Below are 57,671 nucleotides of genomic sequence, written 5' to 3'. Positions count from 1 at the left end.
ACTAAAGAGAATCCAGAATTAGCAGTACGAGGGAATCATGAAGGTAATGATCCTGAAATGCAACAGGCAGAACTAAAAGATAAAGAAGAGGATGTAAAAGCGGATGTCAAACCAGTAGCACAATTAAATGAGGAATTAAATAATAAAGAAGCAGATGTAAAAGCTCAAGTTAGACCGGTAGCAAGTCAAAATAATGGTGGACTTGAGAATAAGCAAGGAGATGTAAAAGCGGAAACAAAACCTGGAGCAACAATTAAAACACCAACAGGTCAAACAAAGCCAATCACAACACCACAGTCGGGAACAACACCATTACAATCGAATCCGATTGAAAGTAAACCAATTACAACACCACAGTCAGGAACAACACCATTACAATCGAATCCGATTGAGAGTAAACCAATCACAACACCACAGTCAGGAACAACACCATTACAGTCGAATCCGATTGAGAGTAAACCAATCACAACACCACAGTCGGGGACGACACCATCGAAACCGAAACCGATTGAGAGTAAACCAGTTACTACTTCACATGTAAGCACGCCGCAAAAGCAAGTAGAGGTAAAACCGGTTAATTCACAACCAACTAAAAATGTCCCTAAAGTAAATAATCAACAACAGGTAAAAGAAGGGGCAGCAATTAAAAAAGTTGAAACGAAAGCACAAACACAACAAGAAGCTTTAAAAAATGTAAAAGCGAAAGAAACTATAAAACCAAAATAATTCGGCTTGTGAGGGAGGGTTTATACATTGAGTGCGGAACCAAATCGCGACTTTGAAAATGAACATCATCCTGAAGCTGAACTAGGGAATGCTAAGCCTGCCTTGAAAAAGGCAGGCCATTCTTTAGGGAAGGCGGCTGGTAAAGGTACAAAAGTAGCGGGTAAAGCAGTTGCACAAGTAGGGAAGAAAGTAGCAGTTAAAGTAGCTCAAAAGGCAGCTACGGTTGCTGTTGCAAAACCATTATTAATAATAGCCGGTGTGATTCTGGCTGCTGTTGCAGGTTTAGGTATAGTGATATTTTTATTAACTGCTACAATGGGTGAGGATGAAGTCAGTCCTGGGGGAATTGGTGGCCCTTTTACACCAGGTACTGCAAGTGTTAGTCCTGAAGTAATGAGATGGGAGCCGTTAGTAAGGAAATATGCAGCCCAACACGGCATAGAAGCGATGACCCCGTTAATATTAGCACTTATTCAGCAAGAAAGTTCTGGAACCCAGTTGGACGTTATGCAAAGTTCCGAATCACAAAATCATCCTCCTGGTTATTTTACAGATCCAGAAGAAAGTATTAAATATGGTTTAATGCACTTTGCAGATTGTCATAAAAAATCCAACGGCGATCCAAATATTACATTACAGTGCTACAACTATGGAACTGGTTATGCAAACTACGCACTTTCTAATGGAGGATATTCTCACGCGAATGCTAGAGCGTTTTCTGCAGAACAGACAGCGAAAACTGGTTATAAATGTGGTTCTTGGCGAAGTGCAGAGGCAGTAGCTAATAATTGGTGCTATGGTGATCCAGACTATGTTCCGCATGTGCTAAGATATTATCAAGGTGGTAGTGGTGGTGGACCAGTAGCCGGCGGAGATGAATTATTTAAAAAGGTAATGGATGAAGCCATTAAATATCAGGGGTGGCCTTACGTTTGGGGAGGAAGAACACCACAATCATCATTTGATTGTAGTGGACTCATTCAGTGGGTATATGGGCAAGCAGGTATTAATTTAGTTGGTACTGCAGAAACACAATTTAAAATGACACAGCGAACCAATGATCCACAACCAGGGGATTTAATATTTTTCCAAGGTACGTATAAACCAGGCATTTCACATATTGGAATTTATGTTGGTAGCAATCGTATGTTCCATGCAGGAGATCCAATAGGTTATGCAGATTTAAATACACCGTATTGGCAACAGCATTTTGCAGGTTATGGTAGGGTGGCAAGATAGGAGGGGTGAAATGAAAAAAACAACAATTTTATTAATCGTATTGCTTATAGGTAGCATAGGATTAAATTTTAAAATAAACGCAGATAATGCCCAAATCAAAGATGAAAAGGAAAAGTTGTCTAAGAAAATACTAAAAATAGAATCACGATATAAGGATACTGAGAAGGAATTACTAGCTTTAAAGAGTAATAATCAACAACAGGTAAAGGAAGCTGCGGAACGATTTCTTAAGGCTTTCCGTACTTATGATACGGGGAAAGGTGAATCATACCTTGCTAATATCGATGCATATATAACACCAAATGCAAAGAAAGAATTAACACCACCAGGTGGACCGACTCAATCTGCTCCTAGGGCTGGGGATGAGAAGGAAAAGAAGAAAGTTTCCTTTCAATCTGAATACACAGGTGGCGAGTTGTATTATGCATTTTTGGATACCACAAAAGCAAATGTATTAGCAAAAGTGAAAAGTAAAATTACAGTTAATGGTGTTTCATCTGATAACATGTCATTAATGCAAATAAATCTTATCTATGATGGAAATAAGAAGTTATGGCTTGTTGACAAGCTTATACCTTTAGCTGATTTAAAAGATCGTATGCCTTAGGATTTGGACACACTTAACATGTAGATTAATAAAAAAAGTGCCTCTTTTTATTTTTAATGAGAGGGGCCTTTTTGGAATTTTGTAAACTTAAAATAGGGTCGTGAAGTAATTACTAATGTATGGGTGTATTATCTCTACAATTATGTAGATAATACCTGATGTTAAGGGGTGATAAGTTGAAGAAAGGCGCCTTAGGGTTTCTTTTTTTACATACATCGCATTTTTTAATAAAATGATATGGTTTATTTTATATGATAATATTATAATATTAAATGATTTCATTAGAATCATACAATCAGGGAGGATACACCATGTTGAAACATAAGATTTTTACGAAGTTTAAAAACAGTATTTCGCTGCATATAGTCTATTGCTAGCTATGATTATGATGACTGGCTGCGAAGAAAAAGAAAATGCAGCGAATCATCGACATTTAATTTATTTATCCTCATATAAGGAAAATGCGTATAAAAAGGCGGGAGAAATTTGAAAAAATTCTTGATGAGTTTTTCTATTTTATTAATCGCAACCTTATTATTCGGTTGCAGTAACGAAACATTCGATAAAGCGGTAGAACAGGGAAAATTAGCACTGGCAAATAAGGAATATACAAATGCAAATGCTTCATTTGAAATTGCATTAAAAGAAAAAAAGGACGAGGAAGTTCAAACTTTGCAAAAGCAAGCATCCAAAATGGAAAAAGCGCTGATCGCAAAAGAAAAACTCGACATCGACAATGCAATTAAGTTATTCGACCAAGTTTCAACCATGAAAGACGGTTTAGATACGGTGAAAAATGAGGCGAAGAAGGAGAAAGAAACACTCACTCAATATAAAGATAAACGTGAGAATTACAATAAAGAATTACAAACAGCTCAAGACCTTCTAAGCGAAAAGAAATTTGATGAATCAAAGGTAATATTGACAAAAGTACAACAAGAAACAACTTCAGATAAGATGTTCACGGAACAAAATCAAAAGGTAACGGAACAGTTAGAGAAGCTGGAAAAAGAGAAAAATGCAGCAGTGGAAGAAGAAAAACGACAAGAAGAGCAGAAAAAAGCAGCGGAGCAAAAGAAGCAACAACAAGCAAAAGAACAGCAAAAGCAAACCGCTCAAAGCAGCAAACAAAAGCTCTCTCCTACAGATGCAGAAAACAAAGTTAGAAAAACTTTAAACATTACCAACAATTCTAAAGTTTACTGCGAATACGAAGGCGTTGAAGGTGAAGAGTATGTCATACATGTATATCAAATTGTGTCAGACGAAGAAGGCGGACATACAGCAACTTATGGTTGGTTCAATGTGAATTCTAATACTGGTGAAGTTCATAAAATGTAATTTTAAATCAAAATGATTACATTTTTTATGGTGAAGTGGAAATCAGATGGGAGTCCAATACATATTATTAAAGTGGTTCAAGTCGGAGGAAGGCACCTTAGGGTGTCTTTTTTATTATTTTCCGAAAAGATATAGCTCAAAAACCCCTCATTTCTGAGGGGGAAATATAAAAAATAATTTAAATCGAAATACAAAATTAATTATATATAATTGCATTTGCATTAAATTCACTTAGTAATTACTTTTTAATTGACTAGTATGTGTTCCAAATAATATCTGCATATTTTCAAACATTAATTCATTTTTGTTAGTATACCAATAGTAACACTCTTTACCCTTATACACATAAAATATACGATTTACATCTTCTCTTGTAGTAGTGTCCCCAGTAAGTGACGAAGTTGTTGAATTGAATACTCCAGTCCCAATACCATCCATTCCATAACGAGATATTTCGTCTAAATTAATAGACCAGATACCCCCTTTTTTAGGAACAAAGAACAGCGCTTGCTTTGTTAAAACAAGAAATCCCCATTCTGAATTTGGATGGTATACCTCCATCTCTGCGAATCTTTCTTGATTATATTGATTGCATACTAATTCAACACACTTATTTTTTTCTTTCTTACACTTAAATATAAAGTACACAGGTGAACAAAATAATATGATGTAAGGTACAAACCCTAGGAAGTGTAAGCCGCAGTTTAAAATTAATGCCTGGGTAAAAGCAAATATACAAACTACAGCAATACAGCGAAACTTACGTCTCGAGTAGAATGGATTTTTCATATAAGCCTCCTCAATTTTTAGACATTACAATTTTAATTCGTATATATAAAAATATCAATATTTATTATTAAATTTAAGATGGTTCAAGTCGGAGGAAGGCACCTTTGGGTGTCTTTCTTTATGCATAAAAAAGCCTCATCTTCCTATAGAAAAGAAAAGGCCTTTATAAACTATTTATTATAAACACATTTTGCTTCTCCAAAAAGACCACCAGTGTCCCATTCGCCACCATAATGAGCACAATTCAAAGGTGTACGATCGTTTCGCATACTTGGGTTTGAAGGTGGTTCATAGCCATTATTTACAATACTATCAACAATAAATATTCCTCAATTACAAATACCACAGCAACGATTGATAGTGTCTTCCCATTAGGACCAGTAACAATATCGTTTACCACTTCTTTTGCTTCTTGCTAAGGTTCACCTTTTAAAAATAATAGAGATTATAAATGCAAAAATAGCAAAATTATAAATTTTAGAAAATATTTCTGAAAAACTTAGTTTCTTAGCTAAAAGTAACAATAATTCAAGTAGAAGTATTATTTTTGAACTTTATAAATATTGAACGAAGGAGAGGAGATATTTTTATGGATTCAAAAACTTATGAAAAGCTACAGGCACTACGTAGATATAAAGAGCCAATTCAGGCAGTATTGAGAACGGTTAAAAGACATGATAAAGACGATCCAGATACTGAATATGCTGAGTTTGCCCTTGAAAACGGTAAGATTATAGGTGTTTGTAAAAAAGAGGACTTCTCTGATTACTCTTTTAGAAGTATTACACAATTCACAGGTAATATTTTTAACGTAGTAATTACTCAAATGTCTGATGAACTAGATGTAAATAAAGTTCAGGTTTCAGTAAAAGAAGCAAGTAGGAGATCTGCAGATGCTTTAATTCGTGAGTTGATAGAATTGGAGCAAGATGAAAGACTGCAAGAGCCAACCTACGAAGCAGAAGTAACTGGATACAACATGAATGCTCAGGTTCCTACTATATTTTTACGCATTAATGGTGCGGAATGCTTCATGAAGTTACATGAACTAAACTATGGAAGAGTGTATAAAAACGCAGTGGATCGCTATGCACCTATTGGTGAACGTATCCCAGTTAAGGTTCTACAATTTAATCCGGAGCAACGACTAATTCACGTTTCTAGGAAAGCGGCAGTGGAAAATCCTTATCAGTTGTTATCTGAATTAGCTGAAGGGGACACAATTGTAGGGCGAGTTGTAAATGTTGACCCGCGTTTTGGAGTTTTTGTTGAATTGGACCAAGGCTGCACAATTAAAGGAATTATCCCTAAAACAATCGAACAGCCAGTATTGGATGAAGTAGTAAGTATGAGAATTGTGAATGTGGATGTAGAAAAAGAGAGAGGGTCGGGGGTTATCTTCAAGTTTCCTTTTGGACGCAAAAAAGTTAACGACCCAACGGCGTTTTTATATAACTAATGAGTGCGCCGCAGGTTTCTGTACAAGAGAATGGAAAGGCGGTTCAATATTGGCTTAATAGGGACCAATCTTTATCACTTTGGGATGACCCCTCTTTACAGGGGGGACCAATTCTTCCAGATAAATTCAAACCACTCACAGACTTACGTAGTATTTATGACAGAATTAATTCAGGTTTTATAAATGAAAAAGACAATTTAATACTAAAGCTTATTTGGGATTCATTAGCAATTACTGAAGCTCAAATTAAAAATTTTGTGGAGTCTAAAATTAGTAGGTCTCAGGTTTCGGAATCGCTGAAAAAGCTAGTACTGTATGGATTTGTTAGTAGATGGGAGATAAAATCGGGGCTATTCCCGGATCAGCCTAAAACCTCTGCTCCAATTACACTCAATACGGGAGGTCATTTGATGATGTGGGCTTATCATAACCGTAATACAAACTATTCTTTAAAGCCAGAGCAGTGGTTAAAACTTGGGGTGGCGGGTGTACAGAGATTTGTCACTATGAATCAGATAAAATACGAGTTTGCAGTAGGCCAACAGTTATTAAAAAATTGGTGCTGGTATCCGAAGCTACAAGGTACTGGTAGGGGATATAATCCAATTGCTGTTGGAGAAATTAAAACTCCAATTGGAAATCAAAACTTCATATTTGAAAGGGTGCAACAGGGGCAGCGATATGCACAGCACTTAAAATCGCGATTGAAAATTTGGGAAGATCAAATTCAAAATGGACCAAATAATTTATTGAACTTCGAAAATACGAAGAGTTTACCAGGTATTTTTATTTTATCTATATCAAATCTTGCTTTAGCAGAACATGTTAGAAAGGAGCTAATGTTAGACTTACGAAAGATTCCTATAATGCTTGTAATAGATGAATGTATTCACAATGAGGGATTCGCAAAATCTTTTTATATTTCAACTCAAAACGGAATTCAGCAAGCACCATTACCATTTTTGAGATAACAAGAGCTGCTTCAGGTAAATATGCTGAAGCAGCTTTTTGTGGTTAAGGAAGAATGTAGGTAACAGTCGTTTATTTTGTACTAAAAATATAGGGGGCAGGAAATGAGTGATCTGCATCGATGTCAAAAATTATTAGTAGTATACAAATACAAATTATGTATTTCTGTAATTGCTTTAATGGCTTTAGATGCACTACTTATAAAAGGCTTTATTGATATGTTTTCAGCAATTCTAAACAGCTCTTTATTAGTTTTAACAGTAGTAGCGTTGTTTACTTTAGGGTATTACAGGAAGAAGTATCATTACTATAAAGTTATGGTATACGGGGAAGAGGAATTTACACAATTAGTAACGGTTACCCATTATTAATTTAAAAAGTAGGCCCTTTAAAGGGTTAATAAGAAGAGTAGGAGAAAATTATAATTTATATGTCACTATATATTCATTAAGGTCATCTGTAATAATAATGTTGTTATATTTCGGATTTGTAGTATCTAGTTTACATTACTTGAAGATAAAAAATGAAATCAAGGGGCAGATGCTATGTTTTTTAAAAAGGCTCAGCAAATTAAAAGACTAGAAGAACAGGTATTACAGTTAGAGAAAGAAAGAGATGAAGCTCGGGAGTTAGCGCTAGAAACCCATATGAAACTCCAGGCTTTAGAATGGAAGGAAGAACAAGGATTAAAAATATTTTGATTGATGAAGTATAAACAAAAGGATTTACTATGAGATTCCAATAAAAAAAGGCTTTTTAATAATAAACAAAAAAACTTTGTATTATTTAGTTAAATAAACAGATCAAAAAAGTTTATTTTAAAAAGGAGAGGAAATTAATGAAGAGATTTGTTAAGTATTTATTAACACCCCGTATACAGAGGCTAGATATGGTTTTTGGATTCTTAATAGCAATAAATTTTATTATTATTTTATCTGGTTTGTTAGAACACACCTTTTTTATGATTTTGCTCATGCTCATGATTCCAATTACTTTTTCTTATTTAGTAATTCGTGCTTATCTATTCGTTTTTGGTGACTTCTTAGAATCATTCAAAAAGGTTAATAAACAGTAACACCTTTAACATCTTTAACACACTTTATTATTTTTGTATATAAAGGAGTGAGGATATGTGTCAAATAAGGGTACGCTAGATAAGAATATTGCTAAATATATAGAAGAAACAAATTTGTTACCGAAATCTTACAATGATTTGTATAAGAAAAATACATCAGTTACAGTTAAGGTTGAAAATGTAGTGAAATATGGTGTTTTTGTACAAATCCAGGATGAAAACAAGGGGAAAGGCCTATTGCATATTACAAAGTTTCAAAATATGTATGTTAAACGTATTGAAGATTACTTGCAAATTGGAGATATAATTGAAGATGTTAAAATAATAGACGTTACTCAGGATAGTCTGGCATTCTCAACCTTACATTTAAAATTAGAACAAAAATACATGAGGAAAACACAAGATCAAACAGATATACAAGAGATTAAAGATAGGATTGCACAAAGGGTTGGTATTATTTCAAAGGATGCAGAGAAGAAAATTGAAGATTTTATTAAGGAGAAGGGAATTGTACCATTTGTAATGGCTATGGGTACCGTTATAGACGATTTTAATTATGAACTTTCAATTAAATTGGTTGAAGAAATTGAAAAAAAAGCGCGTGATTATCTTTAACAAAACAAGAAAAATAATAATAACAGACCATGCAAGTGACGCATTTAATAATCGTAATGAAGAAGCAGAATGTATAGAAGCCTCCGTATATAATGCGAAAATTATACTCAAAAACAAGAATCATATATATATGAAGAGCAATTCATTAAAGTATCCATGTTTAATGGTAGGTCAAGATCTGATTGTTAAGTCGACAATTAAGGAAAATATGAAAATGATACCTTATGATTAAATGATTCTATTGAAAATTATTGTTTGAAAATTCCATTTACTATATAATGGTAACATATCTTTTTTATATTTTTCTAATCCATAACTAATCTAAGCCTTTCGGGTTTACTCATTATTAACGCATTGCGTACATTTTGTTCGCATGTCTAATAACGATGTAATCCTGAAAGGCTTTTTGTGTTTCGGGAATGGAATTAGGAAAAGTGAATAGGGGGGAGAAACAAGTACTATCCAATGTTTGGATAATCAATTGTGATTTAAAGAATTACAAATTATAAAAAATGAGAGGGGAATTAATATGAACGTTGTTTCTAAGGAAAAAAGTGTACTTTTAAGTCATTTAGATTGGGTATTTGAAAATCTTGAAAAAGAAAAAAAGTGTAAAGCTAAAGATGATTTTCGAATAACTGAGGAGTTGAGTGTTGGAGACATGATTTTAAAAATATACTTCGTTAATGAAAAATCAAATGTCTCAAAAGTACCTATAATTCTTACATTAAATCAGCTACAACATTTTCAAAACTATCTGAAGTCTAAACAAGTCATAGTTAAGGATGTAGCAGATAATACACTATTTACACTTTTTGAATTAGGTGTTTGTGAGCCAAATACCAAAATTCATCTTAAGGCGAAAGATATCATTAATGTTTTGAGAGCGTTTGGAGTAAAGGTCCAAATATAAATTGTAAATATTAACGTGCGCATATAAGCAAATAAAAAAATAAAAAATTGCTCTTTTGGGGGAGAAATATAATGGGTAAGCGAATAATGATACAATCAGTAAAACTGGTTAAGGAAAGTAACAAGATTTATGATATTGAAAGAAAAAGAATTACTAGTCCAGATGATTTAAATATTCTTGCTAGAGTTGTGTTGTGTGCGGATGAAATTCCACATAAAGTTTTTGGGGTATTTAATTTAAATACAAAGAATGAAGTTATTGGTTGTAGTATTGTATCGCAAGGATCAATAAATAGTTCAATAGTTTCGCCCCGTGCAACTTTCAGAACAGCCATACTCAATAATATAGTATGCTTTCATAATCAACGGGGAACGTGTATGTTCCTCAACAAGTAAAAAAAGACGTTTGTTGAATAATCAGTACCCTTTTTAGAGGACATTTAAAAAAGTTAGGCAGCCGTAAGAAGATGATTTCTGTATTCAACAGGAGTCATCTTCTTTAAATTCTATTGATACCTATGCTGATTATAGTATTTCATATAAGCTTTAATTTTTTGTTTTAGCTGGGCAAAAGAGGTACAAGTTTTTATGGGTGTTTCATCTTTAAGGTGTCCGAAAAAGGACTTTTGAGGGGTATTATCCCAACAGTACCCTCGTCTTGACATAGATTGTCCAAGCTTTAATTTTTCGAGTGATTTTTAATAAGTAGGACTTTTGTAATGAGCGCCTTGATCAGAATAGATATAGGTATCTTTAGTGAATCAAACTCTCTTATTCTTCTTGAGTTTGTGAAGAGTCGCCGTTGCGAAATCTAGTGTAAGTCGTTCTGAAACGTGATAAGCCAAAATTTCATTAGTAGACTTGTCTAAAATGTTAGATAAATATCCTTTCTGATTCTTACCATAAAACAGATATGTGGTATCTGTAAGAAGGGCTTTTCTTGGTACTCCTTGTCTGAATGCTCGATTTAATTGATTTGGTACCACAAAATGTTCTTTCGTCGTTTTCATCATTCTTTTGTAAGGATTTGCTTTACGAATAGGACAAATAATCCTGTATTTCTTCATAATCCTACGAATACGCTTGAAAACAGGAGTGTTTGAAGAAGAAATCGACATAGATGCAGCCAATTTTTTGCTTAATAGTTTGGCTAGTAGGTGTTATAAAAGTTGGACGGCCACTTTATTAAATCGTTGATTCAGTCCTTCCGGACTGATAAGTACTGCTGTTGATGCTTCTAAACAGCTAGATAATAGAGTTAAAGAGATTTTAGAGACATTTTGGCTCCCCCATACATATAAAGCTATTAAATCTTTTGCTTGGTACTTACTGGTTCGTTGTACAAAACCAACATCTCTAGCAAGATTCCGTAAGATATTTGGAGATAAAAAACTTTGAATCTCTTGAACAAATAGTTTTAATTCACCAGGCGCAGAAACAGACATGAAAACGCCGTCCTTTCCTATGACCCTAAAGAAAGAATAGCGTTTTAGGGGGGCATATCTTTTTATTAGCTTGATAGCGATGTGGTGGAACACTTATATTCAATTCTCTTATGTTGCGCCACTTGACGTAATTCTATATTATAAATATTTTTAATTTTTTTGTGCGTTTTTCAACGGTCAGGATATTATTGACGTCGTTATTTTACATGCTTATCGAAATTTTTAAATAATTCGATAAAATTTGTTGATTTAGAATAGAGTAATTAGTATAATAAATTTCGGGTGTAAATCATGTAATATTTGTATATTTCGTAAATTTTATGCAAATTGGATTCATACAGAAAAACATGCTTACCTCTGTAACAGCTTAACAAGAAAGGAGAAAAACAATGATTGAACTAAATGTAAAAAAAAGTAATGCGGAAAAACGTGCTTATCTTCGTGATGCTATAGCAAGAAAGGGGAAAACAATTTTGGCCGCAGGGGCACATAATGGCTTAAGTGCCCGTTTGGTAGAGGAATCCGGCTTTGAAGCCGTTTGGTCTTCCAGCTTCGAGATTTCAGCGTCGGCCGCATTACCGGATGCAAGTCTGCTTAGCATGACAGAATATTTAACGGCGGCAAAGCAAATGAACGATGCTGTCTCAATTCCTGTTATAGCAGATTGTGATACAGGATTTGGGAATAATTTGAATGCAGTTTACGCCGTTCAACAATTTGAAGCGGCCGGAATTGCAGCTGTTTGCTTTGAGGATAAACAGTTTCCAAAGATGAATAGTTTCGTTGGCGCTGGTCAACATCTTGAACAGATTGATACGTTTGCCCGAAAGATAAAAGTTGCAAAAGAAGCGCAAACAACCAAGGATTTTATGATCATAGCACGCACAGAAGCTCTAGTAGTAGGATGCGATGTATCTGAAGCACTGAAAAGAGCTCATGCTTACGCTGACGCAGGTGCAGATGCTATTCTTATTCATTCTAAGGCCAAAACACCTGACGAAGTGCTTGACTTTATATCGTGCTGGCAAGACCGATTGCCTGTAGTTGTTGTCCCAACGACCTACTATTCCTTGACTGTCGAAGAAGCTAACGCTGCTGGTGTAAAGTTAATGATCTTTGCCAACCACGGAATGAGAGCCATGATTTCAGGGTCAAAGGAAGTCTTGTCCAAGATATGTGTAAGCGGTAGTTCAGAATCTGTACAAAGCGAGATTGCGACAGTACAAGATATATTTCAAATACAGCGTTTACCGGAATGGTTAGAACATGAATAATCTTGATGACTTTGAAGCAGTTTTTGTTAAAGGAGAAACTTCACCTGGTGTAAAAGTGCTCCTAATTGGTTGGTATAAGGAGGCTTTGGAATCTCTGGTTAAATTAGGATGTGATGTAGTTAATGTTATCAATGCAAAACATATTGAGCGGTCGCGCCAGCACAATCAAAACGCTACAATCCTAAGTTGTGCTGATGTACATAGTGCAGAAGAAGTTATTGAAAGTTTAACCAGGGCATCGATTCATTTAGAACAATTCTCGGTTATTTGTAGTATGAGAGAATTAGCATTAGTCACAGCAAGTATTCTAAAGGAGCTCACACAATGCCAAGGCATGTCGACCGATGTTGCAGTGGCACTTCGAGATAAGTATGTGCAAAAACGCTTAGTTAAATCAGCTGGTATTCCCGTCACGGACTTTTATACTGTGGATTTGATCACTGATATCAAAAAAATTAACAAACCAGTAATCATTAAGCCGTTATCCGGTGGCGGTGCTCGTGACACTTTTCGAGTCGACAGCATAAACAAACTGGGTGAGTTGCGTAACCTTAAGCACATTGGTCCGTGGTTAGTCGAGGACTTAGTTAGTGGTTCTGAGTTGCACCTTGATGGCGTAATTCGTGATGGAGAAGTTAAGATGTTAAGCATTTCAAGATACTTAACAAACGTAATAGAAATCCAAAATGGAGGTCTAGTAGGTTCAATTGTGCACCCCCCTAAGCAGAATCATCTGCTGTATGAACGGGGTAGAGCATTGGTGACTGATGCACTTACAGCACTTGGCCATACTAACGGAATATTTCATCTAGAGGCTTTCGATACCCCATCTGGCCTTGTTTTTAGCGAATGTGGCGGAAGAATAGGTGGTGGAATGATTTTTGAAGAGGTCAACCATCTTTTCGGCGTAAATCTGGCATTTGAGTGGGCTAAATCCTGCCTGGGTTATAATACGAGGGTGAATCTGAAAGAAACCGTGGGGACTGTCGGATTTGTTCATCTTCCTTCGCCTGAAGGGAGGATAATTTACGTACCAAGTGAAGAAGAGGTTATGAGTATGGAAGGTTGTGTGAAAGCCTCTGTAAACATTAAAGTTGGTCAGATAATGAAGAACAGTGCAGAGGCATCTAATATTAAAGCTGGGAAAGCTCTAGTACAAGGTAAAGACGAAGAAGAAGTTGAAATACGTCTTAGAAAATTGGCTAGCTGGTTTCAGGATCAAGTGCAGACAGCATCGCCTAACTCGGAGAGATCATGAATACCATAATCGAAAAATTTTGGATTTCTCCTCAGGGTTATGCTCAAAAATTAATGTTTTGGTTGACTTTCATAAATAACTTTGGCACTGGTCTCTACGTCTCAAGTGCAGTCTTATATTTTGTAAATTATCAAGGATTTAGTGCCATACAAACAGGGGTTGGACTCTCCATTGGTGGCGCTGTAGGGTTATTGTCCGGGATCCCAGTGGGAATGCTTTCAGATCGTAAGGGTGCAAGAGAAACATATCTGGTTACTTTGGTGATTGAAGCCCTTTCAATGGCTGCGTTACTAATAATAAGTAACTATTATATGTTTGTAATCTTAATTTCTATTACATCTCTCGCTTCTGTTGCAAGTAGTTCAGCAAGAGGGGCACTTGTCCGAGAATTAGGTGGAGACAATTCGACCCACTTCCGAGCAGGGCTTCGATCAGTAAACAATCTTGGCATAACCTTTGGAGGGGCGTTAGCAGGAATTGTGATAACCATACATAACCAACAAGGGTATTTGTTACTCATAGTAATTAACGTATTAACATTTATTGTCTGTGCTGGTATGGTTTATAAACTTCCAAAGACTGGGGTTATTCATAAGAAAAAAGCCCAAAAGGCGCTAGGAGTTCTTCGGGACAGGCGCTATCTTGCCTTTTCTTTTTTAGTTGTTGTCTTTATGCAGCAGTACTCAGTTTTGCCCCTCGCTCTGCCACTATGGCTTATTAACCACACAATGGTTCCCCGGTGGACCGTTGGTTTGGTTATACCTTTAAATACGATAATGGTAGTCGGCCTTCAAGTATTAGTGTCACGATGGGTGAGTAGTTCTTACAGAAGAATTAACGCCGCTTTTCTTAGCAGCGCCACATTCTTACTAATTTCCTTCGTATTAATAGGGCTTATGCCGAATGTCGAGCAAAATATTGCACTGGTCTTTATTATAACAGGTTTGATATTTTATAGTTTTGGGGAGCTTTGGTTTTCTGCAGTTAGTTACGAATTAAGCTTCCTCTTGGCTCCTCATTCTGGAACTGGTGAATATCAAGGGATGTTTAGCATGGCAAAAGGCCTGGGCAGAGTATTGTCACCCATTGTAGTTACTGGAGCTTGCCTAAATGGTGGTACAGCTGGATGGGTAGGACTAGGAGTCTTAATGTTATTAGCCGGAGTTATTTCTTTTGTAGCGAATCTCGGTACTTCAAAATATATAAAGGAGGATATAAATAAATGTTAAAATACGAAGATATTCCAAAAATTGGTCCGGAAGACTATTCAAGAGCTATTCAAACGGTTCAAGATATAGGTGTTTGTATTATTGTAGGTCTTCCTACTGGTCCGGAAAAGTTAATCGAGTTTGGAAAAAAATTTGGACCTATATCAATTAAGCCTTCCTATGGGAACAGTGTGGTAAACCGTGAGGGTCCTTTTGCTGTCCTTGGCGATGTACGTCCTCTGGAAGATCTCATAGGGAAAGCACCGCGCCCTACTCAGACGACATCAGAGGTTCCTCTTCATACTGCTCGGTCCGCAAGTGATAATCCGTGTTCCTTGTTTATGATGTTACTTGTCAGCGAACCTAGTTTTGGACCGCTTGGTAATAGGGGGGAGTCACGCATAGCCCGGCTTGCGGATGTATATGAATTATATGATCAGGTGTTTCCGAATAAACTGAATTCTGACATTGCTGAACTGTCTAGCGTACCTATTTCTAGATCTTCTAATAGTGATGCCCGACCAATCCTTCATAGAGATAACAAAGGCAAGATTTGTCTTCGGTATTGGGAGGGAATACGTGATGACGTTTACCGTAGCGAGGTCGGTAAACCATTTCTAGAGGCTTTTAAGCGATTTGATTGGGCCCTGAATCATGTGGCAATCGAGTTTATGCTTGAGAAAAATGAACTGATTTTTCTTGATAATACCTCCGTTGCTCATGCTCGACGGTCGTTTCCACTTTGGACGAGGAAGGGAGAAGAGATACATGTTTCTGAGCGAACCATCCACTCGGTGCACATCGATGCGTAAGGTAGATACAACTGATAAAATCGGTCAAACACACAGTGAAACATTGGCTGATTTAGTCATATCATCCGGCTATGATTATGCTGTGGGTGTACCTGATTCAATCTTAAAAAACTTCTTAGGCCCTTTGGAATTGGTAATTCCAGTTTTAAATGTACCAAGAGAAGATGTTGCAGTTGCTTTTGCTACGGGTATTAGTTTAGCAGAATCTAAACCTATTGTATTCATGAAAAATGCAGGTTTATTTACATGTGCCGATGCACTCACCTCTTTGGCTTTAGACATTGGCGAGTATTTGACATTAATAGTTGGTTGGGCTGGGACTGGATCAGACAAGCTATCCCATCACCTTGTAACTGGTAGTCGCACAATTGATTATCTAAATGCATTAGGCGTATCATGGGCTGTGTGGGATAAGGCAGATATTCATAGTTTGAAAACATTTTTAACTCAGAAAGCTCAAGGACATCGAGTCCTGTTGGTACCCCCGGGGAGTGATATTTAAATGATTAGTAGAAGTGATACTGTTAGAGCGTTGTTGGAATATATAGAAAGAGTAGAAGGCTTGCTCGTAGTAGGAAATGGATTCTTGAGCCGTGAGGCAATGAGGTTAGGACAGAGGGGGAGTATATTACCGCTTCAGGGTGGTATGGGATTGGCTAGCAGTGTTGGGGCAGGTCTTGTTACAGGTGGCCAAAAGAATGTAGTAATACTTGAGGGAGATGGGAACCACTTAATGGGTTACTCTTCACCACATGTAATTGGGGGACTTGGACTACCGATTCTACATGTTGTTTCGTGGAATGGTGTCTATAATAGCACTGGAGGCCAGAAAATTTTGAATGTTCAGCCTGATGTGAACTATGTAGCGAAGTCGTTTGGGTATGAGGAAAGTTTTGAGTTCAAATCTATTTCTAGCTTTAAAGAATGGCTTGATTCAACGAAAGTCGTTGTTCCTACGCTTGTTTACATATGTGAAATTGAAGACCAAACAACTCCCGAACGAATTGAGATTAATAGTGCTGTATATGCAACCGCATACAGAGAACGATTAACAGGAGGAGAAAATTTATGAGTCAATCGATTCGTCATCTATTGTCGATGGATGATCTTTCAGAATCAGATATTCAATGGATATTTGAGAAAGCGGAACATTACAAAAAAAATAACCGATCGAACCTAAGCCTTAAAGGACAGATTGTGGGTTTATTGTTTTATGAGCCAAGTACTAGAACCTACCAATCGTTTTCGTCGGCAGCTCAGCGTCTCGGAGGCGGCGTAATTGGTTTCGGAGATCCAACTAGCTCCAGCGCAGCGAAAGGGGAGACTTTAAGTGACACAATACAGGTAATGCAGACGTTTGCGGATCTGTTGGTAGTTAGGCATCCAACCAACGGAGCTCTTAAGCCATTACGAGAAATTGCTCAGGTTCCTATTATCAACGGTGGTGATGGTTCAAATGAGCATCCTACACAGACTCTTTATGATTTGTTTACAATTAATGAAATTTTCGGGAAAATAGACAATTTGACGATAGGGTTTGTTGGAGATCTTAAATATGGTCGCACTGTACACTCTCTAACAAGGGCTCTGCTTCGATATAATTGCAAACTTTACTGGATAGCTCCAGACAGATTTCAGCCTAATGTTTCAGATAGTCTTTTATCAGATCATGTTGAAAAAGTTTCCGAAATTGACGAGGTCATATCGGAACTTGACGTACTTTATGTTAGCCGACCTCAACGTGAGAGATGGTCATCTGATGAGCAAGGTTCTGATTTGCCAATCATAGACAATGAAGTTCTGCGTCAAGCTAAGAGCTCATTAGCCGTAATGCATGCACTCCCACGTGTCAATGAAATTGCTCTGGAGGTTGATAGTAATCCTAGGGCTAAGTATTTTCAACAAGTATCTAATGCAGTTCCAGTCCGAATGGCAATCCTAGATTTGATTGGTGGGAATAAGTGATGGATTTAAAACACGGATCAGTAATAACTACTAGTATAGCTAGACATGTGGGAGATCTTGAAGGGGTAGAGGTAGTGCCAAATCCGGAACCAGTTCGAGACGAACTGGTTCTAGCAGAGGTAATACGTCTTGGGTCCTATAAGCATATTGATGTGGCCCCCGGTGCAGACTTAACACTTTCGGTTGGGGCTAAAATCATAGGAGCATGGGGAGAACGTGGTTCGTCCACTTCAATAAGTGGTCGAGTACCTTCAACATTTATTGAAGAAGCAGATTTATTGGCGGTGGGGGGATTAGTTGGAGTTGCGGATGATTTCCCTCGAGAAGCAGGTCCGCCTACAAGGCTAAAGATAATTGGAGGGCTGAAGAAGGATGGACAACTTTTATCCCTTCAGCGAAAAATTAAATCATTGGTAGATGTGGAGGTTGCTGTTCCAACAGTTCTAGTTGTTGGGACGTCAGCAGAGGTAGGAAAGACCCGTGTAACCAGCTCTCTCATCCGAACTTTAACAGAATCCGGTCATGCCGTTGGTGGAGTTAAACTATCGGGTACCGGCCGTATGAGGGATACACAAAACTACATTCAAGCGGGAGCAGTATCGACGTCGGACTACGTCGATACTGGCATAGACACGACATATGGTCGACGAGGTCAAGAGGTTTGGGAGTCAGCCATTTCTATGTCGGATTATCTAGTTAAAAGTGGGGCAAAGATTCTTATCGGAGAGTGTGGAGGGGATGTGATTTCTTCAAATTCTATGCCTATAATTGAAGGGTTTGCTAAGGCCAACTGCCTTTGTGCGGTTGTCGCAGTATGCAGCGATCCTTTGGCTGCATTGGGGCTAAAGACCGTCTTGGACAAAGCTATACCAGATATCCCTACTTTGCTAGCACCTATGCGAAGAAATGCAACTATTAGCGCTTCGATTTCGCGGGAACTCACCGGGTGGTCCTCTTTCACCACTTTAGACGAGCTTTTAACAGACGTTTTGGAAAGGATTTATTCCTACGATGATTCGTCGAAATAAATCTAAAGGTCATGCGTTGGTATTAGATACGGGGAAGGAAGAAGTGAATGCGGTCTTGTCGGAATTGCATGACTACAGATTCACACGATTGATGGATCCCCCCCCCATTGAAAATAGTGATTGTATTCCAGATAGTAATGGACACATAATAGGTCTAGAAGATGCAGCAATGGCTTTGTGGGGGAAGGACAGCTACCAATACGTAGTAGCTACATCGGAGAGAAATGTCTCACTAGCAGGAAGATTAAGATCACGATATGGATTGACTGGTATGAAAGAACTTGAAGCAGTGGCTTGCACTGATAAGTTAATTATGAAGCGTAAGCTTGAACAGGCAGGTGTTCCAGTTATTCCGTATTGGTCTGGATTAGATTTTATAGAAAATGAAGAAAACTGTAAGTCATGTGGGGAGGTAGTAGTAAAACCGCTTAATGGATCGCGTTGCCGTGGGGTTATCAAAATGAGTTCAGAAGAAGCATTAGATTACATTCGAAATATAGGTTATGAAGTAATCGTTGAGGAACAGATAAAAGTAAAACAAGAATTTCATTGCGATGGAGTAGTCGAAGGGGGAGTGCTTCGACACTGTGTTAGCTCGGCTTATTATCGACCTCAACTTGCTGCGGTTGGTGGATTAAATGCTAGTATACAAATCGACCCACTTAGCAGGGAAGACTATAAGCTAAGAAACTTGTCTGAGTTGGCAGTACAGGCGCTGGGGATAACCAAGGGTGTTGTTCATGTGGAGATATTGAGTGATGGTCGGAATTTGTGGGTTGGTGAAATTGCTGGGAGACCGGGAGGCGGCGGTATAACACGCTATTTCCATCTCATTACGGGATTAAATTTGTGGAAAATATTTACTTACCAACAACTTGGTCATGAGCTCGATATTAGATGTACAAAAGAAAAGTCGGATGGGTCATGGTTGCGTATCGGTGTTCCACCAACCGCTAAAGGTATCAAGATAGACGAAAACTTAAAGAGTTTAGGTTCGGACATCGAGGTCCATGATCGTAGGAAAAAAATGAGTTACACGTCTCGTAGTTACTGGCCTTTTGGTAGCATAATGTATGCAAAGACCAAGTCGATGGTGGATGCGAAGAGGTTTATTCAAGAAATAGAGAAACAGATTAAATCAGAAAAAAGGGAGTTATTAGAATATTGATATCTAGTTTATTTTCGGACTGGCTATGGAGTAACCGTAACCGTTACTCTAGCAGTAAAGAGGCTTTGGATCTTTTGGGATTACGAGAAAGAGAACTATCTCTGCTAGCAAACTCGAATGTTCGTGCCGTAATCACTCTTCCCCACGCTAGCCCTAATTTGTTTATGTCAAGACTTCATACAGTATGTCGTGCATCAGAGTTGGTAAGATCCGGTAACGCAGATTTACATATACGGGTGGTTCTAACACACACTAATATGTCTGATCTGCGTTGGCGACCATATGCCTGGTGGTATCTCGATTTAGCAGGAAATGTTCGACGGAAGACTATCTTCACACGGAATAAGCGTCGAAAGCATGTGTCGGTAATGAGTCTTCCACCATTAGACGTCTCTCTAAATGACGCAAGGGAGCCTGTGGCTGGGGCGGCACTAATAGCTAGGAACGCCCCGAATCTAGCGTTTTCCTACATGATAGCAATGGCTTACATTGAGCGTGCCGCTAATTTACATCATGGCGTTCCAACTTTGTATTTACCACTTGATTTATTAGTGGAGTTTGTTTTATCTAATGAATATAAGTTAGGGTGTATTGGTCAAGCATTACAAGAGAATGTTGAATATCGTACTTTAAATGCGTTGGGTGAAGTAGTTATAGGGAATGCTCAACAGGCAGTGATATTAGACCACATCTCCAATATGAGACTTCTAGGAACCCTGTCACCGGCGACAGTTCTTGGGGGAATGAAGACAGAACGGTACTGGCCACATGTGATCGAATCTTCCACTAAACTTGGTACTTGCCAGGGCTGGTTCGGTATTCCGCCTATGGAGATTGTCGAGCCATTTAATGAACTGTCTGTTCCCTATCAACCATCTGGTAAAGTTGTTTCACAATTAAAAGATCTGAAGATTGAATACTCACTGGCTCTTGCTCTTGCCGACACAAATTAGTTTTTCTAAGGCTTGGAACTATTTGATAAGGATAAGGAAATTGAATTATAGTAAAGCACAAAAATGGATGCTTTTCTTCAATAAGACAAACATCTGATCTGCCACAATCGTGCGCTTTTCTTGAATAACGAAAAAGGCCAATTTCTCAATTTTAATGCAGGGAAATTGGCCTTTTTATTTTGGAGTCCTTTAAGGGGCTCGACCGAGATACGTGTAAAAACAGGTCATAAGCTGTATTATATTTCTATTATTTGTTTTTAGATGAAAATAACAACCTCAGGATAAGCAAAAAAACAATTTCCTTATGAACTACACCTCTAATTATTAGACATAGTCTAATAATTAGAGGTGTAGTTTTTTGTATGACAAAATTTACGAAGGATTCAAAATTGACGCTCGTTCAAGGCTTTAATCCAAAACCAATTTCTCAAACAGAATATGCAAAACAAATGCACAATTTCAATACTGGTCGCGCTTATAAGAACTTCATGGAGAAGAAGGTTTACACGAGGTCTATAGAGAAATTACACCGTAGAGTTTAAACTAGACGTACTAAATTTTATGGCTCAATCGTGTATGTCGTTAATGGATACAGCAGCTACATTCATAATCCCTTCTTTTACAAAGGTTTATCAATGGAAGAAACAATTTGAAGTAGGTGGCTTAGATGCCCTTGAACCAAAGAGAAAGGGGCATCCATCCATGAAAAATAAACACACAAAACATGATACAAAAAGGATTCCGGCGGAAGGTTCAATTGAAGCGTTACAAGCTGAATTAGAACACTTACGCATGGAAAATGCGTATTTAAAAAATTTGAATGCCTTAGTTCAAAATAAGGGGAAATTACCAACTATTGATGTATTCAGATCAAGGGTGACATTATCAAATGAAACAGTACCGTCAGGCATTACAAGAAAGAGGTATCGTACAAAGTATGTCTCGTAAAGGCAACTGTTATGACAACGTAGTAATGGAGAATTTCTTTGGAATCATGAAGTCTGAAATTCTCTACATAAACGAGTTTGAAAGTGTAGAGCATTTCAAAATAGAATTAGAAAAATATATAGATTATTAAAATACAAAACGGATAAAGACAAAATTAAAAATTAGCCCGGTGCAATACCGGGCCCACTTTTATCAAGCTGCCTAATGAAATAACCGTGCCTAACTTTTAGATGGCACTTCAAAAATTCGTTATAAGAAGTTGAACTTTCTTATTTAATTTTGTAAGATACCCACCAAAAACACTGTCCCATATATATCTGTAAATCATTTGAAACAGGGGTAAATATATTTTTTAGTTCTTCCTCGGTGTAATAGTTTTTTATGATTTCATATTTTGTTCCATTATCCAAAGTCCTTAATTTATATGTATTTGGATCATTCTCTTTATATATTAAAGTACCACCTATGGACTTTATATAAATATTATCAGCCATAAAAACTGTTGTTCCAGACCCAAGCTTATTGTGTAATTGATTTAAAAATTCTTGAATTCTAAACTTTGGTATATGTGAAAACCAAAAGTTTGCAATACCTCCCTCAAAGTTTCCAGAGATTTTGTCAAGCTGATAGGCATCCCTTTGAAGAAAATTCACTTTAGAAGGGGAAATGTTTTTTTGATTTGCAATGTTTAATACTTCGTTGGAATAATCTAAGGCTGTTATATGTTTTGCTGTTTTAGCTATAAACTGTGTCCAATAGCCTGTCCCACATGCTATTTCTAAAATAGATTGGTCTGTAAATAGCTTTTGGAGTTTCTGTTGAATGAGAATCTGTTCTTTTTGACGAATAGGATCGTTTCTAAAATAAACCTTTTCATATTCATGAGCTCGTTCGTTATAATACATCTTCATAAATATCCCCCTTTGTACAAATTAACCAATTATAACATTTGCTAGTTAATTCTGTATATTGTTTTTTACATTGAAAGAGTTGAATGCTAGATACATTTCGATACATAGTTTCGGTAAGTTCTTAGATGCACTAGAAAAATTATATTTATGCGGGAGAATTTTAAAGAGATGTTTCCAGAACAATTAATAGAATTAGGTTATCTCCAAGATGATCTGTATGGTTGATTTTGACTTTGGAAACAGGTTACTCACAACAAGGGAGAAAACTATTCAGTCACTGGGGAATGCTCTGTTATATATATCCCAATCGAGGCATTTATAAATTTCAGGATACTACGAAGAGTGGTACATCTATAATAGAATAAATTCAACTGTATAGCGTGGGCGGAGAGGTTGCTAATCCTTTTTCTCTAAGTTTAGAGGGGAAGGAGGTGTAATCTATGGATTATTTGAATAATCTCATAGAACAGGATTATAGACATATCCAGCGACGTTTTTTCAAATCCGTAGGATTTCAAAGTCTTCGCCATGCTACTCGTACCTTGAAAGGAATCAGAACAATCCATGCTATATAAACGAAAACGAAGTTTGCAGCCGACCTTCGTTTTTTCAACATACAATGAATTACAGCAATTACTTACAATTGCATAAGATTCAACTGTACTCACTCTAACTTTCTATCAGTTAAGAAACTGTGCAATAGAACTATCCACAGTAATTTTACAAATATATATGACATCATCCAATTCTTTTAAAAAATTTATTCTTAAATTTTTATTTTTGCTTGAATCTACACTTAACGTTATAATTCTTATTTTTTTTCAAACGTTTATAATTTAACTGTTTAAGAGTACCGGTATACTTATCTTTAATATTGCTTCATAAAATGGTACTCACAGCTATGTCACTCCAATAAAAATGTTGTCACAAATGAATTCTGCCCCGCTTCAATTTTAGAAGCGGGGCAGAATTCATTTGTGATATAGACCAATAGCGTCAGTAATGCTAGAAAGTCCATCTTTTTCTAGTAGATTTAAAATTTCTTGGTTAATTTGTTTTGCAACAGAGGGCCCTCGATAAATCATACTAGTATAGAGCTGTACGAGTGAAGCACCAGATTTAATTTTTTCATATGCATCTTCTCCAGTAAAAACACCACCGGATCCAATAATAGGTAATTTTCCTTGAGTTTGTTGATAGATTTTAGAAATAATTTCTGTAGAACGTGAGTTTAATGGTTTACCACTTAAACCACCACTTTGTTCTTGATATTTAGACGTTAGATTAGTACGGGAAATAGTTGTATTTGCAGCAATAACTGCATCAACTTTTACTTCTAAAATTATTGAGATAACTCCTTCAAGTTGTTCTGGAGTTAAGTCAGGAGCAATCTTTAAAACAATAGGACGATATTGACTATGTTTTTTACATAATTCATCACGTTTAGTTAAAATAGAAGTTAATAATGGCTTTAAAGTATCGACATATTGTAAATCTCTTAATCCTTCAGTGTTTGGCGAGCTAATATTAATGACAAAATAGTCACCATGAGTATAGAGTGCTTCCAGTCCTTTTTGATAGTCCAAATTGGCGTCTTGGTTTGGAGTATCTTTGTTTTTTCCTAAATTAATTCCTAGAGGTATAGCTGGACGTGGTAAAGTCATAAAGTTTTGCTTTGCTTTATTTAATCCCTCACTATTAAACCCCATACGGTTAATAAGTGCTGTGTCCTCAGGTAAACGATATAGGCGAGGTTTAGGATTTCCAGGCTGAGGATTAGGTGTAATAGAACCTACTTCAACTGAGCCAAAACCAAGGGATGCAAGAGCTGGATATACATCAGCAAACTTATCAAAACCAGCTGCTAAACCAATGGGATTAGGAAATGTAATATTTAGTAATTTACATTCTAATCTAGAATCATTCAAGCTCATATTTGTATTGTATAAATCTCTAGCAAATGAAAATGATTGCATAACCTTTAGAGCTTGAATAGTTCGTGTATGAGCTTTTTCAGGGTCCATCTTAAATAATAAATTGCGGATATTTGCATACATAGTTAGAATCTTCCCTTCAAATTATTAAAGTTAAAAGAATGCTAAAAACTCCTTATCTAAAATGAACAATGTAAAGTATTCTAGGTAATAATTTATAACTAGAATTTTTGGATGAGTATAACACCTATAATTACTAAAATAGCGCCAAGAATACGTGGTAAGGATAACAGATGTATAGGAACATTAATTAAACCAAAATGATCTATTAATACAGATGCAACGATTTGACCAGCGAGTACCAAAGCTACGGTTGTTCCCGCTCCAATTCTTGGAATAAGAATAATGGTAGCTAGTACATAAAAAGCCCCTAACACGCCTCCAGTCCACACCCACCATGGTGCAGATGCAATACCTTTATTAAAACTAAAACCAGCTTTAAATAATGAAACGGTGAACAAAGTGATTGCACCAACTATAAAAGAAATAGTTGCAGCAACAAGAGGTGAACCTACAACAGTACGAAGTTGTGCATTAATACTGAATTGAATCGGTAAAGCAAGTCCAGCCAAAAAGGCAAATATTAAAAATAAAATCCACATAATAAAATATCTCCCATTGATATAGAATTGTTAGAAATAAAAATATATATAATAATATTTTTGAAATTAATAGTATTTTATGAATATAGCGAGCTCGCCTCACCCATTATATTCCATAGATAAATGTTATTCAAATGTTTTTTAAGTTGTTTTTTCAGACATGAGAGTTATTTCTTAATATTTTCATAAAAAAATAACAAAGAAATTTGATATGATTATTAATGGTGTTGACAAAGAAATATATTTTAGAAATGAGGAGTCGAAATCATGAATTCAATATGTGTATTTTGTGGATCGAATTTTGGAGAAAGTGAAGAGTATAAAAACACAGCGGAAAAATTAGGGGAATTTTTAGGTGAAAAAAATACCACATTAATTTATGGTGGAGGTAAAGTCGGATTAATGGGGAGTGTAGCAAACTCTGCCTTACAAGCTGGTGGAAATGTAGTAGGGATTATCCCTGAGTTTTTACGAGATAAAGAAATTGCACATCAAGGGCTTACTGATTTAATAGTTGTGGATTCTATGCATTCACGTAAACAAAAGATGAGTGAACTGGCTGATGGGTTTATTGTATTGCCTGGTGGATACGGAACCTATGAAGAAATGTTTGAAGTTTTATCTTGGGGACAAATTGGTATTCATAAAAAACCAGTTGGGTTAATTAATGTAGACGGTTTCTTTGACCCCTTACTTAAAATGTTACAACATACAGTTGATAAAGGATTTGCAAGACCAGAAAATCTTAATCTAATTCTATCTTCAACAAATATAGAGGAGCTTTTTGCACAAATGAAAGATTACAACCATGTTGTTGTAAATAAATGGGTTGATAAAAAAGCTTAATAGTATAGTTTATAATAAATAGAGAGGGAAACTTATAATAAGTTCCCTTTTTTTTTCTGCTTAAAACAAAAAAATCGGATATGGATATGATATCTCCTGTATGTAATATCTATAAGATGATGAAATGCAAAAACTTGATAAAATTTTCTGATAAAATTTTATCAAGTTTTTTTCTAGTGATAATAGTTTACGAATATATAACTATTTATGTTCTCCAGTAAATATTATTAAAATTTAAACCATACTTTTAATAAAGAAACGATGTGTATTCATGATAGTGTTAGGGATTTTAAAGAAATAAAGGAAATGAAATGTATGAAATCTGAAGAGTGATGTCAGACGATTACTTTTTTGTAAAAAAATAATAAATTTTACCATATATTATTGAAAAAGCATTTTTGGTTTGATATATTATTAATCATTGGAAGTTTGGGAATTCTCAGACTATTAAAATCTGATTAATATCATAAATTAATAAATTGGACGAATTGCATCATTTATAAAGTACCGGTTATACATTTGTGGTTTTATCAGTGGGATGTTTAAGAGATTAGGGAGGGAAATCTGTGTTATCTGCATTAAAGGTAGTGCCAATCGAACAAATATTTTTACATGAAGAATATGAAGTAAAGAGATTAAAATCAATTTGTAAAAAAATTAAAGAAGAGCAAAAATTAAAGAATCCACCTATTGCTTTTCAAATAAGTAAGGACAAGTATTTAATACTTGATGGTGCACATAGAACATCGTCTCTACAAGCCTTAAATTGCAAACGAATGGTTGTTCAAGTAGTGGAATCAGAATTAATATCTATTGATTCGTGGGCGCACTATATTCCAAATGACAGAAATTTCATTGCAGATTTTAAAAAAAATACTAATTTATATTGGAGCGACGTTCCTATTCAGGAACATAATTATTTAGCAATCGTTACAATTGATGGGAATAATCATTATGTTTATTCCAAGCTTATGAATCAATTAGATTTGTTTTCAATGGTAGAGACATGGAAACAAATTGTAAATGTATATACAGATAAATATCAATTTCAACGTATTTCTAATAATGAGTTAAAAGAAGATGGAATTGTTATTCGTTATCCCTCTTTAAGTTTAAAACAAATTGCTCAAGTTGTTGATGAAGGTATTTTACTTCCTGCTGGTGTTACGAAGTTTACAATAAATTGTGGACGTTTTTTAAATTTAAATGTACCTTTAAGCTTCATAATCCGTGAGGATTATGTAGAGGAAGATTGGCAAGAGATGCTAAAACTATGGAGAGAGTCCATTAGATTATATACGGATCCAATCTATTTATGTGAAATTTAAATAAGTATTTATTAGTCGCAGAAAACTTAATATTCTTAATATTGGAGGTAAACAGAAAATGGTGTACAGAGAAAGAATTAATGATAATCGAAAAGTATATTTAAATGGTGAATTAGTTAAAGATGTAACAAAACATTCAGCGTTTTCAGGTGCAATTCATTGTGTGGAAGAGTATTATAGTTTGCAAAATGAAAAACCAGAAGAGCATAGTTTTGTAGATACAGATGGTCAACGATCCTCAATTAGTTTGCTAATTCCGAGAAGCATAAAAGATTTAGAGCGAAAAAGAAAGGCTTACAAAGAAACAGCTGATATCTCTTATGGGATGCTTGGTAGAACACCAGACTTTATTAATGCAGCAGTAGCTACACTATCAGCTCATGCTAGCTTTTTTGGTAGAGATGAATATGCAAATTATACTCAAAATGCAGAAGAATATTATAAACATGTAAAGGCAAATAATTTATTTATAGCACATGGATCAATTAATCCACAGATTGACCGTTCAAAAGCTTTAGGTGCACAAGAACATGATTTTGCAGGAGTACATGTGGTGAGTTATGATGCATCAGGAATTGTGGTTAAAGGTGCAAAAATGATTGTTACATTAGCTCCAATTGCAGATGAACTCCTAATTTTTAATATGCCGGGCCTTAAGGCAGGAGATGAAGATTATGCTGTAGCATTTACTCTACCTGTGAATTCTCCAGGTTTAAAAGTAATATGTAGAAAACCTTTGGTCAAAGAAGGTTATGATACGTTTGATCATCCATTAACAAATCAATTTGATGAAATAGATGCTTATTTATTATTAGATGAAGTATTTATTCCTTGGGATAGAGTTCTAATATTTAGAGATGTAGAAAAATCTAATCAGTTTTATGATAAGACTTTTGCAAGGCACCATACGGGGCATCAAGGAATTGTAAGAGGACTGGCAAAAGCTGAGCTTTTAACTGGCATTGCTATTAAGCTAGCTGAGATGCTAAAACTGAATCAATTTATAAACATTCAAGAAAAATTAGGAGAGTTAACATCCTATGTAGAGTTGTTAAAGGCAAGTATCGTGTTAAGTGAACAAGATGCATATATGAGTAATGAGGGAGTAATAACACCAAGTATTAATGCAATCCAAGCAATTAGATATAATTTTCCAAAAATGTATGAAAAAATGGTAAAATGCATTCAATCACTAGCCGCTGGTTCTATGCTTGCGACACCTCATCATGAAGACTTTTTCAATGAAAATGGAGATTACTTAATGACCGCTCTTTCAACAGGTGAATTTGATGCAAAAGAAAGAACAATGCTACTTAACTTAGCATGGGATGCTTCAGGAGATGCTTTTGGACAACGTCAATTGGTATATGAGTACTATCATGCTGGTGACCCAATGCGTATAGCTGCTGGTCATTATTTATCATACGAAAAAGGCAAAATGTACAATATGGTGGAAAGGATATTGAAAAGTGAAACTGATAAAGTGTGCATGTCTCGTTAAAAAAGAAAACAATAAATTATTATTAGTAAGAGTTCGAGATAATAAACATTGGTATCTACCAGGTGGGAAGATTGAACAAGACGAGAAGGCCAGTGAAACGTTAAAAAGAGAGTTACTTGAGGAGTTAAATATTAAATTAATTCCAGAGAGTATTCAATATTTATATACAGTCACAGGACCAGCTTATAACGAAAAAGCAGTAGTTGATCTTGTATGTTTTTCCGCGGATTGGGAAGGGAAAATTCAACCTAAGGCAGAGATTAGTGAAGTAAGTTGGATTGAATATAAAAATAAAAATTTATTAGCTCCTGCCGTATTAGAACTAATAAAGAACTGGGATTGACTAAGGATATTGAGGTGAACAATTACATTGATTTATAATATAGAACGTTTAGTTAATAAGATGAAACAAAATGGGTTAGATGCAATTATTGCTTCTACAAAAGAAAATATTCGTTATTTTACAGGATTTCAGCCAGTTGTAAAGACATTAAATCCATATTTTGGACAATGTTATTCAGTTATTACAATAGATAATCCTGAGATTGTTCATATTGTCCATTCTATTGGGGAAATTGATCAAGTATTAGATGCACGAGTGCAGGTAGGAAAAATATATACTTATGGGGTTTTTTATAGAGAACATAAAAATAATGTTCTTCTTTCTGAAGAAGAAGAGCGTCTGAAACTATTATCCAATTTCGATGCGAGCCATTCTAATGGGATAGAGGCGCTTATTGCTCTTTTAAAAGATATAGACATTGAACATTGTAACATAGGTATAGATGAGGATGGAATGCAGCCATATCATATCGATACTATTAGTAATAGTTTTAAAAAAAGTAAGGTAGTTTCGGTATCTAATATTTTAAGGCATGTTAGGTCAGTAAAAACAGATAATGAAGTTCAAGCATTGGCTTATTCAGCAAGATGTATAGAGAATGCAATTGAAGATGTAGCTGCTAATTTATTTGAAGGTATAAGTGAATATGAAATAGCCAATATTTTCAATTGTTCTATTGCTAAAAAAGGAGCATTACCTGTTTTACCAATGATTAAAGTCGGAAGACATGCTGTTGGTGGTCAGCGTAGGCAAAGTAAGGATATTAAATTAATGCCAGGAGATTTAATTTGGTTTGACTGTGATATTGTGTGTGACGGATATTGGGCAGATATTGCACGAGTTTTATCTTATAAGTATATGAAGCCAGAGTATGATAAATTTAATGCACTTTATAAAGGACAATGTATAGCTATGCAAGAAATTCAACCTGGCATGAAGGGATCAGATGTTTTTGACTTAACGATGGACGCAGTGTATAAATCTGGTTTCAAAGAATACAGAAGGCATCACGTAGGGCATGGTATAGGATTGGAACCATATGAATTGCCTATACTTGCTCCAAATAATGAGGATGTAATTGAGGATGGAATGGTTTTATCTGTAGAAACACCATATTATGAGTTTGGATTAGGAGCATTACACGTAGAGGATCCGGTTTTAATTTCTTCTAGTGGAAATAAAATTCTAACTAGTACTAAGGGGCATATCAAAATCGTGGAGTGATAAATGTATGATTTATGATAACATTACAGAATGTATAGGAAATACACCCGTGGTAGATTTTAAAAGTGATTTGGTACCTTATGGGAAAAAGTTATATTTAAAATTAGATTACTTCAATCCCAATTTTAGTGTGAAAGATAGAACGGCTCTTGGATTAGTGAAAGCTGCTATGAAAAGTGGGAAAATTCGAAAAGGTGATATTTTAATAGAGTCAACTTCAGGTAATTTGGGTAAATCTCTAGCAATGTTAGGAGCTGTTTATGGATTTCAGGTAATCATTGTGGTGGATCCAAAGATTAGTTCGAACCTATTAAAATGGTATAACGCATATGGTGCCCAGGTTGAAATGGTAAAAAATCCAGATGAAAATGGTGGTTTCCAAAAAGCAAGAATTCAACGTGTGAAAGAGCTTATAGTCCAATATCCTAATGCATATTGGACAAATCAATATGATAATCCTGATAATCCTAATTTTCATGCTGAAACTACTGGTAAAGAAATTGTCGATTTACCTATTGACTCTGTTGTGGGAGCAGTAAGTACAGGTGGACATTTGTGCGGAGTCGGAAAATTTATTAAGCAATTTAATCCTGAAATTAATGTTATTGCTTGTGATGTACAAGGTTCTGCTGTATTCCAAAATCACTTTAATCCCTATTTAATTAACGGAGTTGGGTTGAGTTGGAGAGGCCAAAATACAAATTTAGAAGTTATAGATCAAGTTTGTATAGCAAGTGATCAAGAAGCGATTTCAACTTGTCGTATCTTAGCTAAAAAGTATGGAATCATGATAGGCGGTTCTGGAGGATTATCAGTCGTCTCAGCATTGGCCTGGCTTAATAATAGTAATGCAAAGGCAGTTGTGGCTATTATTCCAGATACAGGAATAAATTATTTGGATCAGATTTATGATGATGTTTGGTTAGAGAAAAAAGGAATAATATTATTAGAAGAAGAACAACTTCAACAGAGAATAGATGCTAAGAAGTTTATGAAACCAGACAATATAGAAAGTAAAACTTTAGTCTAGGAAATATAGATGCTAAGTTCGCAGTCTATATTAATTTTGCCGCTTGATTATATAAATTATAAAAAGAAACAGAAAAGAGATTCCAATTATCATAAATATATATGTGTATCTTCTATTAATAAAAGGTGGTAAATAGTGAAATGAATACTAATAAGAATCAATTTATACAGTTCATTTGCGAGGAGAAAATCCTTGAATTTGGAAATTTTAAATTAAAATCAGGCCGTAACAGCCCCTATTTCTTTAATTTTGGTTCATTTGATGATTCAGTTAAATTAGCTAAATTAGGAGAATCCTATGCCTCTAGTATTATAGAAAATAACATCGAATTTGATGTTATTTTCGGCCCTGCATATAAAGGAATCCCAATCTCCTTATCTGCGTCTATGGCTTTATTCTATAAACATGGACTACGAGTTAATTATGCGTTTAATCGTAAAGAGGCAAAAGACCATGGTGAAGGTGGAAATATTGTGGGGACTTCTTTAAAAGGAAGAAAAGTGCTTGCAGTAGACGACGTTATTACATCGGGCAGAACAATTAAAGAAACAAAAGAAATTATCGAGAGAGAAGGTGGAGAATTATCCGCATTTCTTGTTGCTCTTGATAGAGAGGAAAAAGCGTTAGAGTCTCAACTGTCAGCTTTAGAAGAGGCATCCAAAAATTACAGTGTAGACATATATGCAGTTGCTAAAATCTCTGATGTAATGAGTTATATGGAAAAAGAGCATGGTAAAACCTATGTTCATCTTTCTAAAATTCAAGAGTATTTAAATTTATATGGAACAAAAAAATTAACAATTTATTAATATATAATATCTATTAAAATAAAAGATGAGTAAACAGGGAGTAATAAGATCCCCTTATAGTAGGTGGCCTGCTACATCGGCATCAAGTTGAAATTCTATAATGCTCCAAAACGAAGAAATTGTGTCATTTATAGCAAGGAAGTTCATTTTTATCATTTGGGAGATACTTCAAAATATTAAGTTGATAGGAAGTTGGCGCTACTCCTTAAAGGTAATGAATTTTATTTAGGGAATAATTACCTTTAATATCCTAAGCTAGTTTATCTACAGTGTAAATGGTTATTATTGATGACTTTAGTATATTTATACTGCGTAATTCATTAATTCAAAGCTATAAAGAGATAAAATTTCTTTGTAGCTTTTTTGATTACTAAAAACATTTAAAAGATTTCGCGACAAACACATAGTAACTTCATACATAGCACAATTGTGCACATACTTTTTAAGAATTTAACTTCAGTTAATTTATATATCCTCCTAAGAACCGCGAATTAGTTCAATAATAATTTCTAAACCGTAAATAACCAATGCCCTCTATATAAAGAGTACCCCTGGTTTTGTAAGTCTGCTATCACTGTATTGGGATCTTCATATTGGATTAAATCAGTTAACAATAGAAATTCAATAAATGAAGCATTTGCATCATGATATATCCCGTTTAAGATTTTTATCTCTAGTTCATTGAATTGAATATTATGCATTAAGTTATTTACTAATTTTTTTGTGATCAAATCACCAAATTCTTTAACAGGCTTCGGTATATCCAATTTTTTTCTATCATCATTTTTAACTCTTAAATCTAAAATTAAATAATCAACTTCTTTTGAATAAAGTGCTTTTGTATCTTGAATAGGGAATTTCGGCCTTGTATTCCTTTTAAATAGGTCTTTAAAGGATTTCAAAAAATCACTTCCTTAAACATGATGTAAAATAATTAGTAATATCTTTTTAAGCGAAGTTAGATGAGGTGTAGCTCTAGCTGATGGTGTTTTTTGTTAACAATTTTCTTTTTTTGTTTTTTAGGGATACTTACACATACCCATCAAGCTAAGGCTAGGTATTCCATGACCTTCCGTTCTTGTTGCCTACATGCTTGATATTTTGTTTATTTGTTTTTAAAAATGCGCATTCCAAATAAACCTTGATAAGGTGTATTTTTAAAGGTTATGCAGTTTTCTGCTTTAGATTGGATACAGTGCACTGATAAACAACGCCTAAAATATCAAAGATTGTCTTTTTCTCATATCTATGGGATTTCCGTCCGTTTTTCTGTAAGAGGTCAAACAGACGAAGGAAAATTTTTGATACTTCTTGGGTGTCTTGTTGTATAGCTTTATATACTAAGTACAGATGATCTTGAATCATATAAATTGCTTTATATTCACTTAATTCTTTTTGTTTTTTCTGTAGTAACAGCTGTCGCATTTTGAACATAGTGGAAGAACAAAGAAAAATAGCGATTAACTGTCCATAAAGATGACATTCTAGACGCTCTTGCTTAATATTGTGACAATGATTGATACCAAAAAGAGATTTCCATGTTTTAAATACAATCTCTATTTGCCAACGTAGAGAGTAAATCTCGTGAACATGTTCCATCGGAACCATTTCCCATGGGATGTTGGTAATATAAACATTGATTTCTGTTAAACGTTTACTTTTTTCAGAGTATGTAACCCCTTTTTTCTTTTCAACATAAGTTTGCTGTTTCCTACGTTTATGAACTTGAGCTGATGTGAGTCTGCATATTACAACTCGTGAAGGTAATTTTTGTTGTCCAACATAGGCATTTCGAATTTCATAAGTATCTCCTGGTTTTATCTGATGCATGATATGTTCAAGGTCAAGTAAAGCATATAAAGATTGCTATTTAACTGTCCCATCCCGAAAGAATTCTGGAGATTCATTTTTCACATATACTCTATTATTTAATTTCAACCGTGAAACATAGAATACCCCTCGTTGATCCATCTGGTCTAAATCTTTTAGAGAAAAGTAACCTAAATCTCGAATACATAAATCTCCTGGTCGTAAAGTATCCAAACATTCTGTACCAAAGGTTTTATCATTATTTTTGCCTGGTTCCATTTGAAAATTGAGGAATTTCCCACTATGTAAATCATACTCTAGTTGAATCTTAATACCAGCTGTCTGTGCACATCCTCCTGAACCAGGATAAATAGAAGATAAATGGTTGGGTACTTGAAAAATAGTAGCATCTAAAATACGTATACGTTGAAAATAAGAAATGTATTGGTTTGAGATTTGAGAAGAATCATTTAGTTTACTTTGGATTAAAAGGGAAAATACACGCTGTAGAAATAAAACAGCACATCGGTTAAAACGTTGATTAAGTCCTTCAGGACTCATAAGTGTAGCTGTATTTGCATAAAGCTGACTACATAATCGAGTAAGGGAACTACTTGCTACATGTTGACTGATCCAAATACATAAAGCAGCCAAATCTCGTGCGCCATACTTACTTTTACGTTTTACAAAACCTGTGTCTTGGCCAAGTTGTTGAAGAATATGTGGAGATAGATATCGCTGTAGTTCTTCAGCGAACAAATAAAACTCATCTTGAATCGATAGATTCATACAAAAACGCCATCCTTTCTGTATATTTCTACAAAAAGAATAACGTCTTTTTTGCTTTATAGATAGTGCAAAACTTTAGTTTGATAGTGATGGAAGACCCCCATTTGCTGAATAAGATATTTTGCTTGATTATAAAAACATTAATTATTGTATAGTTTCATAACTTTGCTCACTATCAACTCAGCAGTATTCTCTTCTGGCGGCATTAGTAGATTTGTACTTGGCCCATAAACCACAGGGTTTAGTTCCACTTCATACCCTCCGTATATATATTCTTCTTTTGTAGGTAAATAACCTATATAACCATTCGTGTATCCACCAAAAAAAGCCAGTTCATTGTTTAGATTTTCTTTAATAGCTAGAGCTGTTTCTGAAAAAGGTTCCATTGGTATTCCAGAGAATGATCCATCATTGATTTGAAATAACTGAATTTCTAAATCAATTGCTAACTGTTTAATATTTTCCTTGTGCTTAGCAACAACAACACTAAGCCACTGATCAGTATTAACACCCCATTGCTTTTCAGCTAGTAGCGCCATTTTTTTTATCTCTTCAAGCTCAGGAATATCCTTTAGTTTCATATTCATTGTAGTTGAAATAGTATTCAGCTTTGAAATTAAATTATAAGTAACTGTTGGTAACATCGTTAGCACATTGCCACTCAATATGTAAGCCATGTGCTTTAACGCTTCCTTAGAACCACGGTATTTTGCATTCACATTTCCAGCTGCCCCCTGAACAATGATTACAGGGCAGTTCAATGTTTGTTCTAGAATTCCCCTTGTCAATCCTGGATAATCTGCTGATAATATATCACTATCTGACTTTAAGACATTAGGATGAGCAGTACAAAATACAATAATTCCAGTTAGTTCTTTTGTTTTGTAGTTTCTGATTGCTAAAACGCCAATTCGTTTGTCTACAACTCCATTTTCATTTATACCCATTTTCACTTTTCCATCAGATGTTCTCTCTCTTCGATTTACTCCAATTTCACCCATCGTTACGTTCCAACCCACCTCAGATAATTGCATATTATCATTTGCAATTATGGCTCCTTTAACCACATTGTTGATAAGAATCGTTTTATAAGACTTTATCAATTGATCATCACCGACTGTTTCGGGACCAGAATGGGTATGAGTATAAACAACGGTTATGTTTTTGAATGGAACATTCAACTCATGTGCAACCTGTTCTCGAATTATTATTGTATCTTCTATTAACATTCCTATATTATCAATACTAATAAATACGGTCTTTGTTTGATTATTTTCAAACACATATACTGTTGCATAAATATGTTCTTCAATTTTACTAATCCCTATTGGTCTATGGTATCCAATAAAATCAATACCTAAAGGAGGTGTAATATCCACCTTACATATTCCTACTTTACTCATTTGAACCTCTCCAGTTATCTATGTAATTTGTTATTTAATTACTTTACGTCTTATTCGGCTAATTACTACTATTCTTGAATAAAAACCTCGCAATTTCTATACTTATTTTAACACTAATAATCTAAATATAATGATTGGAAATCCTTAATCACCCAAAATAGTGCTCACCATACATAGACATTAAGCTAAGGTTTTAATGTACGCCTAAAATGAAAATTTGTACCAACTTGTAACAAAAAAGCTCATTTTTTCGTTTTGGGGTAATTCTGATTTCTTAAGTTGATGGGTATGTTGTTTCACCCCCATTTCGATATATGTCTATTATAAATCAAACGTATATTCGGTGTGTAGTGAAGTGATCATGAAAAATTGCCAAGTAACAATTTACTATCTGTTGAACAATTAAGATGGCATCTTGCCATCCCTTGTACCAAGTTAACCCATCTTCCACCGTCTCACTTTGCGTTCCTTGAGTAAAAAAATTTCTTAGCTAAAATGATAACAACATGTTTGGTAGTAATGCCAAACATGCTTATATATCCGGTGGTTATTTTGTGAAATACTTTAGAAGGGGGATATAATTATGAGAGTGTTTTTATCCAGGGATGCAGCGGTGAACATGGATTTAAGACAACTTGAAATGAATACTACGTATGCACTTGTAAATTATGGTGAACCAAAAACTGCTCTAATGAAGAGGGTTCAAATAAATATTACTAAAATTGAGGATATGAAACTTAAAGTTGAAGTGATTGAAGAGAGAGAAGGACCAAAGGTATATGGTTTTTTAATTAAGGACTTTTTTAGTGAATTAGTTAAAGGTGTAGAAAATCGGCCGAAATTTAATTTAACATATTATGATATTGATGAGGCTAAATCTATAGTATCTTATGACTTTACTTTAAATTCAAAAACATCTGATATGGAGATTAATAAATTTATTGATTTTATAGAGGGACAAATTACTGAAGTACATTTAGAAGTTTTTAAAGCTTTTAATTTACCGACGAATAAAAAAGAATAGATAAATCTCATCTGTCTTTATAAAGAATAGGTCATTAGTCTATTTAATGGCCTGTTCCTTCTTTGAATTGAAAATCAATAAATGCTAAGGTGCTATACATACTTTCAGCTTAAAAGGGGGATTATTGGGGAGTCATGAAAATATTTTTGCTTTGTGCTAGTTTATTTATAAGTATTTGCGTTTTGCCAGCTGCTATGTTTACTGGTGTAATGGCTATCGCTTATTTTACTAATTCTTTCGATATATTACCTTATTAAAGATAAGAAAAATAATTATAAGATTGCATAGCTTTTTTGATGTTACTAATCAAATCTTGTTTTTTAATACTCAGAGAAACGTTTAGCTTTTTTTGAGATTAAATATTTATATGGTAATATATTGTAATAGGAATGAATAAGTAAAAGGACAAGACACTATGGTCTATGCCCTTTTTTCATTAATATGGTAGAAAGGTGGAATATTAATATGATGTTACGTTATGTAAGAGTTAGAGAGATTTTATCTAAAGAATATAATGTATCTTTAGATAAAAATAGTAAAGATGGTCAAGTGAACCGATTGTTCTTTGATATGTTAAGAGAGAAAGAACAAAGTTTTTTTTACTTGAGTAATGGGAAAATGATTTCCGTAGGAATTAAGCAATACATGAATTATTGGATTATGAGTACAGACAAAAAAAATCATTATATTGCTATAAATCCAGATTATGAAAGAAAATATGCGAAATACGAAAAAAATGATAATAATCAAAAGACACAAACTGATTTTTTATCTTCTTGTGCTGGCATATTAAAAGCTGTTACTGATTCTAAAATAGATGAGGAAAAGAAAAAGCAAATCCTTAATATACTTGTTAATTAACTATCAATTTAATGAAATGTATGAAATTGATAGTTAATTTCATACATTTCATTAAATTGAATTTCGAAAAGTTAAAATAAATATATATCTTTTAATTATAGTATATTTTCACAGGTAGTAACGATCTTTCGGACTGAGAAATGAGCATACTGTGCTTAGTATCTTAAACTCAAGGACCGCTTTTTTGCTACCCTTGAGTTACAAGGACGATACCTATTAAAACTATTGTAACTAAGGTTGGCTTATAATGTATAATTAATTTTAATGATAGGATTTTTAAATATAGTTAAAGAATAATATTTATATAACTGATTTTGGGAGGTACCTTGTGCAATATAAATACTCTGTAAAACTAAAATATCCAAGGTCTGTATTTTGTCCTGTCATGAAAGCAGAAATGTCAATTCATTCGGAGGAAATATCAGAGGTTGGATTTTTTTCCAAGATGTTAATATGGGCAGTTGGAATCGGAAAAGGTTATTCTAAACAAGAAATTGCCGAAATTACTGAGATGCCTTTAAACATTGTTGATGATGAAGCAAGCTACTTATCAAAAATTGGATTGGTAGATGAATCGGATCAACCATTAAACCTAACTGAATTGGGAAATGCATTTTATCGGAAGATAGTGGCTGTCGAAACCTTCAATGATCTTAAGGAACAAGTTCTCATTAATTGTGTTTCAGGGGAGATTGTTGCAGATAATGTAAATATTACTGAGAAACAAGAGATTATTGCAAATGAAATCGTTTTGAGTCAAAGAATTATCCCGGATCTATATGGGAATTTAAATCCTTCCAATTCGAAGGACTTTTTGCTGAAGAACTTTGAGTTATTGCCTTTATCCCAAGAAGAAAAGGCGCTTTTAGATGTGTCACTAAAGCTGTTATTTGAAAAAGACAGAGAGAAAAAAGCGTTCATTCATTTCAAAGCTAAGCACGTTCCTTTTATACTCCATAGTGGTATGTTGAATGAGGTAGATAGAGAGCAACTTGTACTAAGGGAAGAAAGGCCGATAATGGAGGAGGCTCATTCGTTATTACCGTTTATGTATCCAGTACAAAAAGGGAAATTGTGTATTACTAATTTGTTATTAGAACCTTATCGATCTGTGTTAAGTACACTTGATAAATTGGAACAGTTTGAAGGTGGATTGATTAGTGGTAAAGCAATTTATCTCCTAGAGCTATTCAAAAAGGAACAGAGAATCCGAAATGAGCTTTCGATGGAGTTTTATTTTGATTGTGTTTCAGGTATACTAACTTCTTCTCTCGATTCTAGTTATAGGAGGGAAAATAATATTCGAAACGAAGTAGAGATACTCCCTAATTACAAAATAGAAGATATTTTAATAAGGGATTCTACCATTATATTAGAAAATTTAACAGGTTTAGATTTAGATAATATGAATTGGGAGCTCAGTTTTGAGGTAGAAGAGGAATTTTATTTGAAAATAAATGAAAATCCAGCAAATATTTTCAGTATGGAGTGAGAACATGGGGCGATCAGCATTTAACTTTTCACGACAGGCTTCAATCTTGTTTAAAGTTGCGACAAAGAAAACGATTAGCAAGACGAACTTAGCGTTGTTAGCTATTGATACAGCTGTTTCTTTAATTGAGGCGGGCTGTGCCTGTTTAAACTATAATGAAGCGAAAAAACAGACGATTGAAATAAAAAAACAGGTAAACAAAAAGAATAAGTTAATAGATGGGGAAGTAAAGGAAAAGGAAAAACAAATTGAATCAGAATTTAATCTGATGGTGGAAGAGATGTTTAAGGAATTGAATGAAAAGAGACGGACACTCCAATTAAATGCGGAAAAAATACGGAATGATATGACGATTGGGCTAAAGAAGGACGTTCAAGGCAGTAAGAAATGGTTAAATAAATTGGACTTACAACAGCTAGCCATTGATCCAATTAAAGAAACTCTTGCCCTATATGACAAGTTCATACAGTTGTCGGATACAGGGTCTCATAAACAGTTTTTAGAATTGGAGGAGCAGCATCGAATCTGTCTACAAAAATATACGGAATTAAGAACAAAATTCATATAGAGGTGAGATATGATGAGTAATCATAAAAAAGGTAATCTAGATAAATATTCGCCAGTTATTAAGGAAGACAAGATAGAAATTATTGATAGAAATTCGAAGACAATTAGTACAGGTATGAGCAAGGGAGATATTTTATTCAAGGTAGCAGAAGCGTTTCCGGATGTTGTCGAAAGTGTTTCTGGTGCATATAAAATGAGGCAACAAACGCTTCTAGAACGGGAGAAAACTAAGGGGTTAGAAATAGAAACTAAGCACAAAATGGCAGAGTTACAGAGTACAACAGCTCAAATTTTAAGTGAGAATGACAAACAAATTCAGGTCTTAAGAAATGAAGATTCCAAGCATGAAAGGGAAACAAACTTAGAACGAGAGAATGTCATCACAGAAAGAGAAATGAAATTGAAAGAACTTGATCATAAAGATAATCTTGAAATGAAAAAGCAGGATAGGGAAGGTGAGAAGCTGAAAAATAAAACGTCAACGATTAAATTGTGGCAAGATGCCATTCGATCTAAGATGGAAAAAGGCGAAGATTACTCATTTGAAAGCAAAATGCTAATGGAGACTGTTCAGAACTTGGATCGTTAAAAAATTGCTTATTGGTAGGGAGAAGGTGAGAGCATGATTCCATTCATTGCAGCAGGTCTGGCAGTAGTTGGGATAGGTGCAACTATTGGTGCATTTATTTTTGATACACTAACAGAGGAAGAGAAACGAGAACAAAGCAGGATACGAAGTGATTACGAGGATTACGTTGAGAGAAATCAAGAAAAGTTGCAAGAGTTATTAGGCCGTAAACAAAAAGAATTTGACTCCTTATCGAAAAGTGAACAGGAGAAATTAGACAAGGAAATTGCGGATCTTACAAAAGAAAATCATAGATTTCGCGAAATATACCATAAAGCAATCTTGGCTCAATTATTTGAGCATCAAAATCGAAGGGAATTGGTAAAGGAGGAAATTAGCTCCGCTATTAGTCGAATTCGTGAAATTAAAAAGCGACATCATTACTCATTACTAAGAAAGCAATCCTTAACACAACTAGAATTTACTCTTCAAGAATCATTACAGAAGATTATTAGCTATTTAATATACTTAAAGAAATATAAAAATCATTTAAATGATTGTGTACGTTTAGGGAAGGATTTACCGGAGCCATTTGAGTTCTTACTGCCAAATCAGTTCCCGTATCGTGGACAAGTTCTGTATATGAAAAAAGGAGCAGTAACACAAAATGGTATCTTCAATGTTAACAACCAGTTTACATTGAATTATTTGTGTGTTGATTATGACATGGTGGAGGAGTACGACGATCATGCTGAAGTCCCGCTTTTTGTGGATTATTATGATTTCAAGCAGTACTCTTACGTTCTCTCCATTGCAAAAGGTACTTTTAAAGATTTAGCTTTGTTCCAGCCTAGTATTGGGATTGAGGCAAAGGTTACTCGACATGATCAATCAAAAAAGCATAGTGATATTTTTTTAGATTTTAAAAGTATAAATTTGAAGTTGCCGAGAAAAAACCTAGATAACCCATTACGACTTCCACCGCGAGGTACTAAATTACGAGTGTTTCCTTCGGCATGGGATTATTTTTTAAAAGAAACCTGGGATATTATCGTTACAGAACGTTTTCAGGAATCTTTATCTGTATTGCAGTTCCAGCGTATTCCCCTTGTTATTCCAGTAAATTTAATTAATTCATTGAATGAGTGGATGGAAAAGAACGATTATTGGAATGGGACGGATGAGTGGAAAATTGCTCCGTTTGATGAAAATAACCTTTCAAATTTAAAAGAAATTAAGCTACAGCTTGGAACAAATTTAGTGTTACGAGCTAGCATGCAGCAGTATGAAACGTACAACTACTTGAGGCTAGAAGATGTTTTATCCAATGAATATATGTGCAAGCCAGATGATGTATTTGTAGCGATCAACACAGATTTATTTTTAACGTTAGAAGAAGAGATTCCGATTACAGATGAGGCTCAATTTGAGGAGTTAAACCAGCTTTGTATCCTACTAATTCATGAATTTAAAAACCAAAAGAGCATTAAAGAAAGTCATGAAGGGATGTTGTACTTTAATAAATGGGCGGAAATTACCGATAGGTTAATAACCTATAAGTTTAAGGGGCCCTCCCAATTATGTCAGGTTAGGAACATTTCTAATAAAAGGCTAGATAAAATCACAAAGCAAGCCATTTATGACGGAAGCATAAAAAATATCAATGAGGTAAGAGCATTTTTAGAAAAGGAAAGAAGAGGCCCTCGTCATTATTTTATTGAAGCAAATGATGGAACATTTACTGTGCGTTTTCATGAGACAGGAGAAGGTATTACGGTTTATGGTGATTGTGGGTTAGAGGGAGATATAGATCTTTTGCTATATGAAAAAAATATGCCATATCCAGAAATACAGCAGAAGAATGCACTTAATGGGTTTCGACAAGGGTTAGTTAGCAATTCGAACATTAAAATGTATGTATTAAACTCGTTGAATGTGGAATCGTCTAAAAATGAATTTAACTTTGTGAAATTTTATAATTCGTATATTGAAGAGAACCCAAATCAAAATCAGCTTGTAAGAAATAGTTTGCAGGAGAAGGAATTTTATATGATTCAGGGCCCTCCTGGAACAGGAAAGACCACGGTTATTATTGAAATTATTCAGCAATATTTAGCGAATTATCCTAATGACAGAGTTCTTATCGTATCCCAAGCAAATGTTGCCGTTGATAATGTTATGAAAGACTTAATAGACATATATGGATCGGAAACAATGATTCGTTGTGGTAAGGCAGACAAGATTGACCCCGTCATTCAACCGGTGAGCTTTGAGAAAAAATATGAGGAATATATGGAACGGCTCGAGCGTAAAAAACATCTATATGGGTCTGACCCACTATTTAATCGTTGGTATGACGAGGTTAGTATGGATGGGTATAATGCTCATTTGGGAGAATTGATTTTAATAAGCAATAAGATTATAGGTGCAACTTGTGTAGGGTTAGCGCAAAAATCGATTGGGCTAGACCGTTTAGAATTTGACTTAGTCATAATTGACGAGGCAGGGAAGGCTCTACCAGCTGAGTTGTTAATTCCAATTAATCGAGCAAAGAAGTTAATTTTAATAGGGGATCAACGCCAGTTGCCACCTACTTTAGACAGTGCTTTATTCGACCCGGAAAAAGTCGAAATCGAAGATGAAGAGTATGTGAAAGAGGAACTTTTTGAGAAAAGTTTATTTGAGAAGTTGTATGTGAACTGTCCGGGCAGTAACAAGGGCATGCTAGCTACTCAGTATCGAATGCCCGCGGTAATAGGGACGATGATTAGTGAAATCTTTTACGATGGACAGCTACGAAACGGTGAAAGTACTTATCACAAAGAGCTACCTTTTTTCGGTAATCATTTAAATCTGATAGAAATGAGCGATGAACCTGCCTATAAAGAAACTGCCATTACGGGGAAATCCCCTGTAAATGAACGAGAAGCTGACATGGTAGCGGACATTTTGCAAAGGATAAACGAAAAAATTGGGCCAATGACGAAAATAGCGATTATCACCCCATATAAAGGACAAAAACGATTGTTGCAGCGAAGACTATTAGAGAATGGATTAGATCCGTATAATGGGAATATAGCTGTCAATACGGTAGATGCCTTTCAAGGAGAAGAAGCGGAAATTGTGTTTTATTGCATGACTCGTTCCAAGCATAAAACAAATTTCTTTTCGGACATCGCACGTATCAATGTCGCTATTTCACGTACGAAGTCTGAGCTACTCATTATTGGTTCCATCCCCTATATGAAAAGTTATGGTAGGGATAGTGCAATTTGCAAAGTAGCAAATTATGTAGAAAAACATGGTGTTATTGTTCCTTATAGCAATTTAAGTGCATTCTTAGAGGAATGTTTATTAAAGGTTCCAGTTGGAATAGTGACTAAAATGGACTCTAATTTCTCTATGCAAATAAGCGAAAAGGAAGATGCAGTGAGTGCAAAGGAAAAAAGCACAAAGGTAGCCGTTATATCAGAAAGTAATAACCAGTCATCTCCTCCCATTCTTCCAATCGTAAAGGAGCAGCCTTCTCAAAAAAGGATAGGGAAAATATATGTAAAAGGGCAAAGACAAGTACTCGAAAAGCAGTTTAATGAAAGTGAATCTGTTAATGAGATGAGTCATGGTACGGACAATTATAACCATGTATGGAATAATGGAATCAGTAATGATGAACCTAACCTCCAAGAAGTAGATTTAGAGCATTATGGTGGATACCGTGCCAATGAAGATGATCTCGGTGAATACGATGCAGACTCTGATATTAGTATTATGAATTTAGGGAATATTGTTGTGGAGTATACAAACAACAATAGTGATGATGCTATTGTAAGTAATATAGTCAAAAATAAAGGGCCTTCAAGTAAAGCTATTAATGATGACTTAATTATCAGCTCTTCCCTACAACTCTCAGGAGTTATAAAAGGAGATATAGTTATTCGTAAAGGTGGAGAACTGAATTTAAGTGGTATTGTTCAAGGGGACATCACCCTTGAAACCGCGAGTAAGCTTCAAATTAGTGGGGTCGTAAATGGCGATGTACTAATGAGTACAGCTTCAGTATGTAACTGCACAGGAATTGTAAATGGGGATATAGAAAACAACGGTGGTAAATTAACTGTTTCAGGTTTTGTAAACGGTTATCTATATAGAAATGCTGGAACTACAGATATAACAAAAGGTGCTAGTATAGCGGAATTAGTTTAATTTGACTTTAATATAAATTCGTACTGTATTAAATAAAGATAACTGTTTTAAAGATATGAAAATAAATTAAAATTCTGATTAAACTCTATTTAAAATAAAAGCTATCCATATCTGAAATTCTTAGAGGTTATGAGGTGCTTTTAATCGAACCTTTTTCGAATCAACAATTTGATGTCTTCAGCCACTATTTAATCAAAATTTCTTTTAAATCAATAATAAAATTACAAAAAAACGTATCTACATAGATGCGTTTTTTGTGGCGAACCTCTTATAAGTTCATATAAAGCAATTAGAACAACTGTCTTGAATGAAAGAAATATTTCAAAAAATGATAAATATCATATTATATTCAGAAGTAAATCGGAACTATAGTAAACAATTAGTTCCGATTTATAACTTTAAGTTAAATACAAACGAAACCCAAGAATTTGAATATTGTTTTATCTGTAATATACATATTAAAAACGTTTAAATATACAGAAAATTATAAAACTAATTGAATGTCATATCAATTGTTTATATAATGTACGTAAGTCTTTCTTTTTTAAATCAATTAATATTAAAACCCTTTCGGGGCTATGATTTTGTAAAGCTGAATTGCTTGCAATAATTCATATACCTGAAAGGTTTTTTTGTGTTTAAAAACAAGTAGACTTATATCATTTATATAGATATTTCTTATAAAGAAAGGGTGAATGAGTTGTTTGTTTTTGATGGGAAAATTACTGTTAACCCAAGGGTTTTATTAATTAAATTTAAATGAAATCATTAAAGGAGGAATTTGTAATGATGGGTGAAACGTTTAAAAATTTATTAATAAGCTTAGCGAGTCTAATATTTGGGTTAAGTGCTATATATTTAATAATTAAGTATACTTTTAAACTAACAGTAGAAAAAGCTCTACCTAATTTAATAGGTTACGCTAGCTTATACTTGCCAGGGGCCATTACATTTGGCTTAGTTGGATATTTCTCAAATTCGTGGATTTTTGGAATTGTAATGGGTGTTATTGTTGAAGCGATTCGATTTTATGGATTGGGAAGAATATTAAATCAAATTTCTTCTTCGTTAAGGGAGATGAAAGTGAGATTAGCTATAGCAAGAGCAAATAAGAAAGCAAACGCTAAAAATAAATCATCAGAAGTAATCAAAGCTGCTTCAGGTAATTTGGAGAAAGAGGATATTAAACAGGAACAACCAGTAATTGAGTTGCAAAAAGGTATAGTGGAAATTCCTAAAAGTGAGGAACCAGAAATTATTGATGATGCAGATGAAGTAGGGGATTTAGAAGAGATGGAAGGACTAGAACGTGTTGCAGTACTTGAACAAATGCAAATGGTACCCGAAAATAAAGATGAAGTGTTAAATGATAATACAGTAAAACGTGAGCGTAAACAAGCAGAAAGTACGCCAGATACCCAGAAAATCTATGAACAGTTGCAAAGGGTGTTAGTTGGTAGAAATTCAGAAAAGAAAAATGAAGAAATTAGTTTTGATTAAAAAGAGCTATCATCATTTCTGAACTGTACCCTATAAAATGGGCAGTTTAATAAAAAATCTCTAAAAGATCAAGCACTTAAAAGGTGGTTCCAATATTCGATCGGAACCATCTTTTTTAATGTCAACTGATAACGATTATAATTACACTCCTCCATATAATCCTTTATGTTGAGCTCAAGGGATTCAAAGGTTTGACAATCTTTATAACCTAATTCATCTTTCATATGACCAAACAAGGATTCCATTTGTGCATTGTCTGAACAATTGCCCCTACGGGATATAGATTGTCTGATACCTATTTCTCTTACACGTTTCTGAAATTCAGGGTGTGTATAATGAATACCTTGGTCTGAATGTAGAAGCGCTTCAGGATGAATGACTTCTCCTAATCTCTCTTTCAATTTATCTAATGTTTGATAGACGATATTTATTCGTAAAGAGGGGGAGACATGATAGGCTAAAATCTTTCGTGTTGTCTTTTACACAGGATAAATAAGCCTTTTTTCCTTTTACATAAAATAAATAGGTAATATTCGTTAACATACTTTTTCAGGCTCTTCTTGATTGAATTGGCGTTTTAAAAGTTTCGGACATGTTTTATGTTCTTGTGTCGCTTTTGCGATGTATTTATAAGGATTCGCTCAGCGAATCTTTGTCACAAGGTTATATTTACGCATAATTTAAGAAAGAGTATTTTTACAGAAATGGGTTCCAAGAAAGAGATCAAGTTTTTAAGGCCATTAGAAGATATATGAGGTATTGAAATAACAAACGATTCCCCACAAATTAAACAACCTTAGTCCTGTTGAATTTGAAACTAAGGCTGTTTAATGAAGAGAAACTGAATCTTGTACTGTCTACTAAGATGGATAAGATTCCAGTAATGCAACACGGTTTAAGTATTTGATTTTTAAAGGTCTGTTTATTAAATTATTCATTTTAGAGTGTACAGTTCAATCAGGCCATTTCCTTTTGTATGTTTATTTACTTTCAATCACAGAAATTAACTGATGAAGCTGTTCTTGGTTAATTGCATTTTTACTTTTTCGACCCATTATTTCAATTATTTTTGAAAGGCTTTCCCTTATTTCCATTGGATGTTGATCTTTTACATGTTTTATTTGCAGCTCATATTCCCTTAAGGATTTTAGAATTGGTTTAATATGATAGCTTTTAAGCTGAGCTGGTGTTGGAAGATTTTTGATTTGTTTAAAAATCTCTACTAATCTAGGCTCTATAGCATAAGAAACCTTTTCTTGCTCATTGAAATTAGTTGTGTTTTTTTGGCCTTCTATTACTTTAAATAGGCTATCAACTTGTCCACCTGGAATTTTTGTTTTTATAATCATTTCATATAATTGTTTACCGAGATGCTCGTCTGTAATTCCAAGCTGAGAAGCCTGCTGGAACCAGTGAAGCGAACGCGGAAAGTTCTGTTTAGTGCCCTTACCAAGGAAGTAGCATTTTGATAATTCAAGCATCGCTTTACGATTCCCAACCAGCGCTGCTTTTTCGAAAAGTCTAAATGCTTGATCTTCTTTTATTCCGTATATTTGATAAATACCAGCAAGTGTCACACAAGCGGGAGTAAAACCTGCTTGTGCAAGTCCTTCTAGCATAGCATTTGCTATGTTCTTTCGGTTTGAATCAAAACAGATGCAGGCTGTGACATATCTCCCCAGTTCGGTACTGTTGTCGTTTTCATATGAAAATTTTTGTATAATACCAGGGAACTTAATCACATGGAAATAATCTAATGCAAAGGCAAGACCGATTGCTTCAGGTGTTTCAGAGTGCTCCAAAAATTTTTTTGCTTGATTTTGATTCATTCTATTTGTTAAGCCTGCTGCGATGGCCATCTCTAGCAACGCATTCTCTTGTAAATGAATTTTATTATATAAATCAGTCATCCAACTATGCCATTCACATGTTTGCCCTGATTTGTACGTTTCCCTTGGTTCGTGTTTTTTCAAAAGTTCAACAATATCTGGATGATTTGTTTCATTAATAGGGTGCTTTTGGGAATTACTTTTTATAATAGATAAGCAAGCTGGTACCTGTAAAAATAGCCTAACAAGTTCTACATGGGATGTTCTAGCCGCTAGATGAAGTGGGGTCTCACCGTTTAAATTCTGACGATTCACATTGGCTCCAAAGGAAATAAGAAGCTCAGCTCCTTTTACATCTCCATGTAGAGTGCATACATGGAGCAATCCATTCCCTTTGTCATCTCCAATATTGATTTGATGTCCCTCTAGTAGCCAATTCTCAAGTGAATCATAGTCTTGTTCTTTTAAGTGTTTTATTGCTTGTTCAAACAGCTTTTTTGAAGGGATAGATAAAATTTTCGATACAGAATAGTGTTTAGCTTCCTTCGCTTTTACTGACGGTGTTTTTTGATAGATATCCTTTAAGGATGGATCAGCCCCAAAAGAGAGAAGCAACTGAACAATTTTTTCATTACCACGATGAGCGGCATGAAACAGTGGAGACCATTTATCCTTATCAATGATATTCGGATTAGCCCCATAATTTAGTAATAAACGAACGATTTCCTCCGATTGCGCCCAGGTTGCAGCCATGAGGGGTGTCATTCCATCTGTTGCGGCTTGTACATTCGTATTTGCTCCATGTTCAAGTAAAATTCTCACAATATTAGAATCATTAAGAGTTGCCGCTGTATGTAGTGGGGGGGAAATGTCATTTTTTTGCTCTTCAAAGAATCGTTCCATGTCTTCTTTTATATAAGTACGAAGCTCGTTCGCTGACTTTTTCATAATAAAATAATTTAACTTCATAAGATAAACCTCCTAGTTATTCCATTAATTTTAGTACCTGTGTATGTCGATCATAATTGTTCCGGCGTTTAAAGAATGATTCGGCAAGTTTTAATAAGCGAGAATCGTATTGTTGCTTATCTAAGGCCTGAATAAAGCATTCTTCCAATAAATTTTCATGATGTCCTCGCTCAAACCTTAGTGCTGCTTCAATATAATTACCGTGTCGCATACATAGCATCCCACTTCCATGGTATTGTTTTTTTCGATCAAAAGAGCGAACTTTATATAAGTCACGCTTCTTAGCATAACTTTTCCCTTGATCAGAGGTAATTCCGGTTTCAAATGCAGCTTTATCAAGTATCTTCGCAATTTTTTCGAATTGTCCAAGATGATCAAATGCAGCTACTGCCTGCTCATAAGCCTTGCTGCTGTAAAATAAATCCCCAGCTTCTTCAAACTCTCCCTGTTCTAAGCAGAGTTGTGCTTTTGCTAATTTTTGCAGATGCAATAAATGCTCATCTAAAGGTGAGAACCTGGCTATATGCCCCAAGCATTCGAGAAATCGTTCATATTGTCTCTCACCATAGAAATGTTTTGCATTCTTAGACCATGTTTCTTCGTTATTTGATAGCAGTGCCCTTCGCTCGGATAATATTTGGCTGACTTTTTGTTTTTCTAGAAATGAGAGAGGTTTTAGGTCCTTATTCGTCCAAAAAAATCCCATATCTAGTTCTAAAATATATACATTGGAAAGCGTACGAGTTAAAGATACATACATTTTACGAATTTCGGAAAGGATGAATTGTTTCTCTTCTTCGCTGGTTGTATTCCCTTGTTGAAGCAGTCGTTTCCACTCCGAGGTAGAATAACTTGAGAGTGACCATAACCAAACCTCATGAAACTCCAGTCCCTTAGCTTCATGAGGAAGTAGGACGAAGGGAGGAGACAGTGCTTGTTCCTGAAAAAGCGCTTTAACTCTTAATTCTGCCTTTTTATCAGGAACGATAATTACAGAATCCCCTGAGGCTTGTCGATATAATTCACTGATTATGGAAGAATCTTCACCACGGATGAAAACTGCTTCGTTTCCAGAAAGAGGAGCGTGGACCTGATCTACATGATATTCTTTAATTCCTAATTTTCTAGGAATGCAAAATAGAGACTCCCCAAGCTTGGCAATAGGTCTCGGATTTCGAAAGTTAACGGCCAGGTTATATTGGGATATATTTTTAATATCAAAAGTCAATCTAAGGTACTGCTTTAACCCTTTCCAAGTAAACTGACTCTCAGTAATTGTTTGCTTTTCATCACCAACAAACAAAAAGGCACCCCTACGATTATGTTTTAATAACTGAAGGGATAGGTGTATTTTTGCCTGATGAAAATCTTGAACTTCGTCACAAACAATAAAGTCATATTTAGGAAGATCATCTTGCTGCAGCGCATGAAAGATAAGATCGTTTATATCGTAAAATCCCTTTGTTAACTTTAATTTTTTATACCAATCAAATATTTGCCATGCTACTGCACGGTTCTGATAAAAAAGGGGAGCTTCATACCTTGGTAAGGCTAGGTATTGATCCTTTGTTAAATATCGATGTTGAGGAATGGCAAAAGTACCAATAACGGATATAAGCTCCTGATAAACAAGAGAAGAATGATATTTCTTCGCTTCATGATGCCCACGTTGAAATAAGGAAAATTCAGCATAAAAGCTGTACTGATCAAGTAAGCGATAATATTCATCGAATTTATAGGGAGCTATAATTGATTCAAAAGAACAAAAGTCCACTGCTTTAATTAATTTCTCTTCATGATCACGTCCGCGGCATAAATAAAGAAACTGGGTTTGGATCTCTTGAACGAGTTTTTGATTTTCTGTTATATATAATAGTTTAGGATTTTCCTCGTATTGGATTAGTTGTTCGGCCTCAAGTAGTAATCGATAAACGGAGATACTTGATTTTCCGCTTCCAGCTCCACCAGATAATAAAAGAGGAAGTGGCTGGTGAAGCACCTGCTCTTGTTCAATGACAAGTTTTAGTTTAAGAGATAAAGAGGACAAATCCTCAGTCTCTAGCATTCGAACTAAATCATCTTCATCTATCACATGTACCTTGTCTGTCGTAAACGAAGCATACAAGCTATAAATCTCATCTTGGGGGATATCCATTTCTGCCATAGACTTTTCTTCTAATAACACAGAGTCATGATCTGAAAAGATAGTCTTTCTTGCTTTAAGGTTCACTTCATCATGGACTATGTACACGTATTGTATGTATAATTCCTGGCCATTTCTCGTAAAAAGCATCCGATCGCCTGAATTTAACCGAGCCTCATACAAGTCATTGATGCCCTGTAGTTTTTTAACGCGGGTTCCCCCCTGCCAGTGGCCCTGTTGTAATCGACTTAATGTATCAATCGCTTCTTTATAAGATCTTTCATTTTGTTCAGATAACTTAATAAGTTGCTTTTTTGATCGAGGAGTTATATAGATTTTGTACATGAGTATCCTCCTTGAACTGATAGATAGAGTATCTTTGTGAATCTTTATAAATAAAAAAAGAGATAGTTTCTCCATTATATGCTTATTGTATTTAATGAGTCTAGTATTATATGGATAAAAATAGGTGGGAATAGATCCGTTAGCTGGAATGTACTATGGAATTTAAAGGAGGCTAATATTTCTGGTTCTGGTGCAAAGATAAAATAAAAGAGAATATAACGCATATATTTCTAGCTGAATTGTGTTTTATGCTGTTAGTCCAAACAATTGATGGATGAATTTTTTCTGGTTTTGTACAGACTGATCCAGTAAATCAATCTGTTCTTTTTTAATCATATGTATGGCTTCCACTCCTGCAAAAATGGATGTAGCTGTGTGAAAAGACTTGAACCCTAACATAGAACGCACACGTTTCTTAATAAAACGATGATCTTGTTCCAATATATTATTGAGGTATTTAACTTGCTTTAGCTGTATGCCTTCAGACATATGTTTTTCTTCTTTTAGCGCTTGAATTGCTACAGGATAAGCAGGATTTTTATCTACTGTTATCACGCGAAGTTTAGAAACGTCCGAAAAAGCACTTGGCTGCTTGTTTATCTCTTGATTTACTTAGATAAAAATCAATGGTATTTCCTTCTGAATCAACGACAAGAAATAAATACATCCATTGATCTTTTACTTTAATATAAGTTTCATCGACTTTCCATGAATCACTTGTTGATTTAAGATGTTGTCTTACCTTTTCTTCTAATTGAGGCCTATATTGATTGATCCAACGCATAATAGTTGTGTACGCCATTGATAATCCTCTTTCCTTCATCATTTCCACCAGGTTACGGAAGCTCAGATTGTACCGTAGGTACCACCTTACTGTTAATAAGATTATTTTAGGCTGATAATGCTTCCATTTGAACAAATTTTTCTTTTCCACACCGATCAAGAACCTTTTTTAGAGTCATACTATACGTCTTTTATTTCTAGCGAATTGTTCTAAATATCCCACGTCATCACTTCATTGTATTGTGTCATCAGGAAATAGTTGGCGTACTTCCTATAAGGAAAATGGTGTATTCGGTTTAAGGGACACATGTAAGGAAAACTCAGGAAGAAAGTCAGAAAGAGAACTTACATTAGAAGAGAAATATGCACGTTTGGAAGCGGAACGAGACAACGCTATCCCATAGTCAAAAGTACCTATTAATTCGTTCTATTATTAAAAAATATCGCCTGAAAAATATGGTGAGATATTTGTATGAAATCGCCGGTGTTTTGCGTTTTGGATACTATAATTATTTTTCCACTACCTCTCAAAGTCAGCGAGAGAAAAGAATGCATCAAGATGAAATGGTGAAAGAGCTCATAGTAAAAGCATTTCAATTTAAAAACCGAAAGAGAGGAGTTCGTCAAATCAAAATGACATTGGCGGGTCAATTTCAAGTTGTCTACAATTTGAAACGCATCCGTAGAATCATGAAAAAATATGGGTTTATCTGTCCCCTTCGTAAAGCGAATCCCTACAAAAGAATGTTGAAAGCGACGAAAGAACCCTTCGTGGCATCCAATCAATTAAAACGCGAATTTTTAGTAAGCTAAATGTAAAGGTTAGAAGTATATGGCATGAAAAATAAATAAGAACGAATAAGTATCAATTTTTAGTAGCTTAATACAAAAGCTAACCGCTCGATTCATAGAATATGGTTAAGAAATGGGGTATCTGCAGGGGGGACAGAATGTTAAGTTTCATTAAAGAGGATGTCTTTTAGCAATTTATAGGGCTTTTGTGCGTCAACGAATTTACGTATATTATATCGCTATAAATAGAAATTCTTTGATGGTGTCCCTTTGAGAATAAAGATGTTGTTAGAGAACAACTGCGAGTTAAAATAAAGTTCGATAATTTGTAAAAAAATCCGATGAAAATATCTTTGTAGTGTAGTTATGTAAGTATAAGTGTGAGCATAATGTACAATTATTTCTACATTAAGTGCTTTTGATAGTTCTGGCGTAATACGATGTTATTTGCAATCGTTTTTGCTAGAATCACCAATTTTTTATAGGTTTAGGCAAGCTCTTATGTGAGATAACATAAGAGCTTGTTTGCATGTTCTACCTTTTTTTATGTACAATAAGAATTAAGAGATGATATAGACAGGGAGAGGAAATCCATGTCCACTAAATTAGTGAATTTACGCATTGATTTTGCTTTTAAACAGTTATTTGGAACGAAAGGAAATGAGGAAATTTTAACGGGTTTCTTAAATGCAATTCTAGAGGAATCTTTAGATGCACCTATTACATCACTACAACTAGACGATCCACATCTCCATAAATCTTATGAAGATGATAAATTATCAATTTTAGACCTATTAGCAACACTAGATAATGGGACGCAAGTAAATATCGAAATTCAACTTCGAAATACACATGATATGGTGAAGCGTTCTTTATATTACTGGAGTAAACTTTACACATCCCAAATGCAAGAAGGGATGCCATATCGTTCACTTCGGAAAACAATTACCATTAACTTACTAGACTTTATTTTATTTTCTCAGGAAGATGAATTTCATACCATCGGACAATTATGGAATACAAAAATGCAGCAATTATTAAGTGACGACATTGAAATCCATTTTGTAGAGATACCGAAATTGGTAAAACAATGGCGTGAAGAAAAAGTAAATCCGTGGGAAAATACATTTGTTCGTTGGATGTTATTATTACCAGCACATGAAGATGAACATTTAACTCAAACATTGGAGGAGATTGCGATGAATCAAGATCCAATTTTACAAAAGGCAATAAATAAATGGGAAAATATGAGCCATGATTCTTCTTTTAGAACAGCGTACGAAGCTCGAGAGAAATTGCTTTTAGATGAACAAGCTAAGTTAGCGCATGCAGAACAAGAGGGCAGGGAAAAAGGTATTGAGCAAGGTAAGATGCAGATGATTCGAGGAATGCATGAAATTGGTGTACCACTTGAAACTATTGCAAAAGCAAGTAAGTTGAGTGTGAAGGAAATAGAACGTATCTTAAATCTAAAATAAATATATGTGAGTATACAGAACTCATGAGTAGAAAAATTAGACGTTCATTATCATATACGGTTAATGGGAAAGCATTGCTGAAGATTTCAGCAGTGCTTTTTCTATATTATTTAAAGCAATTGACCTTTTCTAAAAAATCAATTGCCTTTTTACGATTTAAAAATATTTTAACTTTGTAATAAAGGAACCTAAATCATAACCTGTTTTTATTATAGCTATAGCTGAAATCACAGTTAATGGATATTTAATAAATGGATTGTTGAGGCGTTCCATTATGTTTTTCATGTTGTAAACCTCCATGGCATTATTTATATCTTTGTATTCATTATACTTAATATGCAGATTGATAGTAAGTGTGATGTAAAGAAAAACACTTAATTGAAGGAGAACTAAACAAAATAATGGATAACAAAACCTTCATTTTTATCATTCCTTCTATAAGTAATTAGAAGTCAGTATAGGATATAGAAACAGTTCTTAGTAAAGAAACTATTAGGCAATTGAAATAAGCCTCTACTTTCACCATATTTAGTTTAAGAATTAGATTGTCCGATTCTTTTGAAACATAACTATAATAATTCAATTTCAATATCATAAGCAACCCAATTATTATATAGAAATACAAATTCAATGACTTGAATTCAATGTTTTGTTACGCTATAAATAGCTTGATTTGTGTTTAACTTAAACATATTAAGAGTACTTAATAATTTTTAGGAGGCTTTTTTGAATGAATTTATGTAAGGCGAAAACCTGGTTACCATTATCTGCTGCAATGATTACAGTAGTATCAAATCCAGTAGGGACTGCGGCTTCAACGGTTTATACGGTTCAAAAAAATGATACCCTAGAAGCAATAAGTAAACAATATGAGGTATCAGTACAATCACTTAAACAAGAAAATAATAAAGCAAATGATCAAATTTATATTGGAGAATGTTTAACAATTCCGGTATCGTCAACTGCAAACAAATATGTTCAAAAAAATAATTCACCAGTTTCAATCAATACATATCAAGCAATTTACCAAGTGAAAAGTGGGGATACATTAAGTTCTATATCACAACAATATAAGGTTTCAATACAGTCAATAAAACAAAACAATAACGTAGACGAAAATCATATTTTTGTCGGTCAGCACTTAAAGATTGGTACTGGCATTTCATTACAAGAAGTGGACTTAATGGCTCGATTAGTAAACGCAGAAGCAGGAGGAGAACCGCATGCAGGAAAGGTTGCAGTTGCAAAGGTAGTATTAAATCGTGCTAACGCAAATGGTTTTCCAAATACAATTACAGGCGTAATTTATGAACCCATTAAAAATGGTTATGCATTTACTCCTGTTACAGACGGTAGAATTAATCAGCCTGCTACACAGGAAGCAAGAATGGCAGTAGAAGAGGCTCTCACTTCAAAAGGAACAAATTCTGATTGGCTTTATTTTTACAATCCCAAAACCTCGACTGATAAATGGATTACAACACGTCAAACCGTTGCACAAATTGGAAACCATCTGTTTGCAAAATAATAATAATATATTAGCGGAGTTTCCAATGAGATAAGGAGAGGTTATTTTTGCGTGTAATACATTCACTATTAGCGATATTAGCAGTTGTATTTTTAATTTGTGGTGCTATTATTCACGAGTATGTATTGGTGTTTTTGGTAGGGATTTGTTGCATGGTGATAGTAAGTTTTATAATTTCCAGTATACGTAATTGGAAAGAGAATAGAAAGCGTATTTCTATCGTGTATTTTACTTGTGTATTAATATTATTGCTATTAACACTATATCTTTTGTTTGTCACAGTTTATACATGTTCTTTGGAAATATGGTAGTTTTACATCTATATCAAAACCTCTCGGACAATGTTCTTTCTGTGGGTTTGAAATAAATCCACGATGTTTGTAAGAAAGACGCGAAGTTTTGAACAAAGTTGCGATGCTTTATCTCTTTGATTAAAGAATTTTAAATGCGTTTGGCTTGGATTCTTTTGCTTATTGTACAGTAAGTTTTCTATAAAACTTAGATTTTCAAACGACTTTATTGTTATTTTTTCGTTTGGTGAAATATTTTTTATCAAAAATTAAACAACTTTATTTTCATTCTACAGTAGATACTTCCATATGAGTATAATAGCAAAAGAGACTCTATAATGGAGTCTCTTTTGCTATAAGATATTTTTGACTCAAGTTTCATTTATTATATCTTTAAAATATAGTTTTATACCCTTAGCTTCGAATTCGTTTATTTCAAGGGGGGAGCGCAATCATCACATTTAACATTTATACTTAGCATGAAATTCTTTTATTTTACATCAATAATATCCATGAATTTAAGATTAATTCTGTTATAAAAAGCATCTGTACATAGTATAGAACAATTCAATGGATCAATATCAGTTACGGTCATATAGTTAGTAAGTAAATAGCCATCTTCGTAATATGTAATCAACACCTCTTCTTCGGATAGTAATGAGCATAATAACATGTTCTCGATAAGTTCTTTTTCTTCAGAAGTTAAGATTGGACGTGCTACTTTATTCTTTTCCTTAATAATCTCACGTATACCATCAAATTGTTCTGTCATTGCAGCAAATGGCGTCCATTTCACCATTCCTCTTCCCTTTGGCATATTAGCGTTGTATATCGATAGGTAAGTCTTTGAAGTTATCTCTAACTTTTCCCCCGATCCGCACGGTACGTGCCACTTTCACGGCATACCGCGGTCCACCTA

General features: G+C 34.6%; 49 protein-coding genes and 9 pseudogenes (1 of these 58 running past the window's edge). 43 read left to right on the top strand and 15 right to left on the bottom strand.

Annotated features, from left to right (window positions below; genetic code table 11):
- The 4 genes from MR115_RS22150 to MR115_RS22135 all read left to right on the top strand — a co-directional run.
- Nucleotides 1-726: the end of a CD3337/EF1877 family mobilome membrane protein gene (locus tag MR115_RS22150; RefSeq protein WP_242242799.1), read on the top strand. It extends 1,641 nt beyond the left edge of the window; the window shows 726 of its 2,367 coding nt (coding positions 1,642-2,367); its start codon lies off the left edge, out of view; it ends in the stop codon at nucleotides 724-726.
- A 27-nt stretch (nucleotides 727-753) separates the two neighbouring features.
- Nucleotides 754-1,965, top strand: a complete 1,212-nt coding sequence (locus MR115_RS22145; RefSeq protein WP_242242798.1) for a bifunctional lytic transglycosylase/C40 family peptidase — start codon at nucleotides 754-756, stop codon at nucleotides 1,963-1,965.
- Between the two features lie 10 nt (nucleotides 1,966-1,975).
- Nucleotides 1,976-2,572 carry a hypothetical protein gene (locus tag MR115_RS22140; protein WP_242242797.1) on the top strand — a complete coding sequence of 199 codons (597 nt, stop codon included), beginning with the start codon at nucleotides 1,976-1,978 and terminating at the stop codon, nucleotides 2,570-2,572.
- A 486-nt stretch (nucleotides 2,573-3,058) separates the two neighbouring features.
- The gene (locus MR115_RS22135) at nucleotides 3,059-3,913 is read left to right on the top strand and encodes a hypothetical protein (RefSeq protein ID WP_242242796.1); all 855 of its coding nucleotides are present in this window, start codon (nucleotides 3,059-3,061) and stop codon (nucleotides 3,911-3,913) included.
- Between the two features lie 231 nt (nucleotides 3,914-4,144).
- Here MR115_RS22135 and MR115_RS22130 read toward each other — a convergent pair whose 3' ends face one another.
- On the bottom strand, nucleotides 4,145-4,702 hold the full coding sequence (locus MR115_RS22130) for a hypothetical protein (protein WP_242242795.1): 558 nt from the start codon (nucleotides 4,700-4,702) through the stop codon (nucleotides 4,145-4,147).
- 170 nt (nucleotides 4,703-4,872) lie between these two features.
- Nucleotides 4,873-5,117: pseudogene (locus MR115_RS22125) on the bottom strand (hypothetical protein); the annotation flags it as partial.
- 174 nt (nucleotides 5,118-5,291) lie between these two features.
- Here MR115_RS22125 and MR115_RS22120 point away from each other — a divergent pair.
- From MR115_RS22120 to MR115_RS22085, 8 genes and pseudogenes are all read left to right on the top strand, one after another.
- Nucleotides 5,292-6,161: an RNA-binding protein gene (locus MR115_RS22120; protein WP_242242794.1), complete on the top strand. Its 870-nt coding sequence runs from the start codon at nucleotides 5,292-5,294 to the stop codon at nucleotides 6,159-6,161.
- The gene (locus tag MR115_RS22115) at nucleotides 6,161-7,132 is read left to right on the top strand and encodes a hypothetical protein (protein ID WP_242242793.1); all 972 of its coding nucleotides are present in this window, start codon (nucleotides 6,161-6,163) and stop codon (nucleotides 7,130-7,132) included. Before MR115_RS22120 ends, MR115_RS22115 begins: the two co-directional genes overlap by 1 nt.
- A gap of 102 nt (nucleotides 7,133-7,234) precedes the next feature.
- Complete coding sequence (locus MR115_RS22110) at nucleotides 7,235-7,501, top strand: hypothetical protein (RefSeq protein WP_242242792.1); 267 nt, start codon at nucleotides 7,235-7,237, stop codon at nucleotides 7,499-7,501.
- A 174-nt stretch (nucleotides 7,502-7,675) separates the two neighbouring features.
- A complete protein-coding gene (locus MR115_RS22105) occupies nucleotides 7,676-7,831 on the top strand; it encodes a hypothetical protein (protein ID WP_242242791.1) in 156 nt (51 codons plus the stop codon).
- Between the two features lie 137 nt (nucleotides 7,832-7,968).
- Nucleotides 7,969-8,205, top strand: coding sequence for a hypothetical protein (locus tag MR115_RS22100; protein WP_242242790.1), 237 nt, complete (start codon nucleotides 7,969-7,971; stop codon nucleotides 8,203-8,205).
- Between the two features lie 57 nt (nucleotides 8,206-8,262).
- Nucleotides 8,263-8,820 (top strand): S1 RNA-binding domain-containing protein, encoded by a 558-nt coding sequence (locus tag MR115_RS22095; RefSeq protein ID WP_242242789.1) that lies wholly within the window; start codon nucleotides 8,263-8,265, stop codon nucleotides 8,818-8,820.
- A 529-nt stretch (nucleotides 8,821-9,349) separates the two neighbouring features.
- Complete coding sequence (locus MR115_RS22090; protein WP_242242788.1) at nucleotides 9,350-9,733, top strand: hypothetical protein; 384 nt, start codon at nucleotides 9,350-9,352, stop codon at nucleotides 9,731-9,733.
- A 71-nt stretch (nucleotides 9,734-9,804) separates the two neighbouring features.
- Nucleotides 9,805-10,095, top strand: a pseudogene (locus tag MR115_RS22085) (JAB domain-containing protein); the annotation flags it as partial.
- Nucleotides 10,096-10,238: 143 nt separating this feature from the next.
- On the opposite strand, the pseudogene MR115_RS22080 reads toward MR115_RS22085, so the two are convergent.
- Nucleotides 10,239-11,177: pseudogene (locus MR115_RS22080) on the bottom strand (IS3 family transposase).
- Between the two features lie 389 nt (nucleotides 11,178-11,566).
- Here MR115_RS22080 and MR115_RS22075 point away from each other — a divergent pair.
- From MR115_RS22075 to MR115_RS30340, 13 genes and pseudogenes are all read left to right on the top strand, one after another.
- On the top strand, nucleotides 11,567-12,451 hold the full coding sequence (locus MR115_RS22075) for an isocitrate lyase/phosphoenolpyruvate mutase family protein (protein ID WP_242242786.1): 885 nt from the start codon (nucleotides 11,567-11,569) through the stop codon (nucleotides 12,449-12,451).
- Nucleotides 12,444-13,709: an ATP-grasp domain-containing protein gene (locus MR115_RS22070; RefSeq protein ID WP_242242785.1), complete on the top strand. Its 1,266-nt coding sequence runs from the start codon at nucleotides 12,444-12,446 to the stop codon at nucleotides 13,707-13,709. The genes MR115_RS22075 and MR115_RS22070 overlap by 8 nt, the downstream gene beginning before the upstream one ends.
- Nucleotides 13,706-14,938, top strand: coding sequence for an MFS transporter (locus MR115_RS22065; RefSeq protein ID WP_242242784.1), 1,233 nt, complete (start codon nucleotides 13,706-13,708; stop codon nucleotides 14,936-14,938). The genes MR115_RS22070 and MR115_RS22065 overlap by 4 nt, the downstream gene beginning before the upstream one ends.
- Nucleotides 14,932-15,729 (top strand): TauD/TfdA family dioxygenase, encoded by a 798-nt coding sequence (locus MR115_RS22060; protein ID WP_242242783.1) that lies wholly within the window; start codon nucleotides 14,932-14,934, stop codon nucleotides 15,727-15,729. Before MR115_RS22065 ends, MR115_RS22060 begins: the two co-directional genes overlap by 7 nt.
- The gene (locus tag MR115_RS22055) at nucleotides 15,722-16,231 is read left to right on the top strand and encodes a hypothetical protein (protein WP_242242782.1); all 510 of its coding nucleotides are present in this window, start codon (nucleotides 15,722-15,724) and stop codon (nucleotides 16,229-16,231) included. Before MR115_RS22060 ends, MR115_RS22055 begins: the two co-directional genes overlap by 8 nt.
- Entirely contained in the window at nucleotides 16,232-16,801 is a 570-nt protein-coding gene (locus MR115_RS22050) for a thiamine pyrophosphate-dependent enzyme (protein WP_242242781.1), read from the top strand.
- Nucleotides 16,798-17,694: an aspartate carbamoyltransferase gene (pyrB, locus tag MR115_RS22045; RefSeq protein WP_242242780.1), complete on the top strand. Its 897-nt coding sequence runs from the start codon at nucleotides 16,798-16,800 to the stop codon at nucleotides 17,692-17,694. The genes MR115_RS22050 and pyrB overlap by 4 nt, the downstream gene beginning before the upstream one ends.
- Nucleotides 17,691-18,722 (top strand): hypothetical protein, encoded by a 1,032-nt coding sequence (locus MR115_RS22040; protein ID WP_309243108.1) that lies wholly within the window; start codon nucleotides 17,691-17,693, stop codon nucleotides 18,720-18,722. Before pyrB ends, MR115_RS22040 begins: the two co-directional genes overlap by 4 nt.
- On the top strand, nucleotides 18,706-19,890 hold the full coding sequence (locus tag MR115_RS22035; protein ID WP_242242779.1) for an ATP-grasp domain-containing protein: 1,185 nt from the start codon (nucleotides 18,706-18,708) through the stop codon (nucleotides 19,888-19,890). Before MR115_RS22040 ends, MR115_RS22035 begins: the two co-directional genes overlap by 17 nt.
- Nucleotides 19,891-20,306: 416 nt before the next feature.
- Entirely contained in the window at nucleotides 20,307-20,843 is a 537-nt protein-coding gene (locus MR115_RS22030; RefSeq protein ID WP_242242778.1) for a hypothetical protein, read from the top strand.
- A 362-nt stretch (nucleotides 20,844-21,205) separates the two neighbouring features.
- Nucleotides 21,206-21,385: a hypothetical protein gene (locus MR115_RS30350; protein WP_472926393.1), complete on the top strand. Its 180-nt coding sequence runs from the start codon at nucleotides 21,206-21,208 to the stop codon at nucleotides 21,383-21,385.
- A 19-nt stretch (nucleotides 21,386-21,404) separates the two neighbouring features.
- Nucleotides 21,405-21,476: pseudogene (locus tag MR115_RS30345) on the top strand (hypothetical protein); the annotation flags it as partial.
- A 217-nt stretch (nucleotides 21,477-21,693) separates the two neighbouring features.
- Nucleotides 21,694-21,996, top strand: a pseudogene (locus MR115_RS30340) (transposase); the annotation flags it as partial.
- 64 nt (nucleotides 21,997-22,060) lie between these two features.
- On the opposite strand, the gene MR115_RS22020 reads toward MR115_RS30340, so the two are convergent.
- Nucleotides 22,061-22,702: a class I SAM-dependent DNA methyltransferase gene (locus MR115_RS22020; RefSeq protein WP_242242777.1), complete on the bottom strand. Its 642-nt coding sequence runs from the start codon at nucleotides 22,700-22,702 to the stop codon at nucleotides 22,061-22,063.
- 437 nt (nucleotides 22,703-23,139) lie between these two features.
- On the opposite strand from MR115_RS22020, the pseudogene MR115_RS22015 reads away from it, so the two are divergent.
- A pseudogene (locus MR115_RS22015) lies at nucleotides 23,140-23,353 on the top strand (DDE-type integrase/transposase/recombinase); the annotation flags it as partial.
- Between the two features lie 320 nt (nucleotides 23,354-23,673).
- Here the strand turns inward: MR115_RS22015 and MR115_RS22010 are convergent.
- Both MR115_RS22010 and MR115_RS22005 read right to left on the bottom strand, forming a co-directional pair.
- Nucleotides 23,674-24,759, bottom strand: a complete 1,086-nt coding sequence (locus MR115_RS22010; protein ID WP_242242776.1) for a quinone-dependent dihydroorotate dehydrogenase — start codon at nucleotides 24,757-24,759, stop codon at nucleotides 23,674-23,676.
- A gap of 98 nt (nucleotides 24,760-24,857) precedes the next feature.
- Nucleotides 24,858-25,298 (bottom strand): DMT family transporter, encoded by a 441-nt coding sequence (locus MR115_RS22005; protein ID WP_000264902.1) that lies wholly within the window; start codon nucleotides 25,296-25,298, stop codon nucleotides 24,858-24,860.
- A 267-nt stretch (nucleotides 25,299-25,565) separates the two neighbouring features.
- Here MR115_RS22005 and MR115_RS22000 point away from each other — a divergent pair, with 267 nt between their 5' ends.
- The 7 genes from MR115_RS22000 to pyrE all read left to right on the top strand — a co-directional run bounded on the left by MR115_RS22000 (nucleotide 25,566) and on the right by pyrE (nucleotide 32,379).
- Nucleotides 25,566-26,144, top strand: a complete 579-nt coding sequence (locus tag MR115_RS22000; RefSeq protein ID WP_242242775.1) for an LOG family protein — start codon at nucleotides 25,566-25,568, stop codon at nucleotides 26,142-26,144.
- Nucleotides 26,145-26,710: 566 nt separating this feature from the next.
- Nucleotides 26,711-27,472, top strand: a complete 762-nt coding sequence (locus tag MR115_RS21995) for a ParB N-terminal domain-containing protein (protein WP_000947371.1) — start codon at nucleotides 26,711-26,713, stop codon at nucleotides 27,470-27,472.
- A 58-nt stretch (nucleotides 27,473-27,530) separates the two neighbouring features.
- Nucleotides 27,531-28,973, top strand: coding sequence for a 4-hydroxyphenylacetate 3-hydroxylase family protein (locus MR115_RS21990; RefSeq protein WP_242242774.1), 1,443 nt, complete (start codon nucleotides 27,531-27,533; stop codon nucleotides 28,971-28,973).
- Nucleotides 28,942-29,316: an NUDIX hydrolase gene (locus tag MR115_RS21985; RefSeq protein WP_242242773.1), complete on the top strand. Its 375-nt coding sequence runs from the start codon at nucleotides 28,942-28,944 to the stop codon at nucleotides 29,314-29,316. Before MR115_RS21990 ends, MR115_RS21985 begins: the two co-directional genes overlap by 32 nt.
- Before the next feature lie 27 nt (nucleotides 29,317-29,343).
- The gene (locus MR115_RS21980; protein WP_242242772.1) at nucleotides 29,344-30,540 is read left to right on the top strand and encodes a M24 family metallopeptidase; all 1,197 of its coding nucleotides are present in this window, start codon (nucleotides 29,344-29,346) and stop codon (nucleotides 30,538-30,540) included.
- A 7-nt stretch (nucleotides 30,541-30,547) separates the two neighbouring features.
- Nucleotides 30,548-31,570 carry a PLP-dependent cysteine synthase family protein gene (locus tag MR115_RS21975; protein WP_000638693.1) on the top strand — a complete coding sequence of 341 codons (1,023 nt, stop codon included), beginning with the start codon at nucleotides 30,548-30,550 and terminating at the stop codon, nucleotides 31,568-31,570.
- Nucleotides 31,571-31,710: 140 nt separating this feature from the next.
- Complete coding sequence (gene pyrE, locus MR115_RS21970) at nucleotides 31,711-32,379, top strand: orotate phosphoribosyltransferase (RefSeq protein WP_242242771.1); 669 nt, start codon at nucleotides 31,711-31,713, stop codon at nucleotides 32,377-32,379.
- A gap of 509 nt (nucleotides 32,380-32,888) precedes the next feature.
- Here the strand turns inward: pyrE and MR115_RS21965 are convergent.
- From MR115_RS21965 to MR115_RS21955, 3 genes and pseudogenes are all read right to left on the bottom strand, one after another.
- Nucleotides 32,889-33,281, bottom strand: coding sequence for a hypothetical protein (locus MR115_RS21965; protein ID WP_242242770.1), 393 nt, complete (start codon nucleotides 33,279-33,281; stop codon nucleotides 32,889-32,891).
- Nucleotides 33,282-33,543: 262 nt separating this feature from the next.
- Nucleotides 33,544-34,977: pseudogene (locus MR115_RS21960) on the bottom strand (IS4 family transposase).
- 140 nt (nucleotides 34,978-35,117) lie between these two features.
- Nucleotides 35,118-36,380, bottom strand: a complete 1,263-nt coding sequence (locus MR115_RS21955; RefSeq protein WP_242242769.1) for a neutral/alkaline non-lysosomal ceramidase N-terminal domain-containing protein — start codon at nucleotides 36,378-36,380, stop codon at nucleotides 35,118-35,120.
- Nucleotides 36,381-36,963: 583 nt separating this feature from the next.
- Here MR115_RS21955 and MR115_RS21950 point away from each other — a divergent pair.
- The 7 genes from MR115_RS21950 to MR115_RS21920 all read left to right on the top strand — a co-directional run bounded on the left by MR115_RS21950 (nucleotide 36,964) and on the right by MR115_RS21920 (nucleotide 46,595).
- A complete protein-coding gene (locus tag MR115_RS21950; RefSeq protein ID WP_242242768.1) occupies nucleotides 36,964-37,404 on the top strand; it encodes a hypothetical protein in 441 nt (146 codons plus the stop codon).
- Nucleotides 37,405-37,869: 465 nt separating this feature from the next.
- The gene (locus tag MR115_RS21945; RefSeq protein WP_242242767.1) at nucleotides 37,870-38,265 is read left to right on the top strand and encodes a hypothetical protein; all 396 of its coding nucleotides are present in this window, start codon (nucleotides 37,870-37,872) and stop codon (nucleotides 38,263-38,265) included.
- 328 nt (nucleotides 38,266-38,593) lie between these two features.
- Nucleotides 38,594-39,757: a hypothetical protein gene (locus MR115_RS21940; RefSeq protein WP_242242766.1), complete on the top strand. Its 1,164-nt coding sequence runs from the start codon at nucleotides 38,594-38,596 to the stop codon at nucleotides 39,755-39,757.
- Between the two features lie 4 nt (nucleotides 39,758-39,761).
- The gene (locus tag MR115_RS21935) at nucleotides 39,762-40,325 is read left to right on the top strand and encodes a hypothetical protein (RefSeq protein WP_242242765.1); all 564 of its coding nucleotides are present in this window, start codon (nucleotides 39,762-39,764) and stop codon (nucleotides 40,323-40,325) included.
- Between the two features lie 12 nt (nucleotides 40,326-40,337).
- Nucleotides 40,338-40,913, top strand: coding sequence for a hypothetical protein (locus MR115_RS21930; RefSeq protein ID WP_242242764.1), 576 nt, complete (start codon nucleotides 40,338-40,340; stop codon nucleotides 40,911-40,913).
- A gap of 33 nt (nucleotides 40,914-40,946) precedes the next feature.
- Nucleotides 40,947-45,095 carry an AAA domain-containing protein gene (locus MR115_RS21925; RefSeq protein WP_242242763.1) on the top strand — a complete coding sequence of 1,383 codons (4,149 nt, stop codon included), beginning with the start codon at nucleotides 40,947-40,949 and terminating at the stop codon, nucleotides 45,093-45,095.
- A gap of 786 nt (nucleotides 45,096-45,881) precedes the next feature.
- A complete protein-coding gene (locus MR115_RS21920) occupies nucleotides 45,882-46,595 on the top strand; it encodes a hypothetical protein (RefSeq protein ID WP_242242762.1) in 714 nt (237 codons plus the stop codon).
- 68 nt (nucleotides 46,596-46,663) lie between these two features.
- On the opposite strand, the gene MR115_RS30260 is transcribed toward MR115_RS21920, so the two are convergent.
- The 4 genes and pseudogenes from MR115_RS30260 to MR115_RS21905 form a co-directional block, all read right to left on the bottom strand.
- A complete protein-coding gene (locus MR115_RS30260; RefSeq protein WP_375337823.1) occupies nucleotides 46,664-47,059 on the bottom strand; it encodes a transposase in 396 nt (131 codons plus the stop codon).
- 516 nt (nucleotides 47,060-47,575) lie between these two features.
- On the bottom strand, nucleotides 47,576-49,393 hold the full coding sequence (locus MR115_RS21915; protein WP_242242761.1) for an ankyrin repeat domain-containing protein: 1,818 nt from the start codon (nucleotides 49,391-49,393) through the stop codon (nucleotides 47,576-47,578).
- 16 nt (nucleotides 49,394-49,409) lie between these two features.
- Nucleotides 49,410-51,881, bottom strand: coding sequence for a type II toxin-antitoxin system RelE family toxin (locus tag MR115_RS21910; protein WP_242242760.1), 2,472 nt, complete (start codon nucleotides 51,879-51,881; stop codon nucleotides 49,410-49,412).
- Nucleotides 51,882-52,127: 246 nt separating this feature from the next.
- Nucleotides 52,128-52,815: pseudogene (locus MR115_RS21905) on the bottom strand (IS6 family transposase).
- Nucleotides 52,816-52,903: 88 nt separating this feature from the next.
- Between MR115_RS21905 and MR115_RS21900 the strand changes: the two are divergent.
- Together MR115_RS21900 and MR115_RS21895 are read left to right on the top strand one after the other, a co-directional pair.
- Nucleotides 52,904-53,465, top strand: a pseudogene (locus tag MR115_RS21900) (IS3 family transposase); the annotation flags it as partial.
- Nucleotides 53,466-54,049: 584 nt separating this feature from the next.
- Complete coding sequence (locus MR115_RS21895) at nucleotides 54,050-54,934, top strand: Rpn family recombination-promoting nuclease/putative transposase (protein ID WP_242242759.1); 885 nt, start codon at nucleotides 54,050-54,052, stop codon at nucleotides 54,932-54,934.
- 156 nt (nucleotides 54,935-55,090) lie between these two features.
- On the opposite strand, the gene MR115_RS29880 is transcribed toward MR115_RS21895, so the two are convergent.
- Nucleotides 55,091-55,219, bottom strand: a complete 129-nt coding sequence (locus MR115_RS29880) for a hypothetical protein (RefSeq protein ID WP_255864061.1) — start codon at nucleotides 55,217-55,219, stop codon at nucleotides 55,091-55,093.
- A 445-nt stretch (nucleotides 55,220-55,664) separates the two neighbouring features.
- On the opposite strand from MR115_RS29880, the gene MR115_RS21890 reads away from it, so the two are divergent.
- Nucleotides 55,665-56,462 (top strand): LysM peptidoglycan-binding domain-containing protein, encoded by a 798-nt coding sequence (locus MR115_RS21890; RefSeq protein ID WP_242242758.1) that lies wholly within the window; start codon nucleotides 55,665-55,667, stop codon nucleotides 56,460-56,462.
- Nucleotides 56,463-57,242: 780 nt separating this feature from the next.
- Here MR115_RS21890 and MR115_RS21885 read toward each other — a convergent pair.
- A complete protein-coding gene (locus MR115_RS21885) occupies nucleotides 57,243-57,584 on the bottom strand; it encodes a YolD-like family protein (RefSeq protein WP_242242844.1) in 342 nt (113 codons plus the stop codon).
- Nucleotides 57,585-57,671 lie beyond the last annotated feature (87 nt).

The sequence above is a fragment of the Bacillus cereus group sp. BfR-BA-01309 genome, from assembly GCF_022664315.1.
Lineage (GTDB): Bacteria > Bacillota > Bacilli > Bacillales > Bacillaceae_G > Bacillus_A > Bacillus_A mobilis.
The sequence above is the reverse complement of the archived record's forward strand: the minus strand, read 5'-3'. Positions and strand labels throughout refer to the sequence as shown.

Coding starts and splice junctions, on each gene's coding strand:
- MR115_RS22140 (WP_242242797.1), top strand. CDS start 1,976: ATGAAAAAAACAACAATTTTATTAATCGTATTGCTTATAGGTAGCATA.
- MR115_RS21910 (WP_242242760.1), bottom strand. CDS start 51,881: ATGTACAAAATCTATATAACTCCTCGATCAAAAAAGCAACTTATTAAG.
- MR115_RS21950 (WP_242242768.1), top strand. CDS start 36,964: ATGAGAGTGTTTTTATCCAGGGATGCAGCGGTGAACATGGATTTAAGA.
- MR115_RS22075 (WP_242242786.1), top strand. CDS start 11,567: ATGATTGAACTAAATGTAAAAAAAAGTAATGCGGAAAAACGTGCTTAT.
- MR115_RS21915 (WP_242242761.1), bottom strand. CDS start 49,393: ATGAAGTTAAATTATTTTATTATGAAAAAGTCAGCGAACGAGCTTCGT.
- MR115_RS22115 (WP_242242793.1), top strand. CDS start 6,161: ATGAGTGCGCCGCAGGTTTCTGTACAAGAGAATGGAAAGGCGGTTCAA.
- pyrE (WP_242242771.1), top strand. CDS start 31,711: ATGAATACTAATAAGAATCAATTTATACAGTTCATTTGCGAGGAGAAA.
- MR115_RS22055 (WP_242242782.1), top strand. CDS start 15,722: ATGCGTAAGGTAGATACAACTGATAAAATCGGTCAAACACACAGTGAA.
- MR115_RS21975 (WP_000638693.1), top strand. CDS start 30,548: ATGATTTATGATAACATTACAGAATGTATAGGAAATACACCCGTGGTA.
- MR115_RS22130 (WP_242242795.1), bottom strand. CDS start 4,702: ATGAAAAATCCATTCTACTCGAGACGTAAGTTTCGCTGTATTGCTGTA.
- MR115_RS21920 (WP_242242762.1), top strand. CDS start 45,882: ATGATGGGTGAAACGTTTAAAAATTTATTAATAAGCTTAGCGAGTCTA.
- MR115_RS29880 (WP_255864061.1), bottom strand. CDS start 55,219: ATGAAAAACATAATGGAACGCCTCAACAATCCATTTATTAAATATCCA.
- MR115_RS21990 (WP_242242774.1), top strand. CDS start 27,531: ATGGTGTACAGAGAAAGAATTAATGATAATCGAAAAGTATATTTAAAT.
- pyrB (WP_242242780.1), top strand. CDS start 16,798: ATGAGTCAATCGATTCGTCATCTATTGTCGATGGATGATCTTTCAGAA.
- MR115_RS22070 (WP_242242785.1), top strand. CDS start 12,444: ATGAATAATCTTGATGACTTTGAAGCAGTTTTTGTTAAAGGAGAAACT.
- MR115_RS22120 (WP_242242794.1), top strand. CDS start 5,292: ATGGATTCAAAAACTTATGAAAAGCTACAGGCACTACGTAGATATAAA.
- MR115_RS21945 (WP_242242767.1), top strand. CDS start 37,870: ATGATGTTACGTTATGTAAGAGTTAGAGAGATTTTATCTAAAGAATAT.
- MR115_RS21925 (WP_242242763.1), top strand. CDS start 40,947: ATGATTCCATTCATTGCAGCAGGTCTGGCAGTAGTTGGGATAGGTGCA.
- MR115_RS22090 (WP_242242788.1), top strand. CDS start 9,350: ATGAACGTTGTTTCTAAGGAAAAAAGTGTACTTTTAAGTCATTTAGAT.
- MR115_RS22050 (WP_242242781.1), top strand. CDS start 16,232: ATGATTAGTAGAAGTGATACTGTTAGAGCGTTGTTGGAATATATAGAA.
- MR115_RS22010 (WP_242242776.1), bottom strand. CDS start 24,759: ATGTATGCAAATATCCGCAATTTATTATTTAAGATGGACCCTGAAAAA.
- MR115_RS22060 (WP_242242783.1), top strand. CDS start 14,932: ATGTTAAAATACGAAGATATTCCAAAAATTGGTCCGGAAGACTATTCA.
- MR115_RS22065 (WP_242242784.1), top strand. CDS start 13,706: ATGAATACCATAATCGAAAAATTTTGGATTTCTCCTCAGGGTTATGCT.
- MR115_RS22005 (WP_000264902.1), bottom strand. CDS start 25,298: ATGTGGATTTTATTTTTAATATTTGCCTTTTTGGCTGGACTTGCTTTA.
- MR115_RS22105 (WP_242242791.1), top strand. CDS start 7,676: ATGTTTTTTAAAAAGGCTCAGCAAATTAAAAGACTAGAAGAACAGGTA.
- MR115_RS22000 (WP_242242775.1), top strand. CDS start 25,566: ATGAATTCAATATGTGTATTTTGTGGATCGAATTTTGGAGAAAGTGAA.
- MR115_RS21935 (WP_242242765.1), top strand. CDS start 39,762: ATGGGGCGATCAGCATTTAACTTTTCACGACAGGCTTCAATCTTGTTT.
- MR115_RS22020 (WP_242242777.1), bottom strand. CDS start 22,702: ATGAAGATGTATTATAACGAACGAGCTCATGAATATGAAAAGGTTTAT.
- MR115_RS30350 (WP_472926393.1), top strand. CDS start 21,206: ATGACAAAATTTACGAAGGATTCAAAATTGACGCTCGTTCAAGGCTTT.
- MR115_RS21890 (WP_242242758.1), top strand. CDS start 55,665: ATGAATTTATGTAAGGCGAAAACCTGGTTACCATTATCTGCTGCAATG.
- MR115_RS21930 (WP_242242764.1), top strand. CDS start 40,338: ATGAGTAATCATAAAAAAGGTAATCTAGATAAATATTCGCCAGTTATT.
- MR115_RS21955 (WP_242242769.1), bottom strand. CDS start 36,380: ATGAGTAAAGTAGGAATATGTAAGGTGGATATTACACCTCCTTTAGGT.
- MR115_RS21895 (WP_242242759.1), top strand. CDS start 54,050: ATGTCCACTAAATTAGTGAATTTACGCATTGATTTTGCTTTTAAACAG.
- MR115_RS22035 (WP_242242779.1), top strand. CDS start 18,706: ATGATTCGTCGAAATAAATCTAAAGGTCATGCGTTGGTATTAGATACG.
- MR115_RS22110 (WP_242242792.1), top strand. CDS start 7,235: ATGAGTGATCTGCATCGATGTCAAAAATTATTAGTAGTATACAAATAC.
- MR115_RS22100 (WP_242242790.1), top strand. CDS start 7,969: ATGAAGAGATTTGTTAAGTATTTATTAACACCCCGTATACAGAGGCTA.